The sequence below is a fragment of the Corynebacterium sp. HMSC070E08 genome, assembly GCF_001808895.1.
In the GTDB taxonomy this organism is placed as follows: domain Bacteria; phylum Actinomycetota; class Actinomycetes; order Mycobacteriales; family Mycobacteriaceae; genus Corynebacterium; species Corynebacterium hiratae.
The window spans coordinates 1-55,992 of the sequence record NZ_KV794733.1; the positions used below are offsets into that span (position 1 = coordinate 1).

At 62.4% G+C, this 55,992-nt stretch carries 53 protein-coding genes (1 of these 53 only partly in view); 29 read left to right on the top strand and 24 right to left on the bottom strand.

Features of this window, described 5'->3' with window-relative positions:
- Positions 1–83: 83 nt before the first annotated feature.
- Positions 84–959, bottom strand: coding sequence for an NAD-dependent epimerase/dehydratase family protein (locus tag HMPREF2526_RS02070; RefSeq protein WP_049155185.1), 876 nt, complete (start codon positions 957–959; stop codon positions 84–86).
- 104 nt (positions 960–1,063) lie between these two features.
- Between HMPREF2526_RS02070 and HMPREF2526_RS02075 the strand changes: the two genes are divergently transcribed.
- Complete coding sequence (locus HMPREF2526_RS02075) at positions 1,064–1,732, top strand: TetR/AcrR family transcriptional regulator (RefSeq protein WP_049155183.1); 669 nt, start codon at positions 1,064–1,066, stop codon at positions 1,730–1,732.
- Positions 1,733–1,773: 41 nt separating this feature from the next.
- Here HMPREF2526_RS02075 and HMPREF2526_RS02080 read toward each other — a convergent pair whose 3' ends face one another.
- Complete coding sequence (locus tag HMPREF2526_RS02080; RefSeq protein WP_187357582.1) at positions 1,774–2,532, bottom strand: 3'(2'),5'-bisphosphate nucleotidase CysQ; 759 nt, start codon at positions 2,530–2,532, stop codon at positions 1,774–1,776.
- A gap of 34 nt (positions 2,533–2,566) precedes the next feature.
- Between HMPREF2526_RS02080 and HMPREF2526_RS02085 the strand changes: the two genes are divergently transcribed.
- From HMPREF2526_RS02085 to HMPREF2526_RS02105, 5 genes are all read left to right on the top strand, one after another.
- Positions 2,567–7,510: an Lhr family ATP-dependent helicase gene (locus HMPREF2526_RS02085; RefSeq protein ID WP_070545547.1), complete on the top strand. Its 4,944-nt coding sequence runs from the start codon at positions 2,567–2,569 to the stop codon at positions 7,508–7,510.
- Positions 7,511–7,597: 87 nt separating this feature from the next.
- Positions 7,598–8,866 carry an alpha-hydroxy acid oxidase gene (locus HMPREF2526_RS02090; protein ID WP_070545548.1) on the top strand — a complete coding sequence of 423 codons (1,269 nt, stop codon included), beginning with the start codon at positions 7,598–7,600 and terminating at the stop codon, positions 8,864–8,866.
- Positions 8,867–8,893: 27 nt separating this feature from the next.
- The gene (locus HMPREF2526_RS02095) at positions 8,894–9,715 is read left to right on the top strand and encodes a DNA-formamidopyrimidine glycosylase family protein (RefSeq protein ID WP_070545550.1); all 822 of its coding nucleotides are present in this window, start codon (positions 8,894–8,896) and stop codon (positions 9,713–9,715) included.
- A gap of 10 nt (positions 9,716–9,725) precedes the next feature.
- Entirely contained in the window at positions 9,726–10,139 is a 414-nt protein-coding gene (locus tag HMPREF2526_RS02100; RefSeq protein WP_049155174.1) for a YccF domain-containing protein, read from the top strand.
- 52 nt (positions 10,140–10,191) lie between these two features.
- Positions 10,192–11,259 carry an HNH endonuclease signature motif containing protein gene (locus tag HMPREF2526_RS02105; protein WP_246819844.1) on the top strand — a complete coding sequence of 356 codons (1,068 nt, stop codon included), beginning with the start codon at positions 10,192–10,194 and terminating at the stop codon, positions 11,257–11,259.
- 159 nt (positions 11,260–11,418) lie between these two features.
- Here the strand turns inward: HMPREF2526_RS02105 and pgi are convergent, their stop codons facing one another.
- The 3 genes from pgi to HMPREF2526_RS02120 all read right to left on the bottom strand — a co-directional run bounded on the left by pgi (position 11,419) and on the right by HMPREF2526_RS02120 (position 14,487).
- Positions 11,419–13,053, bottom strand: a complete 1,635-nt coding sequence (gene pgi / locus HMPREF2526_RS02110; protein ID WP_070545555.1) for a glucose-6-phosphate isomerase — start codon at positions 13,051–13,053, stop codon at positions 11,419–11,421.
- Positions 13,054–13,154: 101 nt separating this feature from the next.
- Positions 13,155–14,057 carry a trypsin-like serine protease gene (locus tag HMPREF2526_RS02115; RefSeq protein ID WP_046646986.1) on the bottom strand — a complete coding sequence of 301 codons (903 nt, stop codon included), beginning with the start codon at positions 14,055–14,057 and terminating at the stop codon, positions 13,155–13,157.
- Positions 14,058–14,124: 67 nt separating this feature from the next.
- Positions 14,125–14,487: a chorismate mutase gene (locus tag HMPREF2526_RS02120; RefSeq protein ID WP_070510536.1), complete on the bottom strand. Its 363-nt coding sequence runs from the start codon at positions 14,485–14,487 to the stop codon at positions 14,125–14,127.
- Between the two features lie 112 nt (positions 14,488–14,599).
- Between HMPREF2526_RS02120 and pcrA the strand changes: the two genes are divergently transcribed.
- A complete protein-coding gene (gene pcrA / locus HMPREF2526_RS02125; RefSeq protein ID WP_070545556.1) occupies positions 14,600–17,107 on the top strand; it encodes a DNA helicase PcrA in 2,508 nt (835 codons plus the stop codon).
- A 4-nt stretch (positions 17,108–17,111) separates the two neighbouring features.
- On the opposite strand, the gene HMPREF2526_RS02130 is transcribed toward pcrA, so the two are convergent.
- From HMPREF2526_RS02130 to HMPREF2526_RS02150, 5 genes are all read right to left on the bottom strand, one after another.
- Positions 17,112–17,867 (bottom strand): M23 family metallopeptidase, encoded by a 756-nt coding sequence (locus HMPREF2526_RS02130; protein ID WP_046646982.1) that lies wholly within the window; start codon positions 17,865–17,867, stop codon positions 17,112–17,114.
- Positions 17,868–18,266: 399 nt separating this feature from the next.
- Positions 18,267–20,957: an FtsX-like permease family protein gene (locus HMPREF2526_RS02135; protein WP_070545558.1), complete on the bottom strand. Its 2,691-nt coding sequence runs from the start codon at positions 20,955–20,957 to the stop codon at positions 18,267–18,269.
- Position 20,958: 1 nt separating this feature from the next.
- Positions 20,959–21,675, bottom strand: a complete 717-nt coding sequence (locus HMPREF2526_RS02140; protein ID WP_049154178.1) for an ABC transporter ATP-binding protein — start codon at positions 21,673–21,675, stop codon at positions 20,959–20,961.
- On the bottom strand, positions 21,672–22,214 hold the full coding sequence (locus HMPREF2526_RS02145; RefSeq protein ID WP_070545562.1) for a PadR family transcriptional regulator: 543 nt from the start codon (positions 22,212–22,214) through the stop codon (positions 21,672–21,674). The genes HMPREF2526_RS02140 and HMPREF2526_RS02145 overlap by 4 nt, the downstream gene beginning before the upstream one ends.
- A 188-nt stretch (positions 22,215–22,402) precedes the next feature.
- Entirely contained in the window at positions 22,403–23,155 is a 753-nt protein-coding gene (locus tag HMPREF2526_RS02150) for a M23 family metallopeptidase (protein WP_046646979.1), read from the bottom strand.
- 368 nt (positions 23,156–23,523) lie between these two features.
- Between HMPREF2526_RS02150 and HMPREF2526_RS02155 the strand changes: the two genes are divergently transcribed.
- The 3 genes from HMPREF2526_RS02155 to purH are packed head-to-tail and all read left to right on the top strand — an operon-like array spanning position 23,524 to position 27,423.
- Positions 23,524–25,203: a cell division protein PerM gene (locus tag HMPREF2526_RS02155; RefSeq protein ID WP_246819845.1), complete on the top strand. Its 1,680-nt coding sequence runs from the start codon at positions 23,524–23,526 to the stop codon at positions 25,201–25,203.
- Positions 25,204–25,243: 40 nt separating this feature from the next.
- Positions 25,244–25,849, top strand: a complete 606-nt coding sequence (purN, locus tag HMPREF2526_RS02160) for a phosphoribosylglycinamide formyltransferase (protein WP_046646976.1) — start codon at positions 25,244–25,246, stop codon at positions 25,847–25,849.
- A 41-nt stretch (positions 25,850–25,890) separates the two neighbouring features.
- Positions 25,891–27,423 (top strand): bifunctional phosphoribosylaminoimidazolecarboxamide formyltransferase/IMP cyclohydrolase, encoded by a 1,533-nt coding sequence (gene purH, locus HMPREF2526_RS02165; RefSeq protein ID WP_049154184.1) that lies wholly within the window; start codon positions 25,891–25,893, stop codon positions 27,421–27,423.
- A gap of 222 nt (positions 27,424–27,645) precedes the next feature.
- Here the strand turns inward: purH and HMPREF2526_RS02170 are convergent, their stop codons facing one another.
- Entirely contained in the window at positions 27,646–28,464 is an 819-nt protein-coding gene (locus HMPREF2526_RS02170; RefSeq protein WP_049154185.1) for a flagellar basal body-associated FliL family protein, read from the bottom strand.
- Between the two features lie 226 nt (positions 28,465–28,690).
- On the opposite strand from HMPREF2526_RS02170, the gene HMPREF2526_RS02175 reads away from it, so the two are divergent.
- Positions 28,691–29,572: a hypothetical protein gene (locus HMPREF2526_RS02175; protein ID WP_070545565.1), complete on the top strand. Its 882-nt coding sequence runs from the start codon at positions 28,691–28,693 to the stop codon at positions 29,570–29,572.
- Positions 29,573–29,589: 17 nt separating this feature from the next.
- Positions 29,590–30,453: a hypothetical protein gene (locus tag HMPREF2526_RS02180; RefSeq protein WP_070545567.1), complete on the top strand. Its 864-nt coding sequence runs from the start codon at positions 29,590–29,592 to the stop codon at positions 30,451–30,453.
- Between the two features lie 6 nt (positions 30,454–30,459).
- Here HMPREF2526_RS02180 and HMPREF2526_RS02185 read toward each other — a convergent pair whose 3' ends face one another.
- Entirely contained in the window at positions 30,460–31,107 is a 648-nt protein-coding gene (locus HMPREF2526_RS02185) for a hypothetical protein (protein ID WP_049154189.1), read from the bottom strand.
- A 144-nt stretch (positions 31,108–31,251) separates the two neighbouring features.
- Here HMPREF2526_RS02185 and HMPREF2526_RS02190 point away from each other — a divergent pair, with 144 nt between their 5' ends.
- Together HMPREF2526_RS02190 and HMPREF2526_RS02195 are read left to right on the top strand one after the other, a co-directional pair.
- Positions 31,252–32,499: a serine/threonine protein kinase gene (locus HMPREF2526_RS02190; RefSeq protein ID WP_046646971.1), complete on the top strand. Its 1,248-nt coding sequence runs from the start codon at positions 31,252–31,254 to the stop codon at positions 32,497–32,499.
- A 137-nt stretch (positions 32,500–32,636) separates the two neighbouring features.
- Entirely contained in the window at positions 32,637–33,317 is a 681-nt protein-coding gene (locus HMPREF2526_RS02195) for a hypothetical protein (RefSeq protein WP_046646970.1), read from the top strand.
- Here HMPREF2526_RS02195 and HMPREF2526_RS02200 read toward each other — a convergent pair.
- The 6 genes from HMPREF2526_RS02200 to rpmB all read right to left on the bottom strand — a co-directional run bounded on the left by HMPREF2526_RS02200 (position 33,314) and on the right by rpmB (position 36,114).
- Complete coding sequence (locus HMPREF2526_RS02200) at positions 33,314–34,030, bottom strand: TetR/AcrR family transcriptional regulator (protein ID WP_070545568.1); 717 nt, start codon at positions 34,028–34,030, stop codon at positions 33,314–33,316. The genes HMPREF2526_RS02195 and HMPREF2526_RS02200 overlap by 4 nt on opposite strands.
- Positions 34,031–34,130: 100 nt before the next feature.
- Positions 34,131–34,913 carry a hypothetical protein gene (locus HMPREF2526_RS02205; RefSeq protein WP_070545569.1) on the bottom strand — a complete coding sequence of 261 codons (783 nt, stop codon included), beginning with the start codon at positions 34,911–34,913 and terminating at the stop codon, positions 34,131–34,133.
- Between the two features lie 218 nt (positions 34,914–35,131).
- The gene (rpsR, locus tag HMPREF2526_RS02210; RefSeq protein ID WP_010187626.1) at positions 35,132–35,386 is read right to left on the bottom strand and encodes a 30S ribosomal protein S18; all 255 of its coding nucleotides are present in this window, start codon (positions 35,384–35,386) and stop codon (positions 35,132–35,134) included.
- Between the two features lie 15 nt (positions 35,387–35,401).
- Complete coding sequence (gene rpsN, locus HMPREF2526_RS02215) at positions 35,402–35,707, bottom strand: 30S ribosomal protein S14 (RefSeq protein ID WP_010187625.1); 306 nt, start codon at positions 35,705–35,707, stop codon at positions 35,402–35,404.
- Positions 35,708–35,710: 3 nt separating this feature from the next.
- Positions 35,711–35,875, bottom strand: a complete 165-nt coding sequence (gene rpmG / locus HMPREF2526_RS02220; protein ID WP_010187624.1) for a 50S ribosomal protein L33 — start codon at positions 35,873–35,875, stop codon at positions 35,711–35,713.
- Between the two features lie 2 nt (positions 35,876–35,877).
- Entirely contained in the window at positions 35,878–36,114 is a 237-nt protein-coding gene (gene rpmB, locus HMPREF2526_RS02225) for a 50S ribosomal protein L28 (RefSeq protein WP_010187623.1), read from the bottom strand.
- A 500-nt stretch (positions 36,115–36,614) separates the two neighbouring features.
- Between rpmB and HMPREF2526_RS02230 the strand changes: the two genes are divergently transcribed.
- From HMPREF2526_RS02230 to HMPREF2526_RS02260, 7 genes are all read left to right on the top strand, one after another.
- The gene (locus HMPREF2526_RS02230; RefSeq protein WP_005530151.1) at positions 36,615–36,884 is read left to right on the top strand and encodes a type B 50S ribosomal protein L31; all 270 of its coding nucleotides are present in this window, start codon (positions 36,615–36,617) and stop codon (positions 36,882–36,884) included.
- 15 nt (positions 36,885–36,899) lie between these two features.
- On the top strand, positions 36,900–37,073 hold the full coding sequence (gene rpmF, locus HMPREF2526_RS02235; RefSeq protein WP_010187615.1) for a 50S ribosomal protein L32: 174 nt from the start codon (positions 36,900–36,902) through the stop codon (positions 37,071–37,073).
- A 266-nt stretch (positions 37,074–37,339) separates the two neighbouring features.
- Complete coding sequence (locus HMPREF2526_RS02240; RefSeq protein ID WP_049154197.1) at positions 37,340–38,038, top strand: response regulator transcription factor; 699 nt, start codon at positions 37,340–37,342, stop codon at positions 38,036–38,038.
- Complete coding sequence (locus HMPREF2526_RS02245; protein ID WP_070545572.1) at positions 38,035–39,645, top strand: HAMP domain-containing sensor histidine kinase; 1,611 nt, start codon at positions 38,035–38,037, stop codon at positions 39,643–39,645. Before HMPREF2526_RS02240 ends, HMPREF2526_RS02245 begins: the two co-directional genes overlap by 4 nt.
- A 111-nt stretch (positions 39,646–39,756) precedes the next feature.
- Complete coding sequence (locus tag HMPREF2526_RS02250; RefSeq protein ID WP_232745229.1) at positions 39,757–41,304, top strand: S1C family serine protease; 1,548 nt, start codon at positions 39,757–39,759, stop codon at positions 41,302–41,304.
- A gap of 110 nt (positions 41,305–41,414) precedes the next feature.
- A complete protein-coding gene (locus HMPREF2526_RS02255) occupies positions 41,415–42,008 on the top strand; it encodes a MogA/MoaB family molybdenum cofactor biosynthesis protein (RefSeq protein ID WP_046646961.1) in 594 nt (197 codons plus the stop codon).
- On the top strand, positions 42,008–42,274 hold the full coding sequence (locus tag HMPREF2526_RS02260) for a hypothetical protein (protein WP_046646960.1): 267 nt from the start codon (positions 42,008–42,010) through the stop codon (positions 42,272–42,274). The genes HMPREF2526_RS02255 and HMPREF2526_RS02260 overlap by 1 nt, the downstream gene beginning before the upstream one ends.
- Positions 42,275–42,365: 91 nt before the next feature.
- Here the strand turns inward: HMPREF2526_RS02260 and mscL are convergent, their stop codons facing one another.
- From mscL to HMPREF2526_RS02275, 3 genes are all read right to left on the bottom strand, one after another.
- A complete protein-coding gene (gene mscL, locus HMPREF2526_RS02265) occupies positions 42,366–42,794 on the bottom strand; it encodes a large conductance mechanosensitive channel protein MscL (protein ID WP_046646959.1) in 429 nt (142 codons plus the stop codon).
- A gap of 376 nt (positions 42,795–43,170) precedes the next feature.
- On the bottom strand, positions 43,171–43,815 hold the full coding sequence (locus tag HMPREF2526_RS02270; RefSeq protein WP_070510403.1) for an SAF domain-containing protein: 645 nt from the start codon (positions 43,813–43,815) through the stop codon (positions 43,171–43,173).
- A 68-nt stretch (positions 43,816–43,883) separates the two neighbouring features.
- Entirely contained in the window at positions 43,884–44,450 is a 567-nt protein-coding gene (locus HMPREF2526_RS02275; RefSeq protein ID WP_070545579.1) for a 5-formyltetrahydrofolate cyclo-ligase, read from the bottom strand.
- Positions 44,451–44,520: 70 nt separating this feature from the next.
- On the opposite strand from HMPREF2526_RS02275, the gene HMPREF2526_RS02280 reads away from it, so the two are divergent.
- The 4 genes from HMPREF2526_RS02280 to glpR all read left to right on the top strand — a co-directional run bounded on the left by HMPREF2526_RS02280 (position 44,521) and on the right by glpR (position 49,009).
- Positions 44,521–45,450, top strand: coding sequence for a UTP--glucose-1-phosphate uridylyltransferase (locus HMPREF2526_RS02280; RefSeq protein ID WP_046646956.1), 930 nt, complete (start codon positions 44,521–44,523; stop codon positions 45,448–45,450).
- Positions 45,451–45,538: 88 nt separating this feature from the next.
- Positions 45,539–46,831 carry a molybdotransferase-like divisome protein Glp gene (glp, locus tag HMPREF2526_RS02285; RefSeq protein ID WP_070510397.1) on the top strand — a complete coding sequence of 431 codons (1,293 nt, stop codon included), beginning with the start codon at positions 45,539–45,541 and terminating at the stop codon, positions 46,829–46,831.
- 17 nt (positions 46,832–46,848) lie between these two features.
- Complete coding sequence (locus tag HMPREF2526_RS02290) at positions 46,849–47,565, top strand: GNAT family N-acetyltransferase (protein ID WP_083295504.1); 717 nt, start codon at positions 46,849–46,851, stop codon at positions 47,563–47,565.
- Positions 47,566–47,758: 193 nt separating this feature from the next.
- Entirely contained in the window at positions 47,759–49,009 is a 1,251-nt protein-coding gene (gene glpR / locus HMPREF2526_RS02295) for a divisome protein SepX/GlpR (RefSeq protein WP_070545582.1), read from the top strand.
- A 12-nt stretch (positions 49,010–49,021) separates the two neighbouring features.
- Here the strand turns inward: glpR and HMPREF2526_RS02300 are convergent, their stop codons facing one another.
- Positions 49,022–49,639 (bottom strand): DNA-3-methyladenine glycosylase I, encoded by a 618-nt coding sequence (locus tag HMPREF2526_RS02300; RefSeq protein WP_046646954.1) that lies wholly within the window; start codon positions 49,637–49,639, stop codon positions 49,022–49,024.
- Between the two features lie 44 nt (positions 49,640–49,683).
- Positions 49,684–50,262, bottom strand: a complete 579-nt coding sequence (locus HMPREF2526_RS02305) for a methylated-DNA--[protein]-cysteine S-methyltransferase (RefSeq protein ID WP_246819846.1) — start codon at positions 50,260–50,262, stop codon at positions 49,684–49,686.
- 19 nt (positions 50,263–50,281) lie between these two features.
- On the opposite strand from HMPREF2526_RS02305, the gene HMPREF2526_RS02310 reads away from it, so the two are divergent.
- Both HMPREF2526_RS02310 and HMPREF2526_RS02315 read left to right on the top strand, forming a co-directional pair.
- Entirely contained in the window at positions 50,282–50,695 is a 414-nt protein-coding gene (locus tag HMPREF2526_RS02310) for a DoxX family protein (protein ID WP_046646952.1), read from the top strand.
- A complete protein-coding gene (locus HMPREF2526_RS02315) occupies positions 50,682–51,371 on the top strand; it encodes a zf-HC2 domain-containing protein (protein WP_070545588.1) in 690 nt (229 codons plus the stop codon). The genes HMPREF2526_RS02310 and HMPREF2526_RS02315 overlap by 14 nt, the downstream gene beginning before the upstream one ends.
- A gap of 93 nt (positions 51,372–51,464) precedes the next feature.
- Here HMPREF2526_RS02315 and HMPREF2526_RS02320 read toward each other — a convergent pair whose 3' ends face one another.
- On the bottom strand, positions 51,465–53,009 hold the full coding sequence (locus tag HMPREF2526_RS02320) for a dolichyl-phosphate-mannose--protein mannosyltransferase (RefSeq protein ID WP_168163146.1): 1,545 nt from the start codon (positions 53,007–53,009) through the stop codon (positions 51,465–51,467).
- A gap of 106 nt (positions 53,010–53,115) precedes the next feature.
- Between HMPREF2526_RS02320 and rsmI the strand changes: the two genes are divergently transcribed.
- Together rsmI and HMPREF2526_RS02330 are read left to right on the top strand one after the other, a co-directional pair.
- Positions 53,116–53,964: a 16S rRNA (cytidine(1402)-2'-O)-methyltransferase gene (gene rsmI / locus HMPREF2526_RS02325; protein WP_046646950.1), complete on the top strand. Its 849-nt coding sequence runs from the start codon at positions 53,116–53,118 to the stop codon at positions 53,962–53,964.
- Between the two features lie 305 nt (positions 53,965–54,269).
- Positions 54,270–55,992, top strand: the 5' portion of a protein-coding gene (locus HMPREF2526_RS02330) for a BCCT family transporter (RefSeq protein ID WP_070545591.1). The gene runs 119 nt beyond the window's last position; 1,723 of the gene's 1,842 nt are visible here — the first part of the coding sequence; it begins with the start codon at positions 54,270–54,272; its stop codon lies beyond the right edge, outside the window.

Sequence of the window (55,992 nt, forward strand, 5' to 3'; positions counted from 1 at the left end):
CCACTACGTGTCCACGATTTGCGGGCAACCTCACGTTGGAGAAATCTTAGGTAGAGCGGTAGGGGTACTGGTGATGAGATTTGTTATTTCGACAGCTGGGCTTGATAAATAACCTCTAGAGCCTCGTCGGTTGGGGTCGCCTGCCATGAGGACGTGGCGCCGGTAAGAATTGAGGGACGGTCCCACAGGTATCTCATTTCTTTCAGTCCTCGGAGGCCCGTGCTGGCAACGCCAGCTACTTTCAGCATCCATGGGTGAATAGTGATGGGGGAGTGTTGGCATCCGGCACGTCGAGCAAACTCAGCTTGAGTCAGAGCGGGAGCGCAAGGTGTGGAAATTATTGGGGGTGTCGAATCATCTAAAAGTGCGTCTGCCAACGCTCGTGCAAAGTCTGGAAGATACGTGACCGAGTGTTTAGCGTGTGCGTTAAAAAGAGCAAGGGGACGCTTCTTCCCAATGATGAGCTGATGGTAGACGCATCCGGGGCCGGCATCTGGTCCGTACAGATCGGCCGCGATTACCGAGGTAGTGCGCGAGGGGGAGGCTAAGCGGTTCTCGATTAGGGTCGCTCGAACACCGGGTTTTCCATTGCGAGATCGGGTGAGGGGAGTATCAGGCGAAATCACCTCGTAAGTCTGGTCGAACCCATACATCGATTCGGGGAAGACGACGGGGATGCCTAGTTGGGTGGCTACCTTCAGCACGGTTTCTTCAGCTGGAATGAGTAGGTCGCGCCACTTTTGTGCGTCATATGGGGCGTGGATGCAGTGGGCAATGCCGTCGATCTGGTCTGGGTAGGCGTCACTGTATGTTGCGTCGCCCTTCTTGAAATCAACGTTTTCACTGGTGGCGAATTGGGGCTGTCGCCGCGTCATGATTGTGCATGTGTGCCCTCTTTTTGCGAGTTCACGTGATAGTGCACGGCCAACGGGGCCCGCGCCGGTGATGAGAAAGTGCATTGAGTGTCCTCCACTCTTATTAGTGACTGGTGCTCTCTAAGGCTATAGGTGCACTCGGCTACCGTCAAGAGCAGTGCTCTCTTTTGTGTTGATATAGTTTTCATATGTCGATGACACCAAGAGCGCGTGCTCGCGAAGAGACGATGTCGCGCATTGTTGAGCTCGGACGAAAGCAGCTTGATGCAGGTGGCCCAGAAGCCTTGAATCTGCGTGCAATTGCTCGTGATTTGGGGATAGTTTCTTCGGGTATCTACCGCTATGTGCCCGACAGGGCCCACCTATTAACGATGCTGATTATCGATGCGTTTGAAGCGCTCGATGGCGCCGTTGCCCAAGGAGTGGGTGCGGCCACTGGGACGCGAGCTAAATTCGTGAGCCTTGTGGCCGCTATGAGGATGTGGGCTTTGAAATTTCCTCAAAGGTGGGCGCTTATTTACGGCACGCCCATCATTGGATACGAAGCGCCCGCCTCAGAAACAACGGGTGCGGGTACAAAAGTTAGTCGGCGACTAGCCGTTTTGTTAACTGAGACCTCGGTTAAAGAGTTAGAACCGCGTTCCTCTCAGCTCTCGCAAGACCTTGCGGCGGCATCTGATGAGCTTGATGTGGAACTTCCCGCTGACGTCATGGAAAAGGCGCTTGAGGCGTGGATACAGATAATTGGCGTGATTAATGCCGAGGTTTTCGGTTACCTCGGCAAAGACACACTAAATGACTACCACGAGTTTCATGCTCGAATGGTTGCTCGTCTTGCAGACGAGTTGGGACTTTGACTTAGCGGCGCTGCGTAGGAGGGGAACCCCACACAAGAAACCTAGTACCCGCCGTTGGCCTCCGCGTAGGCGGCGGCGTGCTCCAGAATCTCGTCTGCTAGCTCGGGGCGGCAGATTAAAAGATCCGGAATGAAGGTGTCCTCATTGTTGAACTTGATGGGGGAGCCGTCCAGGCGCGAGCAGTGCAGGCCCGCGGCCAAGGCCACGCCCACCGGGGCGGCCTGGTCCCACTCGTACTGACCGCCGGCGTGGATATAACCGTCATAGTCACCCAACAGCACGTGGATGGCCTTCGCGCCTGCGGAGCCCGCGCCGACCGTCTCAAAGCCCATCTTCTCCGCGACGTAATCCGCCACCTTCGGCGGGCGGTTGCGGGAAACCACGAATTTCTTGGACAGCGGGCCGGTCACCGCGCGCACTTCGGAAGACTTAAAGGTCACGCCCATGTCTGGCATGCCGACTGCCGCGTGGGTAGGGGTGCCGTTTTCGACCAGCGCGATGTGAACGGCCCAGTCCTGGCGGCCGGTGGCGAACTCCTTGGTGCCGTCGAGCGGGTCAATGATCCAGACGCGTTCCTTCTTCAAGCGGCTCAAGTCATCGGCAGCCTCTTCCGACAGGACGCCATCCTGCGGGCGGTGCTGCTCAAGGACGCGGGCGATCCATTCCTGAGCGGCTTCATCGCCGGCATCACCCAGCGCCAAGCCGCGCAGCAGGCCACCGTTGCGCACGCCTTTGAGGATCTCGCCACAGCCATCGGCGAGGGAGTTGGTTAGACGGGAATCAGAAATCTCAACGGTCATAGTGACCAGATTAGCGCGCGCGATACAGTAGGGCATGTCCAAAAACGTTCTGGCGAAGTTCCGCCCGCAGGTTGCTGGCTGGTTCGCCGACGTATTTGCTGCCCCCACCCCGGTCCAAGAGCAGGCGTGGGAGGCGATTTCCGGCGGCGCGAACGCACTGGTTGTAGCACCAACCGGTTCCGGTAAGACGCTCGCGGCATTTTTGTGGGCGCTGAATTCTTTGGTGGAGCGCGAAGGCCAGACCGCCCTGCCGCTGAGTACTGAGCCCTCCCGCGAGGGAGCTCATGATGGCGTGAGAGTGCTGTATATCTCACCACTAAAGGCCTTGGGCGTGGATGTGGAGAATAATCTGCGCGCCCCGCTCAACGGCATCGCCCGCACCTCTGAGCGCCTAGGCCTCGACGTGCCGGATATCACTGTGGGAGTCCGCTCCGGCGATACCCCGCAAGCCGAGCGTGCCCGCCAAGTGCGCAAGCCCCCGGACATCCTCATCACCACGCCGGAATCGGCATACCTCATGCTTACCTCCAAAGCGGCGGGGATTCTGAAGACCGTGGATACTGTCATCATCGATGAGATCCACGCCCTGGCCGGCACCAAGCGCGGAGTGCACCTGGCCCTGACTTTGGAACGCCTCGCGCTCATCGCCGGGGAGTTTCAGCGCATTGGGCTCTCCGCCACGGTGCGCCCGCTGAGTGCTGTCGCCAACTTCTTGGGCGGCGACCGTCCCGTCGACATCATCGCACCGCCCGCCAAGAAGCGCTGGCAGCTCGACGTCCACGTGCCGGTCGAGGACATGTCGGACCTGCCCACCCCGGAGCAAGGCTCGCCCATCGGGGAGGCGACTGTCGACGACCCCCTTGGCATCACCCAAGGCCCCCAAGACGCGTTGCGCGTAAACGCGCAACGCAAGGAAGAGGGCGGGGTAGGAGACTCCGCCCTGCCCACGGCGAAGTCCATCTGGCCCTTCATCGAGGAAGAGCTCTACGCCGAGGTCATGGAGCAGCGCTCCACTCTCGTCTTCGTCAACTCACGCCGCACCGCCGAGCGGCTCACCAGCCGGCTTAACGAGCTCTATGCCCAGGAGCACGATCCGGAGTCCTTGAGCCCAGCGACCCGGCGCGACCCGGCCCAGCTGATGAAGCAGGTCGACGTCGCCGGGAAGGCTCCTGCGGTTATTGCCCGCGCGCACCACGGTTCGGTGTCCAAGGATGAGCGCGCGTTGACGGAAACCATGCTCAAAGAAGGCACGCTCAAAGCCGTGGTGGCTACGAGCTCGCTGGAACTGGGCATCGACATGGGCGCGGTGGAGCTAGTGGTGCAGGTGGAATCCCCACCATCGGTGGCCTCCGGCCTGCAGCGCGTGGGCCGCGCCGGGCACTCCGTCGGCGCGGTCTCCCACGGTTCCTTCTATCCCAAGCACCGCGCGGACCTCGTGCAATCAGCACTCACCGTAGCCCGCATGGAGGAGGGCCTCATTGAGGAGATGCACTCCCCGCGCAACCCGTTGGATGTCTTGGCACAGCAGACGGTGGCGGCGGTGGTGGCGTCGGCAAGCGCGGGCACGAGCGAGGGACTCGAGGCCGACAGTTGGTACGACACCGTGCGCCGCGCCTGGCCCTATAAGGACCTAGCACGCGAGGTCTTCGACTCCGTTCTGGACTTGGTCAGTGGTGTGTACCCGTCGACGGATTTTGCGGAGCTCAAACCCCGGGTGGTCTATGACCGCGTGACGGGCGTGCTCACCCCGCGCCCCGGCGCGCAACGCGTGGCGGTGACCAACGGCGGCACCATCCCGGACCGCGGCATGTTCGGCGTCTTCCTGGTGGGTACTGGTGAGGCTGGTTCCGCGCCGCGCCGCGTGGGTGAGCTCGATGAGGAAATGGTCTATGAAACCCGGGTGGGGGATATCTTCACCCTCGGTGCGACGAGCTGGCGTGTGGAGGAGATCACGCGCGACCAGGTGTTGGTGACACCCGCGCCGGGGCACACCGGGCGTTTGCCTTTCTGGAACGGTGACCAAGCTGGGCGTCCCTATGAGCTGGGCAAGGCGTTGGGTGCATTCCGGCGTGAGGCGCTCGCGGATCCGTCGGTGGTGCGCGGTGCGGATGAGAATGCGCGGCGCAATATCGCCGCCTACCTGCGGGAGCAGAACGAGGCCACCGGGATCATCCCGGATGAAAAGACGCTGCTGCTGGAGCGCTTCACGGACGAGCTGGGGGATTGGCGCGTGCTGTTGCACACCCCGTTTGGCCGGCCGGTGAATGCGGCGTGGGCGCTGGCGGTGGGGCAGCGCGTGGCGGAGCGCACCGGGATGGATGCCCAGGCCGTGGCGGGCGATGACGGCATCGTGCTGCGCCTGCCGCAGGGGGAGGCGGATCCGGATGCGGCGCTCTTTCTTTTCGACGCCGATGAGATCGCGGACATCGTCACCGAGCAGGTAGGCAACTCCGCGCTTTTTGCCTCCCGGTTTAGGGAGTGCGCGGCGCGAGCGCTGCTTCTGCCGCGGCGTAACCCCGGCAAGCGCGCGCCGTTGTGGCAGCAGCGCCAGCGCGCGGAGCAGCTTCTCGACGTCGCCCGCAGTTACCCCTCTTTCCCCATCATCCTGGAGACCGTGCGCGAGTGCGTGCAGGATGTCTACGACCTGCCGGCGTTGACGGAGGTCATGCGGGAGCTGGCGCACCGCCGCGTGCGCATCGCGGAGGTCACCACGGAGCAGCCTTCGCCGTTCGCATCTTCGCTGCTGTTCAACTACACCGGCGCATTCATATACGAGGGGGACTCGCCCCTGGCGGAAAAGCGCGCGGCGGCCCTGGCGCTGGACCCGGCGCTGTTGGCGAAGCTTTTGGGCACGGTGGAGTTGCGCGAGCTTCTCGACGGCTCCATCATCGCCGAGGTCCATGCCCAGCTACAGCGCACCACCCTGGAACGCCAGGCGCGCACCACCGAGGAGGTCGCGGACCTCCTGCGCGTGCTGGGCCCCATCCCGGTCGAGGAGTTTGGTGCGCACGCCACGGTGCCTCTGCGCGCACTCGATGCGCTGGGCGCGCGCATCATGCGGGTGCGCATCAACGGCCGCGAGCACGTGGCCCAAGCACTCGATGCGCCGCTGCTTCGCGACGGCCTCGGCATCCCCGTCCCACCCGGCATCCCCGCCCAGCAGGCCACGATTACCGACGCCGTGGACCAGCTGGTCAGCCGCTGGGCGCGCACGCGCGGTCCGTTTGTGGCGCGCGATGTGCAGGAAGCCTTTGGCCTGTCAGCCGCAGTGGCACATTCCACGCTGAACGGTCTGGATTCCATCTTGGCGGGGCACTACCGGCAGGGCGTGGAGGAACAGGAGTACTGCGCGGCAGAAGTGCTCAAGGTCATCCGCTCGCGCTCGCTGGCGGCTGCCCGGGCGGCCACGCAGCCGGTTTCGCCCGCAGCTTTCGGGCGTTTCCTGCCGGACTGGCAGCAGGTGGCGGCGGTGGGCCGGCGCCCGGTGCTGCGTGGGGTGGACGGCGTCTTCGCCGTCATCGAGCAGCTGGCCGGCGTGCGCCTGCCGGCCTCCGCCTGGGAGAGCCTCATCTTGCCTGCGCGTGTAGGGGATTATTCGCCGACGATGCTCGATGAGCTCACCGCCAGTGGCGAGGTCCTCATCGTGGGCGCGGGCAAGGCTGGCTCCAACGACCCGTGGATCATGCTGTTGCCGGCGGATTATGCCGCGCAGCTCGCCCCGCAGGTCTCTGCGGAAGAGGCGGGCGTGTCCATGCTGCAGACCCAGCTGCTGGAGGCTTTGCAAGGTGGCGGTAGCTACCTCATCTCCGATATTCAACCGCAGCTCAGCGGCACACCCGAGGAGGTCCGGGAGGCGCTCTGGGGCTTGGTGGAAGCAGGTCTGGTCAGCCCCGATTCCTTCGCTCCTATCCGGGCCCACCTGGCAGCAGGTGGGCGTGCCGGGCGTACGGCGCATCGCGCGCGGCGTCGGCCAACGCGCTCGCGCCTGCGCATGGGGCGCACGTCCTTTGCGCAAGCACACAATGCTTCCGGTACACCGACCGCACCGGACGTGGTGGGACGCTGGTCGCTCTCCGTTCCAGCTGCTACGGACGCAACCTCGCGTTCCATCGCGCACGGCGAGGCCTGGCTGGACCGCTACGGCGTGCTTACCCGCGGGTCTGTGGTGGCCGAGGATGTCCTCGGCGGCTTCGCCTTGGCCTACAAGGTGCTCTCCGGCTTCGAGGAATCCGGCAAGGCGATGCGCGGCTACGTCATTGAGGGCTTGGGCGCGGCGCAGTTCTCCACGCCTGCGGTCATCGATCGCCTGCGCGGGGTGGATGATTCCCCCGATGTTACGGGCTGGCCCTCCGGAACCCGCGAGCCGCAGGCCTATGTCCTGGCCGCGACCGACCCTGCCAACCCCTATGGTGCGGCGCTGCCCTGGCCCACTACCGATGCCGGCGAATCCGCGGCCCGCCCCACCCGCGCCGCGGGTGCCTTGGTGGTGCTCATGGATGGACTGCCGGTGGCTCACCTGACCCGGGGCGGAAAGACGTTGACCACGTTCTTCAACGCTTTGCCCGAGGGAATCGAGCGCACCGAGGTACTAGCCGCAGTGCTTGCAGGCCTCAACGAGCTGGTGGCCGCCGGGCGCTTGAACAAGCTGGTCATTGAGAAAGCGAACGGGCGGCCCATCTTCGAGTCGAAGCTGGGCGGTGAGCTGCGCGCACTGGGCGCGGCACTGACCCCGAAGGGCGTGCGGATTACTGGCTCTGCCCACACCGCCTCTTCCGGCCGTGCAGGACAGCACGGCAAATCTGGAGAAGCCACGCGCTCCGCTGAACCTTACCGTCCCGCACGTCGCGGTGGGCGCCGCGCCGTCGAGGCGATGGAGGAGCTGTCCTTCGATGATCCGGAGGATTCCACTGAGTCTGGTGGCCCATCGACTGCACCGGGAAGCCCAGGCGGTTTTCGCCCGCGTCGGCGACGCCGCTGAATGATATTCACCTTCATTTAGCCCACGGGCTTTTCATGGGTCTAACCTCAAAAGCTGATAGCCCAATAGAAAAGGAGTCTTGTTTCCATGCGGCTAAAGCGCCAACTGCCCAACGTGTCCGAGCTCAAGAACCTCATGCGGTTCGAAGCACCCAACCTCGACCGCCGGACAGCACGCCTGGCAGAGGCCGCTGATGTGTGGGATCTGCGCAAGATTGCCAAGCGCCGCACACCCAAGGCTGCCTTCGACTACGTCGACGGTGCCGCCCGCGATGAGGTCAGCTACCGCGAATCCCGCGATTTCTTCCGCGACGTTCGCCTCATGCCCAACGTGCTCAATGGCGCGCACGACATCTCCTTGAGCACCGAGATCGCCGGAGAGCCCGCGGCCCTGCCTTTCGGCATCGCGCCGACCGGCTTTACCCGCTTCATGCATGCCGAAGGCGAGGACGCTGGTTCCCAAGCCGCCCGCGACGCAGGCATCCCGTTCACGCTCTCCACGATGGGCACGCGCTCGGTGGAGGAGGTCGCGGCGTCGCAAGGCAATAGCGGCCGCCGCTGGTTCCAGCTTTACCTGTGGAAGGATCACTCCGCCTGCCAGGAACTCATCGAACGCGCTGCCGCCAACGGCTATGAAACCCTCGTGGTCACCGTGGATACGCCCGTGGCGGGCCAGCGTCTGCGCGATACCCGTAACGGCATGCGCATCCCGCCGCGCCTGACCGCCGGCACCGTCTTCGACGCCGCGTGGCGCCCCGAGTGGTGGTTCAACTTCCTCACCACGGACCCGGTCACCTTTGCCTCCCTGACCTCGACCACCGGCACACTAGGCGAGCTGGTCAACACCATGTTTGACCCAGGCCTCAACTTCGAGGACCTAGCGTGGATTCGCAAGCAGTGGACGGGCAAGCTCTTCGTCAAGGGAATCGTCAACCCCGAGGACGCCCGCAAGGTCATCGACCTTGGCGCCGACGGCATCGTGGTCTCCTCCCACGGCGGGCGCCAGCTCGACCGCGTGGTCAACACCCTCCAAGCCCTTGAGGCCGTGCGCGCGGAGGTAGGCCCGGACGTGGAGATCATCTACGACTCCGGCATTATGTCCGGCGTCGACATCGCCATTGCGCTGTCTCTGGGTGCGGATTTCGTCCTCATCGGCCGCGCCTACCTCTACGGGCTGATGGCCGGCGGCAAGGAAGGCGTCGACCGCGTCATTGAGCTGCTCGCGGAGGAGTTCAAGAACACCCTCCAGCTGCTCGGCGTGAAGAAGATCGAAGACCTTTCCCGCCAGCACGTGGTTACCCCGTGGGAACCGGGCGCGTTGGCATTCGGTGCGGGAAAGGATGCGCCGGTAGAGTAGGCACCCGTTTGGTGAGGAGGTTCTGCTGTGCCCGAGGGTGATTCCGTACTGCAGCTGTCGAATCGGCTGCAGTTCATGGAAGGCCGGCGCGTAACCTCCTCCTCCCTGCGCGTGCCGCGCTATGCCACCGTGCGTTTCGACGGGCTGGTGTGCGAGGAGGTCTGGCCCTATGGCAAGCACTTCTTCATGGACTTCGGGGGTGAGCTCATCCTTCATACCCACCTCAAGATGGAAGGCACGTGGGCCATCCACTACGCCGGGGACCGCTGGCGCAAGCCCGGCCACAGCGCCCGCGTGGTGCTACAGATGGAAAACACCCCGCGTGATATTGAGCTGGTGGGGCACTGGCTAGGGCTGGTCGAGGTCTTTCCATCCCGCGAGTTTGAGCAGCGCATGGCGCACCTAGGCCCCGACATCCTCGCGCCAGAATGGGCGGAAGGCGGCTTTGAGGAGGCTGTGCACCGCATTGAGTCGCGCCCCGAGCGCAGCATCGGCGCGGCCCTCCTGGACCAGCGCAACGTGGCAGGCTTGGGCAACGAATACCGCGCCGAGGTCTGCTTCCTGGCCGGCGTTCATCCAGCAACACCTGTAGCGCTTGTCGACGTCCCCCAGATCCTCACCATCTCCCGTCGCCTCATCTGGGCCAACCGAGACTCGCCGGTACGTGTGACCACCGGCGTGAAAAGGGCAGGGGAGACCACCTATGTCTTCGGACGCAACCGTCAGCGCTGCCGGCGCTGCGGCACGCTCATTGAGAAATCCACGCTGGGTGGTGTGGACGCCGGCGGCGATGAAGGAGAGTTGGAGCGCGTCATCTGGTGGTGCCCGCACTGCCAGCCGCGTCGCTAGGCTGGGATGCATGAAGATCATTTTGAACATCATCTGGTTGGCAACTGGTGGCCTTGTCCTCGCACTGGGCTACTTCCTCCTCGGCATCCTGGCCTGCATCCCCGTCGTGACGATTCCTGCCGGTGTGGCCTCGATGCGTATGGCGAATTTCGCGCTGTGGCCCTTTGGGCGCTCCGTCATTCAACCGGTCAAAGGTACCGGTGGCATGTCTCGGTTCTCTAACGTTGTCTGGTTCCTTGTCGCTGGCCTGTGGCTGGCCATCGGCCACGTCACCACTGCAGCGGCGCAGGCAGTGACCATCGTGGGCATCCCGGTGGCTCTGGCCAACCTGAAGATGATCCCGGTGACGTGCTTCCCGTTCGGCCGCAAGATCGTGGACTCTGACCACATCCCCTTTGGCTGGGAGTCGATGATCAAGCTCTAAAATCTCTGTCTCCGGTTGCGGGGTTGCCTAGGGTGTTTTAGTGTTCTGGGTCATGGGGGATTTAGAGACCTATTTCTCCTACCGCAACTCGGGGATTTCTTTGGTGGAGCAGGCGGTAGGAGGGGAGAAACGCTTACGCGCACTCGGCGCTTCACCTGCCGATGCCGCCGAATTGGCTGGCTTGAACCACATCTACTTCGGCGCTACCAAGTTCACGGGAAAGCAACGCACTGCCCGCAGCCGAGCCGCCGAACAACGCCATGATCTGGCCACGCTGAGCCTCATTGAGTCCTATACGAAGAAGCTGAAGAACCAGCTGCATGCTTGGAACCTACGGGTCAAGCTCGCCGGCACACCAGCACCGAACATCCCAGCCGTGGCGGCCAAGCGCTTAAAAGAGCTCAAGCCCAAACGCGTGCCCACACCTGGTGTGCGCATGACCTATCGCGCTGATGGTCCGCACTCGCTGACCATTACCGATGACCCCATGACCGTGACCGAGATGCGCGGCGTGCTGGAATCCATCAACCAGAACAACCTGCTGGAAGCAGCCAACCACGTCTTCTTCAACAAATCCCATGGCGGAACCAAACCAGCCGTGCTCACCAGCGTCGTTGTCACCTTGGACAAGCTCGACAAGATTGTGAGCGGCGACGGCGATGACATCGTCCTTGAGCTGACCAATGGCGGCCGCATGACCGGCACGGAATTTCTGAACTATAAGTTTGCCGAGATCGGCTACGTAACCCTCATCCACCCCGCGATCGGGCCGGTGTGGCTGCACCGGATGAAGCGTTTAGCCGGGTTTGAGCAGCGCATCATGGCCAGTGCTGAACATCCCACCTGTGCCAGGAAGGGCTGTAACAAGCCCGCTGATTATGCCCAGGTGCATCACCTCGTGCCGTGGAAGGCAGGAGGGGCTACCAACCCGCCGAATCTGACCATGTTGTGCGCCTATCACAACGGCATTAATGACGATGACCCGGAGAAACCAACAGGTGCTGGCTACGTGTTTAGGATTCGCGGCGATGTGGACTACATCCCGCCCTGGGGAGAACCGATAACCGCCCAGGCTGCGTATCAAGCCGCGCAACGCGGACTTGGACCGCCCGGCGGGTAAATCGCCACGCGGGCGAGCCCACGGGGGCCGCCCGATAGGTAAATCCTCACGTGGGCGCCCACAGGGCCTCCGCGGCGTTGGCGATCCCGCACGTCGATTGCGCGTCAAAAACGGGTGAACCCCCGACCGTTCGGCCGGGGGGACGTCGCCAAGCAGTGCTTAGCGGTGCTTGCGGTACCAACCGATCAGAGCATCGGTGGAACCATCGCCGGATGCGGCCTCCTCCTTGCCGGAGACTGCCGGTGCCAGGTCATTGGCCTGCTGCTTGCCCAGCTCCACGCCCCACTGGTCGAAGGAGTTGATGTCCCAAATGATGCCCTGGGTGAACACGATGTGCTCGTAGAGCGCGATCAGCGCGCCGAGGGCCTGCGGGGTGAGTTCCTCCGCCAGGATTGTGGTGGATGGGCGGTTGCCCGGCATCACCTTGTGCGGGACCACGGCCGGGTCCACGCCCTCAGCGGCAATCTCTTCTGCCGTCTTACCAAAGGCCAAGACCTTGGTCTGTGCGAAGAAGTTGCCCATGAGCAGGTCATGCATCGAACCGGTGCCGTCCGCGGTGGGGAAGTCTTCCTTCGGACGGGCAAAGCCGATGAAGTCCGCCGGGATGAGCTTGGTGCCCTGGTGCATGAGCTGGAAGAAGGCATGCTGGCCGTTGGTGCCCGGCTCGCCCCAGTAAATCTCACCGGTCCCGGCGCTCACGGCGGTGCCGTCGCGGCGCACGGACTTGCCGTTGGACTCCATGGTCAGCTGCTGCAGGTAGGCCGGGAAGCGTCCGAGGTCCTCGGAGTAGGGCAGCACCGCATGGGTCTGCGCGCCGAAGAAGTTGGAGTACCAGACGCCGAGCAGACCCATCAGCGCCGGAACGTTTTGCTCCAGGGGCGCGGTGCGGAAGTGCTCATCCATGGCGTGGAAGCCCTCGAGGAAGCGCATGAAGTCCAGCGGGCCGATGGTGCACATCAGCGACAGGCCAATGGCGGAGTCGACGGAGTAGCGGCCACCCACCCAGTTCCAGAAGCCAAACATGTTCTGGGTGTCGATGCCGAACTCCGCGACCTTCTCCGCGTTGGTGGACACCGCAACGAAGTGCTTGGCGACGGCCGACTCGTCACCATCAAACTGCTCAATCAGCCAGCGGCGTGCGGCGTGAGCGTTGGCCAGGGTTTCCTGGGTGGTGAAGGTCTTGGAGGCCACGATGAAGAGGGTGGAGCCGGCGTCGAGGCCGTCGAGAGTCGCGGCGAGATCCGCCGGGTCGACGTTGGAGACGAACTCCGCGCTAATGCCCGCCACTTCGTAGGAGCGCAGGGCCTTCGCGGCCATGGCCGGGCCCAAGTCGGAGCCGCCGATGCCGATGTTGACCACCTTTTTGATGGTGTGTCCGGTGTGGCCAAGCCACTTGCCGGAGCGCAGCGCAGTGGCGAAGTCGCGCATGCGGCCCAGCACCTCGTGGACGTCGGCAGCGACGTCCTGGCCGTCGACGCTCAAGTCCTTCTCCACGGGCAGGCGCAGCGCGGTGTGCAACACGGCGCGATCCTCGGTGTTGTTGAGGTGCTCGCCGGCGAACATTGCGTCGCGGCGCCCCTCGACGTCGGCAGCCCGGGCGAGGTCCACCAGTGCGGTGACTACTTCCTCATCGATGAGGTTCTTCGACAGATCCACGTGCAGGCCCGCGGCGTCGAAAGAATAGTCTGCGGCGCGGGAAGCGGAGTTAGCAAAAAGCTCACGCAGGTTGAGGTCCTTCTTGCTTTCAAAAAGCGAGGTGAGCGCGGCCCACTGCGGCTGAGCGGTGATGTCCATTGCAAAAGCCTTTCTGGCAGGTAGCAGACATGAAACTTACTGTGTCCACCGTAGTCCAGAAATCCCTTCGCTGCCGAGGCAGAAGACCGTACTGCGTTGAGCTAGGAGTAGAGCTTCAGGTTGAATTGCTCCATCGTGTTTCCGATCTCCATGGCACCAGTTTCGGGGCCGGTGTAATCATCGTAGTTGCCAAAGGACAAGACACCTACCGCGTACAGTTTGCCGTCGATGGAAGCGTAGACAGGACCGCCGCTATCTCCGGGTACGCTCTCGCTGCCAAAGGTGAAGAGTCCTTGGTTTTCGAAGCGGTCAATGAAATCGTCGCAGGCAGCGCCTCCCGCGGAACCGGCAAAACACATCGTGGGCTTCTTGTGCGTGACATCCTCGAGGCTCATCCAACCGGCCAAAGGCGCATTGAAGGCCGGTGCGGTAGATACTTCGGCGGCTGGGTTGGACACTTCGATCAGTGCAATGTCGGCCGAGTTGATGCTATCGGTGTTGGTGTTGCGGGCCTTCTTTACCATCTGGCCTATCTCTACCGTACTGCCGGATTGATCCTCATAATAGAAGGTGTCGCCCGTGTCCCCGCAGTGCCCGGCGGTGAGGATAAAGAGGCGCTGCCCATCGCCAGCGAAATGACCGGTGGAGCACCGGCCACCGTTTGTGCCGTTGTAGATGGGCGCACCCGGCGTCAACACCCCCAGGCTCATGAAGTAATCGGCAGCTTCAGGAGCTATCAGGTTACGTCGGGGCTCCGGTCGCTCCGCTTGAGGGATTTCGGTGGTGTTATCCCAGAGCGCATCGCCGTCGAGGGGCTCCTCGAAGCCTTGCGTTGTTCCGGATGCTGCGGAACCCTGCCTGCGGTCGGAGTCGCTGACGGCGGGAAGATCGAGCGTCGTGGTGGAAATGGTGGTCTCAGCGGAAGAAGAGGTGCTGCAGGCGGATAACACGGACGCAGCGGTGGCCGCGGCGAGAATCGCAGCCAGGCGAGAGGAAAAGCGCATGGCGCGAGCCTAACCCACCGTATGTTTAAGGGCGCGAGTGCTGGGGACTGGTCCGTGCGGCGTTTGATCAGCCGAGCTTGCCGCGCCCTAAGCGCAGGAGGGCGGAGGCGATGGCGGGGCCTTCCTCCCCGAGCTCGTCGCGGAACTCATTGAGGATCGCGATTTCGCGGGTATGCACCAAACGGGTGCCGCCTGAGCTCATTCGCGTCTTACCAATGGTGCGCGAAATGTCGGTGCGGCGCTTGATAGCGTCGAGAATAACGCGGTCGAGGCGGTTGATCTCTTCGCGGTAGCGCTGAATCTCGGCATCACTCAGCGGGTCATCGGTGCCCGACGGCATGCGAATGTCGAGCCCATTGTCCACGACGTTGGGGTCTTGGTGCTCAGGGCTCAAGCCAGAGTCTGCGTTGCCAGGATGTGAAGAGCTCATGACATCAGATTGTGCCACCATGCCGGGAGAAAAGGGGAATTACCAGCTTTCACGCCGACCAGAAGTGCGGTGAGGGGCAATGTCCGGTGGTGCTAGTAGGTTGGAGAGCATTATGAATAACAAATCTCCTTTCGTCCCCCGTTCGTCTTCCGATTCTTCCGCCGGCGGCCTGTTTCCTGCGCCCGAGAGCAACGTCGACGCCCCTTCCGGTCAGGGCTCTGATCCGTTGCTCGAGGGCTTAAATCCGCAGCAGGAAGAGGCCGTGACGCATTCGGGCTCGCCGCTGCTTATTGTGGCCGGCGCGGGCTCGGGCAAGACTGCCGTGTTGACCCGCCGCATTGCGTACCTCATGCGGGAGCGCGGGGTGGCACCTTGGCAGATCCTCGCCATTACCTTTACCAACAAGGCAGCCGCGGAGATGAAGGAGCGCGTCGGCCAGCTTGTCGGCCCCGTAGCGGAGCGGATGTGGGTGTCCACTTTTCACTCCATTTGTGTTCGCATCTTGCGCAATAACGCCCAGCTGGTGCCTGGCTTGAACACGAATTTCACCATTTATGACGGCGATGATGCCCGCCGGCTGCTCACCATGATTGCGAAGGACATGCAGCTGGATCTGAAGAAGTATTCGGCGCGTGTTCTGGCTAATCAGATTTCCAACCGCAAGAACGAGCTCATCTCCCCGGAGCAGGCGCGCGCGGAGGCAGAGAGGACGAAGAATCCTTTCGAGCTCACCGTGGCGAGCGTGTACGAGGAATATCAGCGCCGCCTGCGCGCGGCGAACGCGGTGGACTTCGATGACCTCATCGGGGAAGTAGTGCGCATCTTTAATCAGCACCCGCAGGTGGTGGAGTTTTATCGTCGCCGCTTTAAGCACGTGCTTATCGACGAATACCAGGACACCAACCACGCGCAGTATGCATTGGTCTCGGCTTTGGTGGGCAGGGGCGAGCTGTCGCCGGATGCTCCGGAACTATGCGTGGTGGGTGATTCGGATCAGTCGATTTATGCCTTCCGCGGAGCCACCATCAGGAATATCCAGGAGTTCGAGCGGGACTACCCGCAGGCGCACACAATTTTGCTGGAGCAAAACTACCGGTCGACGCAGACAATTCTGAACGCGGCGAACGCGGTCATCGCGAAGAATGAGGGCCGCCGCGAGAAGAACCTGTGGACCGCCCACGGCCAGGGCGAACAGATCGTCGGCTACGTGGCGGATAATGAGCACGATGAGGCACGGTATATCGCCTCGGAAATTGATTCCTTGGCGGATAAAGGCACGGCTTATTCGGATATTGCGGTGATGTACCGCACCAACAATGCCTCGCGCGCGTTGGAGGATATTTTCGTGCGCTCGGGCATCCCGTACAAGGTGGTCGGTGGCACGCGCTTCTATGAGCGCCGCGAGATCCGGGACATGGTGGCCTACCTGCGCATCATGGATAATCCGGATGACACGGTGAGCTTGCGCCGCATTATCAACGTGCCTAAGCGCGCTATTGGTGATAAAGCGCAGGCGCAGATCGCCCTGCATGCGGAGAACCTTGGCGTGAGCTTTGGTGCTGCTCTCCGTGATGCGGCGGAGGGCAAGGTAGCCGGACTCGGCACGCGGGCAGTGAATGCCGTAACCAAATTCAACGAGATGATGGAAGGCGTACGAGCGCAGATTCCGGGCATGGTCAATGAGGTGACGGGCCAGCCGGATTTGGGGGAGTTGCTCAACGCGCTTCTTGACGCCACCGGCTACCGCGCGGAGCTCGAGAACTCCAACGATCCGCAGGATGGTGCGCGCCTGGATAACCTCAACGAGTTGGTCTCGGTGGCCCGCGAGTTCAGCTCTGAGGCGGCCAATGAGATGGCATTCATGGGTGCGGATGCAGAAGAAGCACCCGAGCTAGCAGAAGGTGAAGCCGCGCCGGGCTCGCTTCAGGCGTTCCTTGAGAAGGTCTCGCTCGTGGCGGATGCGGACCAGATTCCGGACCACGAATCCGGAGTGGTCACGCTGATGACGCTGCACACTGCGAAGGGCCTTGAATTCCCCGTCGTCTTCCTCACCGGCTGGGAGGACGGACAGTTCCCGCACATGCGCTCCCTGGGTGACCCGAAGGAGCTGAGCGAAGAACGCCGCCTTGCCTACGTGGGTATCACGCGTGCTAGGGAACAGCTCTACCTCACGCGCGCGATTCTTCGTTCGTCCTGGGGCAACCCGGTGACGAACCCGGCCAGTCGCTTCCTCGCCGAAGTCCCAGAGGACCTCATCGACTGGCGCCGTGAAGAACCAGACAGCTCGCTGTCTGGCGCGTGGGGCGGAGATGATTCCTACCAATACGGGCGAACCTTTGGCTCGGATAGCGGGTTCTTCCGTGGAGGCGGCTATGGCTCGCGGAGCGCTGCGTCTTCCCCTTCGCAGCGCTCGCGCAAGCCGGCCTCGGCAACGTCGATGCCGAAGAATAACCATCTCAATTTAGTTGTGGGGGACCGCGTCAACCACGCGAAATACGGGCTGGGCACGGTCATCGAGGCCTCCGGGACCGGCGCGCGGGCGACGGTCACCGTGGACTTCGGTTCAGCGGGCAAGGTTCGCCTCATGCTCATCGGCGGAGTGCCGATGGAAAAGCTCTGATGCTTTAGATGAGGATGCCGCGCTCGCTGAACCAGTCCACCGGATCGACGGCCGCGCCGCCGCCCGGGTGAACCTCGAAGTGCAGGTGCGGGCCGGTGGAGTGGCCCTCGTTGCCGATGACGGAGATTTGGTCGCCGGCCTCGACGCGGTCGCCGACGTCGACCAGCAGTTGGTCGCTGGGCATGTGGCCGTAGACGGTGATGGTGCCATCGTCGTGCTGGATGCGGATCCAGTTGCCAAAGCCCTGGGCAGCGCCGGAGGAAATGACCTCGCCGTCCATGACAGCGTAGATGGGGGTGCCAATGGGGTTTGCCACATCGATGCCGTTGTGGAAGGAACCCCACCGCGGGCCGAAGCCAGAGGTGAAAGTTCCGGAGGTCGGAAAGACCACGGTGTTACCGTCCGCGTCCTGGCCGCGAGTAGGGGTGAGGCCGGAGTGATCGCCCTGCGGGGCGAAGGCCTCGGCGAGACCAGGAATGCTGGAGGGATCGAGGACGATCTCGAAGCCGTCCTGCGTGGTGTTGACCTCTGGGACGGATGCCCCGTTGAGGGCACCGGCTGTCGAAATGAGCAGCCCCGAGACGGCTTTGAAGAGGTCGGCCTTGGATTCTTCCTTGACTTCGACGTCGGCAGCGGACGGGTCCTTGGAGGACCCGTCGGAGACGTCCACGCTTGCTGCCGGTTCGGCGGCGAACGCTGGGGTCGTCACGGTGGCGGTGCTAACCGCCACGGCGGCGAGTGCGCTGAGCGTGCGCTTCATAACTTCACGTCCTTAAGTCCTGCTGTGGCCCGCTGGGTGTGCGGCGGAAGCCTGTGAGCAATAGGGGAGCGGCCGTATCAGCCGCAGTGCGCCTTGCAGCCCGCGACACGCCGGTGCGGTTGCAACCGAGTGCTGAGGCTGTGTGGCAACGAGATACAAACTATCCCGCGGGACCGCCCTGCGCAACGCTTAAAAATGCAGGTAAATCCAGGAATTGTTCGAAAAACTATCGAACAGCCCAGCGTGTTGCGCATGTGAAAGAAGTGAAAATTGTTACAGGGGTAAAGTAGAGGTTTAAAGAATGGGGGTGAGATTTGGGGGGTAAAAAGTGCAGCGCTCCCGGCCAATCTTTCAGCCGAGAGCGCTGGGGTTGTGGGCGCTGCTACTTGGTCAGCGCTTTTAAGTTAGGGAACGTGATTCGCTGCGATCCCGCGCGGTGAGTGGGGCCGTCTTGTCGCTGCGGTTGATCGCAGCCGCGAGGGCGGCAGCCAACAGCGGCACGACGAGCACAGCGAGGAATTGCCACCAATCCGGGGTGAAGTAGTCCTGCGGGCGCAAGCCATGGAGCGGCGTCGAGAAAACGTATCCTGAGCTATCGGCAAAGAAGTACGTGCCGAGATGCCCGGCAACCACACCAAAGAGCATGCTTACGGTAGACAGCATCCACGTCTGCCATGCTGCCACCTTGGACATCAGCGAGGGGTGGGCGCCGATGGATTGCAGCACGGTGCTTTCCTGGCGCATGCTGCTCGCTGCGTTGGCAATGATGAGCGCGAGCACGATAAGGCAGACGAACCCCATTCCGAGGCCCAGGTAGTAGCGGAAGCTCTCGGGAGTAGAGACGGCGAAGCTTAGCGAGTATTGCGATTGCGAGGCGCTCGCTGTCAGGTCTTGTAGCTCCTCACGCTCTGACTCGCTCGGTGGCTCGTCGAACGCGAGGGCTTGGCCCACGTAGAAGGGCTCCATGTTCAGCTTTTCTGCTGCCTGCTGGCTAATCAAGACCACGTCGCGGGCCGCGGTGGGTAGTGCCTCCACAACCGGCAGATCCGCGTCCTGTGCCCCGCTCGGTTCTTGGCTGTCAATGCGGTTATAGGATTTTACGGTCACCGTGCCATGAGTCTTATCGCCGACGTGGCTGCTGTGGGGAAGCACGATGCCGCCAGCATCCAGCGTTTGTGCCGCTGCGCGTCGATCTTCTTCTGAGTCGAACTGCCACAGATTGAGCTGGGAAGAATCCGTTTGAACCATCCTGCTTTGATAGATCAGCGGGTTATAGGGGAACGATGTCATCAACTCGTGGGCGCACTCCTGGCGAGCCTCTTCGGACTCATCGGTGCGCCGCCCCTGATTATCCACGAACACTGCCCTCTCAACCGGCTTGCTGAGATCGACCTGCTCGCACTGGTAATCAAACTCGGTGGTGAGCTCGTAAAAAGTGCCATCCTCTGGAAGGCTGTAGGACGTCGTCCACGAGGGGAAAGTGTAGAAGGGGTAGGTACGGGCAGTGGTGGTCTCCAGGATGGCCTCTACCGCTGCGCGTTCTTCCGGCGTGGACACCTGCGTTGGTTGCTCAAACGTCGCCTCCTCAATCAGCGCAGAAGTAGGCGGCATGACGAGCTTTTCTTCGGCGGTGGTCTTTGCGCTATCCGTCATGATGCCCACACCAAACAGGGAGGCTACGAAGGCAACTGAAACGAGAGCGATGGACGTCGGCAAGGCATGCATGCTGCGCCGGGTCAGGCCGCGTCCAGCCAGACGCAACGCGAGGGGGCCGCGGCGCGACAGCAGGGAGCACAAGAAGACCAAGGCCGGGGCAGACGCGGCAACCGCGATGACTCCGAAGAGAGCCAGCACCGTGGGGATGTACTGTCCCCAGGGGGTGAAGCTGAATAACACGAGCAGAAGCAGGAATGCAGGGCCGATGGCCATCCACCGCCGGAAGCGCAAGAGGCGGTCGGGAGCAGCTCCCTGGATTGCAGTGGAGAGGGCACCACGTTGCGCCAACCACGCGGGAACGATGGAGACAATGACACAGCCTGCCACCGCCACGAGCCATGCGAGGCCAATAGCTAGGAAGGGCGGGCGTGCGGCAAAGTCCGGGTAGCGGGCTGCCCACCACGCCCACGAAGCTGCCAGGCCAACAACCACGCCGATGGTGGCGCCGATAAGCCCCATCAGTAGGCCATAAGCCATCACCGCGAACATGATGTGGCGCGGTAGTGCGCCCTGGCTCGACATCAGCGCGTACAGGCGTGTATTGCGTCCGGTAGCCAGTGTGAAGACGGGCGTGAGAAGGAAAAGGATGAGCAATCCGGCGATGGCGTAGAGGCCAAAGAAGAAGAGCACGAAAAGAATACTGCTCAGGATTCCGCCAAAGGAATCCGGCTCAGAATCGGGGCGGTCCGTATCTCGCAGCTCCGCTGCCCAGATTTCCAGCCCAGCTTCACGGGCGCGGTCGGCATCCTCCTCGGTCAGCGGTGTATCACCCACGATGGCCCAGGTGGTGCGTGTTGTAAAAGAAGGGTCGCTGAGGGCCTCATTGAGGGTGGGGGAGGTGACAAAATCATAGTTTTCGGGAGCAATGGCCGCAACTGTGGCTTGGTGGTCACCGCTGAGGGCGTTGGTGCGCACGGTGATAACGTCCCCCACGGAGGCGTCGATCTTGCGCGCGGTCGAACGCGATAGAACTGCCTGGTTGGGGCCAAGATTGAACTTGTCGACGGCCTCCTGTGCTGGCTCCGGCGGATTCTCTGCGTCGAACTGATCTACCCAGGAGTTGGTTGACTTCCCATTATGGATTAGTGACGTGCTAGAAAAAGTGGCGACCGGGCTGACACTGAGGCCCTCAGGAAGCACCTCGGCAGCCAAGCGTGGTACGTCTTCGTTGCTAATGTCCGAGCGCTCGGCGCTGATCTGCCGCTCGGGTGAGCTCAAGGCCGCGGAGAGCCGACCGGAGGAATTATCAAAGAGCGCCATTCCAATCACGAGTGCCACTGGCAGCGCGATGAGCAAAACGGCGGCTAGCGTGCGCCACGGGTGGCGCCACAGGTCGCGCCTCGTCGGGCGGGTGGCGGCATTAATGCCGGACATACTAACGCACCTCCTCGCCGGTCAAACGCCCGTCGCGAACCATGACGACACGGTCGGCCCAGCCCGCGAAACGCGGCTCGTGGGTAACCAAAATGCCGGAGGCGCCGGCGTCGATACGCGCGCGCAGGACCTTCATGATCTCTTCGCCCGTCGAGGTGTCGAGGGCGCCGGTGGGCTCATCCGCAAGCAGCACCTTGCGTGGCCCAATGAGCGCTCGGGCAATGGCCACGCGCTGGGCTTGGCCGCCGGAGATTTCCTCCGGGAAGCGGTCGATGGTGCCGTCGAGACCGACCTCACTGAGAGCTTCCTCTGCGGCCTCGCGGCACTGCGCAGGCGAAAGTCCGTCCAGTTCGAGGGGCAGGGACACGTTCTCGCCCACGGTGAGGGAGGAGACCAAGTTGAAGTGCTGAAACACCAGTCCCAAGTGGCGGCGGCGGGCGATGGCCGCTTTAGCTTTGGAGAGCTGGGAGGCGTCGGCGCCGTCGAGAAGCACGCGCCCTGATGTTGGCGGCTGCAGCAAGCCCGCGACGTTGAGCAAGGTGGACTTGCCGGAACCAGAAGGGCCCATGACGGCTACCAGTTCGCCCGGCTGCAGCTGCAAGTTCACGGAATCCAAGGCAGTTACCTGGCGGGCACCGCTGCCGAAGACGCAGGTAATGTTTTCGAGCTCGAGAGGAAACGGCATGTGCTGGGTCGTGGGCGCGGAGTTGGGGGTCATCGCGGGTCCTCCTCGGTGGTGGTTGGGTTGGTTAGGGATTCCACGCGGTCGAGCCAGCGTGAGAGAGATTCCAGGTCGAAGATTTGGCGCTCGACGGCCAAACGCTGGGCGCTGCGTTCCGCAGGCAACTCAGAGGCCTGACGGTTGAGCTCGCGCAGTTGGCGGACGGTGGCGAAGCGTTGGGCGTCGAGGACGGCAATGACGTCGACGTCGGAGCGTCGTGCAGCAAGCGATACTTTGAGCACGAGCTCATCGCGCTCGATGGCGTCGTTGTGCAAGGTGGACATCCACCACTGTGAGAGTTCCTCGCGGCCAGCGGGGGTGATGGCGTAGCTAGTGGAGCGCCGCCCGGTCGGGCCGGTGAGCTCACCGTCGGTGGCGATGAGACCATCGCACTCCAAGCGGCTCAAAGTTTGGGCGACTTGGCCCATGTTGAGCGGCCAGAGGTTGTCGAAGGTCTCGGCAAAGCGGTTTTTGATGTGGCTGGCAGTAGCGGGCTCTTCACTCAGCAGCGCAAGCACGGAATGTTTGACGGACATGGTCACCTCCTTGGCGGAGGGCAAGGGAGGAAATCTTTCGGTACATACCCAGTAAGTTACTGGGTAACTTTCTGTCCGGTCAACGGTTGGGGCAGGCGGGGGTGGAAGGTGGGGGAATGCACAAGGCGGTATAGGGCAACAGTGCCCTATACCGCCTTAGCGCTGGAGGAAGGCTTTAAAAGCGTGGCTTAGCTGATGTTGATGCCGCGCTCTGCGAGCCACGGAATCGGGTCCACGGCGCCCTCGCCGGTGGGGTGAATTTCGAAGTGCAGGTGAGAACCGGTGGAAAAGCCCAGGGAGCCCATGCCGGCGATCTTCTGGCCAGCGTGGACGCGCTCGCCCACGGCGACGTCGAGAGTCTGCATGTGGCCGTAGACGCTCATGGAGCCGTCATCGTGCTTGATGCGGATCCACTGGCCATAGCCGGATGCCGGGCCGGAGTCGATGACGGTGCCGCCCATAACGGCGAGGATGGGGGTGCCCACGGCATTTGCGATGTCAATGCCGGAGTGGAAGGAGCCCCAGCGGGGGCCGAAGCCGGAGGTGAAAGTGCCCTCTGCGGGGCGGGCGATGGTCGGCGCGCGGTTAGCTTCATCAGCGGCGGCGCGGGCATCGGCGGCCTGGATGGCCTTGTCGAGCTGCGTAGCCAAGTCGGCGACCGGCTTGGACTCGGCGATGGCGAGGATCTGCGGGGCTGCGTCTTCGACGGCAGCCTGCGCGTTCTTCAGCGGATCGGTATCTGCCTGCAGGGTGTAGTCGACGGACTGTGCCTTGGTTTCCCCGGCGCCAGCGGATTGGATAGTACCTGCTGCTGCGCCGCCAACGCCTGCGGTGGATACAGCGCCTGCCGCAACAGTCATCACTGCCAGACGTCCCTTCGCGGTCTGTGCGGTGGTGATTTTGCGGTGGCGTCCTACGCTTCGCTGAGTCTTGCTTCGCATGAACTCTTCTTCCGTCCTCAATTCACTATCGCCCGCCCAGAGCAAACGTTACGTTTCAATCTGGGTGGTTATCCGATTGTGACCTTCCTGTTACCAACGAGATGTAACAGTAGCGTCTCGGCGAATGCAGAGCAAGCCAGATTGCGGTTTTTCTTCTGGATATCTGGGAAGAGCCGCACATAATGAAACGACAGCTGATTCCTGTGAATGAAGTGAATCAATCTCCGTGGAGTCGCCGGGGCTTTCCGTGGTCGGCATGAGTAGTGCGCACTCGTGAAGTTTTCCTTCGGGGGTGTCCCGCACCATTTAGCGCTTACCTCGCCGCGCCACCCCCGGTGGGGGAGGGGGCCGTGGCAAAGTGGACGCCGATGAATAAGAACACGAGTCCCCAGTCCAGGTCGTCAGCTCGTCCACGCGCGCACGTGCGTGGGCGCGGTGATAGTGCTGAGCACTCTGAGCGCGGGCACCGCAGAGATCGTCGAGATCCAGCGCAGCGCATCAAAGGGGTCGAGTCCGACAAGGCTCGCGCCCGCCGCGCGCAGGCCCCGACCACGCTCCGCGGGCGTATCCGCCGCATGCTCATCGTCGTTGGCGTTCCGAACCTCGTCGTCGTGCTGGGCATTCTCGTGGTCGCTATCGCGGCACTGCTTCTGACAAGTTCCCCGTCGGCATGGCTGCCCACCATCGTCGGGGAAGCATGGATGGTCTTTAACCTTGCGCCTATTCGCGCGGGCGGTATTGACGTGGGCTTTATCCCGGTTCTGCCTGCGCTGCTCCTAGCCTGGCTGGTGGGGCGGCGCGTGCGGGCGGCGGTTAAGGATAAGGCGAGCATTAACGACCTCATCGTTTTGAGCGTGTGCGTGTTGCTGGTTCCCTTAGCCCTTACTGTCATCGCATGGCTGATGCTGTGGGACGCTGGCAAGGTCTACGATGTTTCCCCTCCGGAGCTGTACCGTGTGCTTCCCCGTATGTTGTTATTGCATGCGGTCGCCCTCATTGGTGGAATGGGCCCACGCCTGTGGAAGGCCCTGGCCAAGCGCAGCGGGGTCCCCCGCGTGTTCGTCGATGCCGCCCAGATAGGCTTGAGCTACCTCGGATACCTTTTTGCTGCTGGTTTCATTCTCGCGGTGGTCTTGTGGGGAGTCGGTTGGACGCGTCAATCAGAGATGCTCGCCGAGTATCCAGTCCTTAATGCATTGGGAACCGCCGGTCTTTTCCTGCTGAGCGTTCTCTACCTCCCGAACGCTGCCGTTGCTGCGGGAGCGGTGCTGAGCGGTTCGGAGCTACACATCGGTGAAGGCACCAGCGTGAGCCTCTTTAGCGGCCACGTGGTTCCGCTTCCACCGCTGCCGTTGGCTGCCGCCGTTCCGCCGTCGATTAGTTCCTGGGCTGCGGTCTTGCTGATTGTTCCCGCCGTTGCGGCGGTGGTGGCGTTTTACCGTCGCCGCGCCCTGGTCTCCTTCCAGGTTGCGCTCGTGGCCACCGTCACCGCCGCGGTAGCCGCACTCGTGGCTGTGTACGGCGTGTCCGGCGCGCTGGGCGTATACGGCTACACCGGTCCCGAGGTATGGACCGCAGTGGGTCTGAGCTGTCTGTGGTGCCTAGTCGTGGGATGTGCATTCGCAACGGCACAGGCAGTGACGTCGTGGCGTGCGCGCCGCGCGGCTGCCCCGGAGGCTGCTCCTGAAGCGCCCACAGAGACTGAGGAGGCCGTGCACACACCCGTCAACGCGGCGAACGCTGTGCCGGTTTCTGCCTTGCTTGACGACGCCCCCGACGCAGCCGTTGCCGCAGAGCCCACGACCGAGGCCGAGACTGAAGCCGAGGATGACGTGGACGAGGACAGCGAGTTGGAGGCCGAGGCCGAGCCTGAAGCCGAGCCTGAGGTCGGCAGCGATGCGGATGCTGAGGTGATTGACGCAGAAGTCGTCGAATCGGACGAGACCGAGGGGGACGACGAGCAGCCAGTCGAGGAGGCAATCGAGGAGACAGAACCAGAGGAAGAAGACGTGTCTGAGGAAGAGGACGAGGCCCCCTCTAAGGAGTAAAATTCCCCGGTTCAGGGCGGCAGCGGCTAGGCTGTAGCGCGTGACTACACCGCACCAGCCCGCTGCTTCTGCCCGCCTTAACGTCGTGGTTCTTGTTTCTGGAACCGGCTCCTTGCTCCAAGCCATCCTCGATGGCCAGGATGAGCGCTATGGCGTCGTGAAGGTCGTCGCGGACGTGCCCTGCCAAGGCATCGAGCGCGCGCAGGCGGCGGGAATCGCCACCGAGGTCGTAGAGATGGGTGCTGACCGCACCGAATGGAATAAGCGTCTGGTTGCCGCAGTGGATTCTGCGCAACCAGACGTTGTTGTTTCTGCAGGTTTTATGAAGATCCTGGGGAAGGATTTTCTGGATCGCTTCGAAGGTCGCACCATCAATACCCACCCCGCGCTCTTGCCCGCCTTCAAAGGCGCGCACGGCGTGCGCGATGCGCTGGCCTACGGCGCCAAGGTCACAGGCTCGACCGTCCACTTCGTAGATGCCGGCGTCGATACCGGCGCCATCATTGCCCAAGAGCCCGTGCGGGTCTTGCCGGGGGATGATGAGGCCAGCTTGCACGAGCGCATCAAAGTGGTCGAAAGAGAACTCATCGTTGCCGTCCTTCGCGCCACGCGCGTGAAGGGCGAGGAACTCAGTATTCAGCTCTAACTACCTCTCATTACCGCAAGGAAGGCTTAAGTCCCCGTACCATGAGCGAAGATCGTAAGAACATCAAGCGCGCACTCATCAGCGTGTACGACAAGACCGGTTTGGAGGACCTTGCCCGGTCCCTGGATAAGGCCGGCGTGGAGATCGTTTCCACCGGTTCCACCGCGAAGAAGATCGCGGACTTGGGCATTGAGGTCACGCCCGTCGAGAAGCTCACCGGCTTCCCGGAGTGCCTCGAGGGTCGAGTCAAGACCTTGCACCCGCGCGTGCATGCGGGGATCCTGGCGGATACCCGCAAGGAGGACCACCTGAAGCAGCTGGAGGAGCTGGAGGTGGATCCGTTCCAGCTCGTCGTGGTGAACCTGTACCCCTTCCGTGAGACGGTGGCTTCCGGCGCGGACTTTGATGGCTGCGTGGAGCAGATCGATATCGGTGGCCCGTCCATGGTGCGCGCGGCTGCCAAGAACCACCCGTCTGTTGCTGTGGTCGTGGATCCGGCTCGCTACGGCGAGGTGGCTGACGCTGTGGCCAATGGCGGCTTTACCTTGGAGCAGCGCCGCGGTCTGGCCCGCGATGCCTTCCTGCACACCGCTGATTATGACGCCGCGGTGTCCGCATGGTTCGTCGATCAGCTCAGCGAGGGCGAGGAGACCACCCCGCTGCGCTACGGCGAGAACTCTCACCAGTCCGCGACCGTGACCCGCATCGGTACCACTGGTTTGGCCAACGCGAAGCAGTTCAACGGCAAGGAGATGAGCTACAACAACTACCAGGATGCGGACGCCGCCTGGCGCGCCGCCTGGGATCACGAGCGCCCGTGCGTGGCCATCATCAAGCACGCCAACCCGTGCGGCATCGCGGTGTCTGAGGAGTCCATCGCGGCTGCTCACCGCGCGGCTCACGCCTGCGACCCGATGTCCGCTTTCGGCGGCGTTATTGCTGTGAACCGTGAGGTCACCGTGGAGATGGCCGAGCAGGTCAAGGAGATTTTCACCGAGGTTATTGTGGCTCCGTCCTACGAGGAAGGCGCCATCGAGGTCCTCAAGGCCAAGAAGAACCTGCGCGTGCTGCAGGCAGAGCATGAAGCGCCCAAGGAGGAAGTTAAGTTCATCTCCGGCGGCATGCTCACCCAGGAGCCGGATACCTACCAGGCAGAGGGCGATAACCCGGCCAACTGGACCCTGGCTGCTGGTGAGGCTCTGAATGAGTCCGACCTGGCGCAGCTGGAGTTCGCTTGGCGCGCCGTTCGTGCGGTGAAGTCCAACGCCATCTTGCTGGCCAAGGACAACGCCACCGTGGGCGTGGGCATGGGCCAGGTCAACCGCGTCGATTCCGCCAAGCTCGCGGTGGAGCGTGCTAACACGCTGGCCGACGGTGCCAACCGCACCGAGGGCTCCTTCGCTGCTTCCGATGCTTTCTTCCCGTTTGCCGATGGCCTGGAGGTTCTCCTCGACGCCGGCGTCAAGGCCGTGGTTCAGCCGGGCGGCTCCATCCGCGATGAAGAGGTCATCGAGGCCGCCAAGAAGGCTGGCGTGACCATGTACTTCACCGGCACTCGCCACTTCTTCCACTAAGCCTGGCAAAGGCGCTGCCATGGGCAGCACACAGCCGCTTCCTTCATTCCTGCGCACCACTGCGCGGGAAGGGGAGGCGGCTTTCGCATGCACGGAAGCTTTTCCCTCGAGGACAACAACTGCCCTAAACGACGAAGTTATGCGCCGCCACGCGGTCAGAGGCAATAACTTTGGCAACAAGGGCAGCTTCGGCGCCACGGCGTGATGACCCGGCGGTGCGCGCTACTGCGCGTGGAGCGAAGCCACCGCGAAGCCAGTGTTGTCCGCGGGATTGCCGCTGGCGTCCTTATACGTAAAAGTAAAGCGCAGATCCTGGTGATCTGCGATGTTGATGGGCATTTCGAGAGCTTCCTCTGCTGGAACCTCGAAGGAGGCCAGCTCAGCACCGTCAGCGCCGTTGACGGTAACGGTGGCACTGGCAACGTTCGTATTTGCGCGGTCATCGCTAAATCCAAAGACAGCGATAAGTTGGCTGTGTCCTTCGCTCAGCTGCACGTCAGCGATGTTGGTGCTACCGGACTGCGAGACATAGGAATCCGGGAAGAACGTGCGGGCAATGACTACGCCGCCTGCTTCCAAGTCGGTATCGATACGCCCGGCCGTGGTGATTGGAGCTCCCGCGAGCGAGGCGGTCGTCGTCGGCTCAGGGGAGCCACCGGCCTGCGAAGCGTCGGTGGACTCGCGGCCCCAGATAAACCACGCGCCCACCCCGAGGACCACGGCCAGCACGATGAATAGGGAGATCAGCGCCGCAATAGCGCCGCTGAATCGTCCCTTGCCCTTCTGAGGAGCAGGCGCGGAGTACTGGGGCGGCTGGGGTTGGGGCGGTGGCGTGGGCGCGCCACCACCGAAGGAAGGCTGCGCCGGGGTGCCAGTGGGCTGCCCACCAAACGGCGGTGTGTTGCCAAAGCCACCCGGGCGAGCCTGTGGCTGGCCGGGTGGAACGGGAGAACCGCCGGGGCGGCCAAACCCGGGGGAACCGAAGCCGGAAGGGCCGGAGTTATGCGGCGGCGTGCCCGAAGGGCCGGTAGGAAAAGTCATGGCGGGAGAATAACAGCCTTTCCGTGCGCAGGAAGGTGGAGTATAAGAGGTACCTCTAACAATCTAAACTCTGTGACACCGTCTGTGTGGTGTGAGGGACACTCCCGTGGGAGTACTCCCCGCCACGTTCGAACGCCACCGTCACCAGTGCGGCTGTGTAAAGATAGTAAAGATAGAAACGTGCCCACAGGGCGCACTTGACATGTCTAGATCTACGGAGGCCCCGGTGACTGATTCAGATCGCAACCACGGATTCGGCTCCCAGCACCCGCAAGGAAATGGTGGCCAGCCACAGCCTTCCCGCAAGGAAACTCACCCGGACACTGTGGATTTTGAGGCCCCGCCCACCCAGGAACGCCCCGTGCACCCTCGGGCCTTCCCGCAGGAAGGTGAGCGCAACTACTCCAACCCCTTCGCCCAATCCGGAGCGCAAGGCAACTACGCCCAGCAGCAGTTTCCCACCCAGCAATTCCCGCCCCAGTCAGCAGCGCAGGGCGGCGGCCAGTACGAACAACAGCCGTTTGCTTATTCCACTGCTTATTCGGAGAGCGCGCCGGCACACCGTGGTTCCGGCAACGGCGGAAAGTATGTGCTCATCGCCGTGCTGATCCTGGCGGTGCTGCTCGTCATCGCCGCGCTGGCCTACCTTATCTTTTTCAAAAATAGCGGCACGGGAACTCAGGCTGATGCGCCCCTGACCACCGCGGCGCAGCTCACCGAGGACAACGACGACACCCAAGAGACGGTTTCTGCGGCGGATGAGGCGGAAAAGACCACGGAGGAAACTACGACGAGCTCCGCCTCGCAGAAACGCCCGGAGCACCCCGACTTGCCTGCGGGGGCGATTCCGGCGAACGACGCCGCGCGGAATAATGAGCCCGGCGGCAATTTCAACAGCGTCTACCGCGGCACTGAGGTGACGTCGGAGCCATTCGCCAACGCTGTGCGGGACGAGTACGTCAAGCACTGGGTGGATACCCATGAGTATGACGCCACGATTGAGGCCTACAGCCCAACCACCAAGCAGAACTACACAATGGATTGCTCCGATAACGGTGAATTTGTCACCTGCAAAGGTGGCAACAATGCGGTTGTGTACATCCTCTAATACGCAGGCGGTCAACGATGAAACAAGCAGCAGCACGAGTGGTGATCGCGGGGATTGCGGTGGCGTCGCTAAGCGCCTGCACCATCGGCGATGTCTCCGCGCCGGAGCAACCCACGGCAGCGAGCAGCCCCCAGCCCACCCTGCCTGAGTCCACCCCCGAAAAGGAGCCACCCGTGATTGAGGCCTCCGACATCCACGAAGCCCTCGAAGCCATCGCGGCCGACAACCCGGGGACCGGAATCGCGGTGGCCGGCGCAGATACCGTCGCCGCAGCAGGCATCACAGACCCGCAGTCCGCATGGTCCACGGCGAAGGTGCCGCTGGCCATTGCCGCCGAGCGCGCCGGCGTGGCCGATCCGGAGACCGTGTCGCGGGCGATTACCTTTTCCGATAATGCCGCGGCCGATTCCCTCTGGGAAGCACTGGGTGGGGGAGAGCACGCCGCGCAGGCAACCCAGGAGATCATTGGCACGGCTACTGTCCTCGCCACGCCGCCGCGCCCCGGCTTTAGTGCATTTGGCCAAACGCAGTGGCCGGTAGCCGAGCAAGCAGAGTTTGTCGCCGACCTGGGATGCCAGCAGGGCACTGACCCCGTTCTGGCAGCCATGGGACAGCCCGATCCCGCACAGCAGTATGGGCTGGGCACCCTCGAAGGATCAGTCATGAAGGGCGGCTGGGGCCCAGCCGAGGACGGGGCCTATGAAGCCCGCCAGATGGGGCTTGTCTCACTGGGCGGGCACACGGTGGCGGTGGCCATCTATGCCAAGGCCGAATCCGGGGACTACGGAGAAGCCCAGCAGATGCTCACGCGCCTAGTCAAGCAGCTCGCCGCCGCCGAGGTGGAATGGCCCGATGCAGGCTGTCAGCAAGGCGCGGTCTAAGGACCCCTAGCGCGGCCAGTAATCCTCGAAGGTCCCGGCCTCGCCATCGATGTCATAGTCCGTGCCGCGGATGGTGAGTACGGAACCGGTGTCCTCGCCGCTGGTGGGGTCGAGGATGGAGGCGGTATAGGAGCTGCCCTCACCCCGGGCCGGTCCGAAAGCGGCACCGTTAGACCACACGCCGCGGTAGAAGAGCGAGTCCTGCTTTTCGCAGATAACGATGTGCGAAACCGGATCGGAACCTGCGGCGGCGAAGACCATGTCCTCGCCCTGCTGGCAACGCGCCTCCGGGTAGTCGGACCAGCCGGCCGCGGTTAGGCCCTCTGGGACGTCAGCAGCTCCAGGGCTGGCTGAGGTCTCTGGTGCTTCCTCGCTCGGCGCGCCTTCCGTGTCCTCTTCTTCGTCGTCTTCTGGTGCGGTTTCTTCCGCGGAGGATTGCGCTTGCTCCGAGGATTCGGCGGTACTGGGGGTTTCCTGGCCGGTGGAGCGGACGTGATTCCAGATCACGGCACCGGAAATCAGGAGTGCGATAAGGATGGCGATCGCGCAGATGATCGGAACGAGGTTGCGCTGGTCGGGCTGGGTCTGCTGAGGCCCGCCGTGCACAGGGCTCGTGTGCTCGTAGGGGTTAGTGCCAAATCCTGGGGTGGTCATAGGGTCCTTGGAAAACTATAGAGAACAACAGGTAGCATAACTGGCTCCCGCATGCCTGACTGAACCACGGTGAAGTCCCCTCCATTTGGGGGCGATGGGACATGGCACCCTCATGCTTGGTTGTGCATATGGTGCAATGGGGCGGTGACTAATTCCTACTTCGTGCAATGGCTGACCCAGCAGAAGCGGTACACCAACGTGTACCTGCTGGGTGAAGGCGGCATGGGGCAGGTCTTCCATGCCACCGATCCGGATCTTTCTCGTGAGCTTGCCGTCAAGGTGCTGCTGGATGATGTCCGCGATGAAGCCTCCCGCGCCCGCTTCAACAACGAAATGAAGGCGCTGACCAAGATTGGCAGTCACCCGGGAGTGGTCCAGTTCTATTCCAAGGAGTCCACGCCGCGCGGTGACGACGTCATGATGATGGCGTTCATCGACGGCGGAACCCTGGCGCACGCCATCCGGGAACGCGCGCAGGAAGGCCGGGGGTTTAGCGTGGCTGAGGTGGTCTACTACCTCACGCCGATTGCTTCGGCGCTGGACTACATGCACCACGAGCTACATCCCGGGTGGGTACACCGCGATATCAAGCCCGCAAATATCCTGTTGCGCAAGACCCCGGGCAGCCTGCCGCCTGCCGTGCTCAGCGATTTCGGGATCAGCATCGAAGAGGGGCAATCCCGTCTGACGAAGGTTGGCCACATCGTGGGCACTGAAAAGTACCTGGCCCCGGAAAATAATGGTCATGCCTATGGCGATGACGATATGTCGGCGCGCGCGGATGACTACTCGCTAGCGCTTATTGCATTCGAGATGCTCACGCTGCATCACCTTAAGGACACGATGCCGCGCAGTGAGTGGGAAGGGCAGCGGCGCATCCCGGACTTGTCTAGTGATGCTTTCACGACGTTCCTGGCGAAGGACACCGCACGGGTGGTGACTCAGGTGCAGACTGTCCTGAACAAGGCGCTGGATAGCGTGCCCATGCAACGCTATGCGCGCGCCCGGGATTTCATTGCCGCGCTTGACGACGTCTCCCGTTCCCAGCCCACCACCAACCAGGCGACGGAACCCGCGCAGCCACGGCAGGCAAAAACCCCTGGGCAGCCGACGCAATACTGGCCGCGACCTGCCGGTTCCTTTGGGTCTGTCGAGCAGGCTATGCCGACCGGTTTTGTAGCTCCCGCTAACCCTGTCGCCTCACCCGGGACGGTATCTCCCTCCACGCCGGTGACTCCTGCGGTACCGGGGGCTACCGTTCACAAGCGTGCCGCGGCAGAGCCTAGAGCTGCCAAACCAGCCACAAAGGATAATCAGAACGCTCTGATCATCACAGTCACCGTTGTTGTCATCATCCTCATTTTCGTGGTGACATGGGCCATCGTGTCCTAGTCCCCAACAAGCTGGGGCAAGCGGCTTGTCCCCGCAGTACTGTGGTGAGAGTCGCTACACTGTAGGGCATTGTTGAGGCATATCGCCGAGCCGAACGGCGATGTGCGCGAATTGTCCAGCCGCCTACGGAGGTGTCCATGAGCCAGCAACAGCCACTCCCATCGCACGACGCGCCCCGGGGGCCCAGGCTGCGCATCGATGACCTGATCGGCGGCGTACTGGTCATGGCACCAGGCGAGGAAGTAGTCGTCGGCCGCGCTGGTGACTTCCGGATCGGCGAGGGGGATCTCACCCTGCACCGTCAGCTTTTCCAACTGTGGTACGGCGGTCAAGGCTGGATGATCTGCAACGTAGGCAGCCACATTCCGCTGCGCATCGAGCTGCGCGGGGTTAAGGGTTTCTCCCGCATCGATCTCGGCCCGCGCTCGGTGGCGGCCGTGCCGCCGGGCCCGTCACGAATTACGTTTGAAACCCCGGAATGCCCTTATGAGCTTTACATCGATGTCGAAAACAGCAACTACTCGCGTCGGACTAAGCGCGAGCAGGACCTCGATGAGGAGCGCACCCGCACCCGCCATGTGCCCAACGATGAGCAGGAGGAGCTGCTTTGCCAGCTAGCCAGCTACCTCAAGAAGCCGGGCTCAACTGATGCCGATATTCCCTCGGTGCGCGAGATTGCTGAGGCTCTGGACTGGACCGAAAAGAAAACCAACCACAAGATGGATCGCCTCGTGGACAGTCTTCGGGCGGACGGCGAAAAGGCCTATAAACCGTATAAGACCTTCTTGGCGCATTACGCCATCCGGCACGGTCGTTAGCGCGTCGTCTTCTTACGGTCGGCCGCGGCAGCGGCGGCTGCCGAGATGGAGTCGTTGCGGTTCTTCAGCAGCTCCAAGGTAGTGGCTTCGGCGTTGTCGGGAGGGGTGGTGCCGAGGACTGCTAGGGCGGCGTCGGCAAGCATGGCGGATTGCTCCGGCACGCGCTGCGAGGCGTCGAAAGGCGCGGTGCCATCGTTGGGGCGCATCTCAATGACGGAAAGCGCGATGTGGAAAGGCAGCTCCACGCGCGGGTCATCATCACCAACAATGCCAGCGGCGGCAGTGCGGAAGTGATCCTTGAGGCGATCACGCTGCTCGTGGTACTCGCCGAACTCCGGGGAGTTAGCCACCGGAAGCTGGTACAGGCGGCCCACGTTCCACGCCGACGTCAAGAGCAGGCGGGACTCCGCGGCCACCAGGGACCACAGGCGCTGCGCCGGCGCTGCATCCGAGGCCGCGAGCTCCTCCGCCAGCTCGAGTGAGGGCTCGATGGTGGAATTCAGCAGCGTGAGGAAGATATCCGTCTTGGAAGGGAAGTGATAGTACAGCGATGCCTGCCGGATGCCGACGGCATCGGCGATCTGGTGCGTCGAGGTTGTCGCAAAGCCCTGGGTAGTGAAGAGCTCGGATGAGGCATCCAGGATTTCCTCGCGCGCGGTGTTTCCCCGGCGGCGTGGGCTATTCTTCCTTGGCCTGCCAACGCTACCTGCCATGAGGCGGACTCCCTTCGATAAAATTCACGTAATAACTGACGGCAAGTCAGTAATCGTACACCCCGCCGCGAACGGCGTTCGTCAAAGCGTAGCTTTGACTTCAGCTAACCACATTACCGTGCCGGATCATGATGGATTCGACGGCAGCGGAGACTGTGCGGCACGCCGAGCCGTAGGCGGTGCGGTCCAATGGCGGAAGGTCTTCGAGAATAATGCTGTGCTTATCGACGCCCTCGTACCACCGCCCCAATTCCAGCGCGATGCCCGTGCCCCACGCCAGGCTCAGGCCTTCTGCCTCGGCCGCGGTGAGCAATTCGCGTTCCACGCCAATGGCAAGGCGGTCAGGGGTGGGTCGAGGAGCCGGCGCTGCCCAGCGGGCTATGGCCGAAACGGGGGCGAGTAGGGAACGGCGAATGGACACCTCGGCGGAGCGGTCCGGCAGCCCGTCCACGAGCTTGAGGGGCGCTGGCCGCTGCGATACAGCCTCGGCATAGAGTTCCTCCTCGCCGCCGGTGCCCAGCGGCAGGCCGGCATCAGCGCGGGTTGAGGCGCATTCCTCCACCGCGCCGCAGGGCAATCCGGCCTCGATGATGACTTGCTCCAGCTGCTCGTCGGCGCCCAGCCAGGTGATGGGAAGTGAGGGGAGAAGATCCCCGCGGGCGGCAGCGCCTGTCAGCCGCACAGGGCTAGCCAGACCCGGGGAGCGAACAATATCGGTGACCACGCGGGAAAACCACGCCGCAAGCTCGACCCCGTCGGTCCGGTGGGCGGTGGCATTGCGCAGAAGGTCCTGGGCTTCTTCCAGTAGTCCACGCGCGTGGGCGGGGGAGTGGCAGTGGGCGGCCAGTTCGCTGAGATCGGTGAGGGATTCGTGCAGCGGCATCAGGTGTTAGTTGCCTTTCCGTCAGGGGCTTTCTAGCTCTTCAATGTAGCACTGGGAATTTGCGGGGCGGCAGAGCAACTGCCCTAACCGCGAAAACGACGACCGCCGCCTACCTGCCCCGAGGTGGGGAAGGAGGCGGCGGCCTGAAAGCTCTTTTGTCCTGTCCTAGTGAGTCACGAGTACAGCGGCAAAAGTGCGCTGTTGAAACCAGCTAGTGTTTAGCGGGACGTGAACGGCAGGAGAGCCATTTCGCGTGCGTTCTTGACGGCAGTAGCAACCTGACGCTGCTGCTGCGGGGTCAGACCGGTGACGCGACGGGAGCGGATCTTGCCGCGGTCGGAGATGAACAGACGCAGGGTCTTGATCTCCTTGTAGTCAACCTTCTCAATGCCCTCGGCCTTGAGCGGGTTCTTCTTCGGGCGGCGGGTCTGCTCCATACGGAACTTCTTGTGGTTATTACGCTTGACAGCCATTGTATGGGTACCCCTTTACCAGCTGGACTTGCGAACGCCCGGCAGCTCACCACGGTGAGCCATGCCGCGCATACGGACACGGGACAGACCGAACTTGCGGAGGTAACCGCGCGGACGTCCATCAGCGGAGTCGCGGTTACGGACGCGGACGCGGGCGGCGTCGCGCGGCTGACGGTTCAGCTCGAACTGCGCCTCGAGGCGCTCTTCGTCCGGGGTGTTCGGGTTCTTGATGATTGCCTTGAGCTCAGCGCGACGCTCCGCGTAGCGGGCGACGATTTCCTTGCGCTGCTCGTTCTTGGCGATCTTTGACTTCTTAGCCATAAATTATCGCTCCTCGCGGAATTCGACGTGCTTGCGGACGATCGGATCGAACTTCTTCAAGGTGATGCGATCCGGGTTGTTGCGCTTGTTCTTACGGGTCACGTAGGTGTAACCGGTGCCCGCAGTGGACTTCAGTTTGATGATTGGACGGATGTCATTACGTGCCATCTTTAGATCTTCTCCCCACGTGCGCGAATCTTAGCCACGACGGACTCGATGCCATCGCGGTCGATGATCTTCATGCCCTTGGTGGAAACGGTCAGGGTGATGGTACGGCCCTCAGAGGGCAGGTAGTACCGACGACGCTGCACGTTGGGGTTCCAACGGCGCGAGGTGCGGCGGTGCGAGTGCGAGACCTGCTTGCCGAATTCCGGCTTGCGGCCCGTTACCTGGCAAATAGCCGACATGGGTCTTCTTTCTCCTAGCCGCCCACATCGAAAGCGACTAACGGAGTGCCTATTTCCGCGGTGAGGCGCGGCGCTCGAAAAAGTGAGGTTGAGCAGGAGGCTTAATCCGTTGAACACCAGTTGATGAGGGCGTAAAACGATTACTTTGACAACAGCAAGGGGAAATCTTACATGCCACAGCCTGCAGAACCTAATCACCGCCGGCATGCGGGCCGGCGTGGATACCTCTGATCTATACCTGATCTATGGCGCGTTCCTGCCGAAGGGGCAGGTGAGGGGCGTGGTTGTGGATTTTGTCCGTCGGAGCGCGGCGGTGGCGGCCGGAGCGATTTCGGTTTTAATGCTGGTGGCCTGTAGGATATGTCAAGTTGTCGGCACGAGCCGCACAGTTTGTAAGTATAGAGACCCAACTCGGGCACGATCCTTTCACACTTCCTTCCACGCCGGAGATGTGTTGCGGAAGGAACCGACCCGTAGTTCAACCCTGAGGGAATCGACATATGAAGAAAGATATCCACCCGGATTACCACCCGGTGGTCTTCAAGGATGCCGGTACCGGCCACTCCTTCCTGACCAAGTCCACCGCTACCTCCGATCGCACCGTTGAGTGGGAAGACGGCAACGAGTACCCGCTCATCGTCGTTGACGTCACCGCTGAGTCCCACCCGTTCTGGACCGGTGCCCAGCGCGTTATGGATACCGCTGGCCGCGTTGAGAAGTTCAACCAGCGCTTCGGTGCAATGGCTCGCCGCAAGAAGAAGAACGCGTAAGGAGGATAGGAAAAGATGGCAACTCCTAAGTTTAAGAAGTCCCGCGCGAACACCCACTCTCGCCGTTCCCAGTGGAAGGCTGACAACGTCGCCCTCCAGGAAGTCACCATCGACGGCCAGACCGTGCGCATCCCGCGCCGTCTGGTGAAGGCCGCCAAGCTCGGCCTGGTCGACGTGGAGCAGTTCTAAGGCTTTCTAAGCCTCAAGGCTGCGAATTCTGCCCCGAGGGATTCACCCTTTCTGAGTGAATCCCTCGGGGCATTTGTGTTGGCCTAGTTGCCCGCTGCAGTGACTCATTCTCGAGGCTGCAGTGCTCGGCTGCGGTGCCTTTCTTGTCTGGGCGTTCGCTGATGCCACGGGTAGTGGGGTGAATAAAATCTTAAGGGGTGATTTAAGGGGGCGAAAGAACTAGGCCCACTTCGTGAATGCGCCTTAGATAGGACATAATTGGAAACATGAAGATTCTTGTCGTGGATGACGAGCAGGCCGTACGCGAATCGCTTCGCCGCTCCTTGAAGTTTAATGGCTACGACGTAATGTTGGCCGCCGATGGCGTAGAGGCTGTCGAGATGGTCCACAGGGAGAACCCAGGACTGCTCATCCTCGATGTGATGATGCCGAACATGGACGGCTTGGAAGTCTGCCGAACCTTGCGCAGTGAGGGTTGGGACCGTCCAATCCTCGTGCTCACGGCTCGTGATGGCGTGTCTGACCGCGTTGCAGGGCTCGATGCGGGTGCCGACGATTACCTGCCCAAGCCTTTCGCTCTTGAAGAGCTTTTGGCTCGTGTTCGTTCCCTGGTCCGTCGTGCTGCTGCGGAGTCGATCAGCAAGCAGCAGCCCGTTGAAACCCAGCTGAGTTTTGAGGACCTCAAGCTCGATGCCGATACGCGTGAAGTCACTCGTGGCGACCGTCAGATTTCCCTGACGCGCACCGAATTCGCCTTGTTGCGCTTGCTCATGGAGAACCCGCGCAAGGTGCTCTCCCGCAACACCATCCTGGAAGAAGTATGGGGCTATGATTTCCCTACCTCAGGCAACGCTCTCGAGGTGTACATCGGCTACCTGCGTAAGAAGACCGAAGAAGATGGCGAGCCGCGACTTATCCACACCGTGCGTGGCGTCGGCTATGTCATGAGGGAGGCTATCGCGTGATTTTGCGGAGGCCCGCGCCCGACGCGGTGCCTTCTGAAGACCTAGATTCCACGGCGTGGTTGGGCCTGTCAGGTCGTCGCGGCTGGGCTTCGCGGGCGCCGCTTCGGTGGCGCCTTTCTTTGGTTACTGGTGTCGTTGTCGCTGTCTCGGTGGCAGTGATGACGTTGGTGACCTACTGGTTGGTTGCGGCGTCGATGACGGCGAGCGTCGACAAGCAAATCATGCAGCAAGCGGACGTGCTGATGGAGCAGGCACAGGATCCGCGCTTCGTGGAGAATATCGATCAGGAGATCGCTTCTTTTAAGCTCTACAATCCTTCGACTCGGGTCTCTATCTCTCCGCCAGCAGCTACCTTTTCCTATGGTGACGCCTTGCCGGTGGGTGGGGACTTTAAACCGGACGGGGACACCATGGAAAGCTCCATCCGTACCCTGGGTGGTGAGCGCGTGCTGGCCAAGTCCCAGGAAGGTGGCGCCACGGTAGTCCTGGCCAAGGACCTTGGTCCCACGGAGGAGATTGTGTCCGCGGTGGGCTCCGCGCTGCTGATTATCGTGGCCTTTGGCGTGCTGCTTTCCGTCTTCGCGGGAATGGTGGTGTCCAAGACCGGCATGGAGCCGATCGCTCGCCTCAAGCGGGCTGCTGATTACGTGACGCAGACCAATGACCTGCGGCCGATTGCCGTGGAGAGCAACGATGAAATGACACAACTTACTGTGTCCTTTAACCGAATGCTTTCCGCCCTGCAGCACGCGCGCGTGCAGCAATCACAGTTTGTGGCTGATGCCGGCCACGAGCTTAAGACCCCGCTGACGTCCATGCGGACGAACATTGAGCTTCTCATGATGCTCAATAAGTCCGGTGGCGGGTTTGGCATCAGTGAGGAAGACCGGCGCGACCTCGAAGATGACGTAATGGCGCAGATGTCGGAATTGGCCACCCTGATCGGTGACTTGGTTGCCCTAGCGCGCGAGGACGCCACTGAGAAGGAGCCGGAGCCCGTTGAGCTGCACGAAGTGTTGGAGAATTCGCTCAACCGCGCCAAGCGCCGCCGTCCTGACGTGGACTTCCGCGTGCGGTTTATCCCGTGGATGATCGACGGCGATCCTTTTGCGCTGGGCCGTGCCACCCTCAACCTTATGGACAATGCTGCGAAGTGGTCCCCGCCGACGGGGACCGTGCGCGTGTCCATGCGGCAAATCGCCCCTGACAAGGTGCGCCTGCGCGTTGACGATTCTGGCCCCGGCATCGCTCCGGAGGAACGGGACAAGGTATTTGAGCGCTTCTACCGTTCTGCTGAAGCCCGTGCCATGCCGGGATCCGGATTGGGCCTAGCAATCGTGAAATCCGTGGTGGAGAGGCACAACGGAGAGATCACCATCAAGGATTCCGCGGACGGCGGAACGCGCATGGAGGTTATCCTGCCAGGGCACCCCACCGAAGGCGATGCTTTGGTGGACGGGCTGGAAGACGTGCCCTACGATTACCATTCCGAGCTCTCCACTGAGCAGCAGTCAGCGGGGCAGCTACACGACCCCGCGGCGGACCAACCGAAGGAGCGCAACGACCGCGGCCATATCTTTGCGGAGCGGTGGTTCAATCAGGGCTAGTGTGTCAGGGATCACCCCAGCTCAAGGCGCACAGGAAACGTCCAGCTTCTCGTAGCACACTGGCAGATTAGTATCAGATATGCGCCAGCGCGATGGTGCACACTACCTGACATGAATATGAGGAAGTCGAACATGGATAACCCCATGGATAGCCCGCAGAACTCTGACGGACGGGGACAGTCACAGCAGCGAGGCGAGGTACCTTCTGCGGGAAGTGAATCGAATGGCTGGAATCAGCCGCGGTCGGATACATCGAGGCAAGGCGGACAGTCGCCCTACGGAAGCCAGGCGGGGCAGGGAGCCCGGCCTACTTCTTTTGGTAACCAGCCTTCCCAGGCACCTTACGGGGCGCAGGCGCCGTATGGCGGTTCGAATTATGGATTCGGTCAACAAGGCCAGCAGCGTTCGGCAGCACAGCAGCCTTCGACAGGGCAGCACTCGCAGGAGGGAACACAGCCTTATGCCGGTCAGCGCTACACTGCGGCGCATGCTGGTAATCAGAACCAGTTCTTCGGGGGCCAAGAGGGGGCAGGCGTACGGGTCGTGGAACCGAGCGATGAGCCTAAGGCCAAGCGCAAGGTCGGCCTGGGCACTGCGCTGTCCATGATGCTCGTAGCCTTCATCGCTGCCGGCGGTGTTACCGGCGCGGTGGTCGGAACGGTGGGCAAAGACAAATCCTCCACCTCGACGGTCAATGAGGTCTTGGAGCGCCAGCCCGTGGCCAACAGCACCGGTAAAGAGCCTGCCGACGGCTCCGTCGAGGACGTGGCATCGAAGGTACTTCCAGCAGTGGTATCCATTTACTCCATTACTCGCTCCGGCGGTGCCGAAGGCTCGGGCTCGATTATTTCCCCGGACGGCTACGTGCTGACCAATCACCACGTCGTCGCCGGCGCGGATCAAGGTGGGCGCTTGGAAGTGACCATGAATGATGGTTCGCGCCACAGCGCCACGTTTGTGGCCTCGGATGCGACCACGGACGTTGCTGTCATCAAGATCGATGACGTTAACGATCTTCCCTTCCTACAGTTCGGTGATTCGGACGCAGCCGCGGTGGGGCAAGAGGTCGTTGCCGTAGGTTCCCCGTTGGGACTCAACGCTACGGTGACTTCCGGAATTGTCTCGGCGAAGAACCGTCCCGTCCGTGCTTCGCAGGAGGGCGGGGAGTCCTCGCTGATCGACGCCATCCAGACCGACGCCGCCGTCAACCCAGGCAACTCCGGTGGCCCCTTGGTGGACATGGAAGGCAACATCATTGGAATGAACTCGATGATTGCCTCGCTATCGGGTGGCTCGAATTCCGAGGGCGGTTCCATCGGCCTGGGATTCGCTATTCCCTCCAACTTTGCCAAGCGGATGGCCGATGAGCTCATCAACAATGGCAAGGTCAAGCACCCAACCTTGGGCGTTAAGGTCCGCGCGCAAAGCGACACCCTTGGTGCGGAGATCGTCGATGTAGAACGCGATAGCCCAGCCGATAAGGCAGGGCTCAAGTCTGGTGACGTGGTCACCCGCGTCAACGATCGGCTTATTGAAAGCTCTGATGCCCTCATCGCGGCAACCCGTTCCCAGGAGTTCGGCGCGACCGTGACCCTGGAGGTACGGAGCCGAGACAGCGAAGATGTGAGAAAGGTAGAGGTAACTCTGGCGAGCGAGTAAGTTAACAAATACTTGGGCGGTGCGTGAGCGCCGCACGAACACCGCACCCTGAGACCTTGTGAAGAAACCACTACCGGAAGATTCCGCCCCTACCTTTAAGGAGAACCTCCGTGGCAGAAAACACCGACGCAACTGAGTTGCTGGGGCGCGATGCCTCACGCGAACTCGATGATGTCACCGAACCAGATGACGCCTTCCTCATCGCGAGCGAACAAGAACAAAGTGTGCAAGCACCGCGCCGCGCGCTCGTCGTGATCGTCACCGACCACCCAGATGATGCAGCGCAGGACACGTCGCGCTTGGCGGGCGAACTGTTGGCTGAAGCTGATTTCACCGTCGACGGCGCAGTAATCGTTCGTTCCAAGAAGTCCAAGATCCGGCAGGCGATTGAAACCGGCGTGGTCGGGGGCGTTGACTTGGTCCTCACGATTGGCGGCACGGGCGTTGGCCCGCGCGATAAGACCCCAGAGGCGACTCGCGCGGTGCTGGACCAAATGGTCCCTGGCGTGGCCCAGGCCCTGCGCTCCTCCGGCCAAGCATGCGGTGCGGTGGATGCGTGCACATCCCGCGGCATTTCGGGAGTGTCTGGTTCAACGGTGATCGTCAACGTCGCATCTTCCCGCGCGGCGGTACGTGATGGAATGGCTACGCTGACCCCCTTGGTACACCACCTCGTCGATCAGCTGCAGAAGTCCAGCGTCTAATGGCTGATTCCACACCGCGTACCCCGCGGGCGCGCCGTCGCGTGAAGCGTCCGTCGACGGCCGAGAATTACGATCGCAGCTTCGATGTTCCTCACGGGCCAATGTCAGGGTCCGCTGGCTCTTCTTCCGCCGCAGGGGCCGATGAGCTGCGCACCGTGAGCTTAGATGCGGACGCAGGCGGCCCCGGTGGTGACAGCGAGGACGAGGCCACGGGAGAGGCCTTCTACCGCGAGAACATGCCGCCGCATTTTGGCACCACGCAGTAGTGCGTGAGCAGCGGGCGGAGGCATAAGAGAATCCCGCAGAACTTCGGCGAAATGCCGGTTCTGCGGGATTTTTAGGCGTGGGGCTGTTGGCTTAGATGCTGGAGCCAGGCTTGTTGGTGGTGGTGCCACCGTTTTCAGCAGCGAGCAGGTCGCGGATCTCGCCGAGCAGCTGCTCGGTGGTCGGAGCCGGCTCCTCCGGGTCAACGCCCTGGCGGCGCTTAGTGCGCTCGGTGACGGCGTTGATCGGAGCAACGATGACGAAGTAGATGACAGCGGCAACGATGAGGAAGTTGATAAGGGCGGTGATGACTGCACCGAAGTCCAGGAAGGTCTCCGGGTTATCGGTAATTGCGAAGCCCAGGCCACCAAAGTCTGGGGAGCCGAGGGAGTTAATCAGCGGCTGGATGATGTGATCGGTGATGGAGGTGACGATCGCGGTGAAGGCGGCACCGATGATGACCGCTACGGCCAACTCGATGACGTTGCCGCGCAGGATGAAATCTTTAAAGCCCTTGAGCATGGTGGTGGTTGTCCTATCTACGGGGGTAGGTGCTTCCTGTGTCTTAAGCGTCTGCTTTGCGTAGTCCGCACTCTGCGCAGGCGCGCTGTTCAGAAAAGTCGGAGAAAAGCAGGCATAGAGCCATAATGCTCTCTAAGAGAGGCCCTAGATGCGCAGGGACGCCAACGTAAGACGAAGCATGTGGAAATACTGGAATAGCGAAAGCCACTTCTGTACGCCATCCTGCAGGTGGTGCCGCGGGGTCGCGCGGCAGTCGCGAGACTGCAAGAGCAAAAAGCGCCTGAGTGGATGTGCCTATAGTAGGCAGAGTTTGCGTGTCGTGGCAACATCTTATGGAGGCCTACCAGTGCAAACGCGATGATCTTCACAACATAGCTTAACTGTGGGCGCGGTCGCCCACAATGACAACCGTGAGCGGTTGTGCCAGTGACGCGGCTGCCACAGCTTCGGCTGCTTCGGCTGGTAGCGCAACGAGGAGTGTGTGCGTGCGGGCATCCTCTCCGCCGGCACCCACCGACACGACGCGTGCGCCACGGGCAATCGTTGAGCCGCGGGCGGGGAGGGAAGCGTCGTCACCACCGTCGAGGGCACCGACAATATTGACCGTATCGCCGTGATGGAGGTTGCGGGCAACGTCTGGCTCGGCGAGCGTGAGCGGGATAAGGTGGCCGTCTTCCATCCCGAAGTCCGCGATGAGATCCGAACTGAGCAGCCGGGTGGTAGTGAGTATTTCGCCGGCGCTGGCCGCCGCCACTAGAACCCGCCCCACCGCATCTTCCGGGTTGCTCCCCAACGCCGTGGCGGGGAGAGCGGAGGAGGGGACGCGGGCCACGGAGACATCGCCAAGCGCCAGCGTCTCCCCGGCGGCGACGTCCCGGGCCATGACCACCACGCGCGGCTGCTCGCGGGTAGAAGCGAGCGCGCTTGCCGCCGCGGCCACGAGCAAGACTGCGGCCGTTACGCGGCGCAGGAGAACGCTGCGGCGATGCCCGGGGGTGCGCAGAACGTGAAGAAAGTCCATACCTTCTTAGACTGTGCTCCGACCCGCACGGTTCCCAGGCGGCGGCATGGAATCTGAGAAGGGGCCGATTAAAGCCAGCGCATCCCGCGCTCGGTGAGGATGCCATCGACGGGACGGTCGTGTCCCTCGAAGGGGACGTCCCGGACCTCGCTGGAGTGGACGAGAGCGACGACGGGCGGGTTCCCAGTGGGAAGCGGGGTGAGTGCGCGGTCGTAGTAGCCGGCGCCTTTCCCGAGGCGCATGCCTGACTCGCTCACCGCCATCGCGGGCGCCAAGATGAGGTCGAGGTGCGCCAGGATTTCGCTGCTATGGCGCTGCCCGTCGGGCTCTGCAATCCCTAATACCCCCGGGCGCATGGCCTCCGGCCCGCCATACAGCGTCCACAAGAGCTCACCGTTTTTGCCTGAAATGGGAAGGTAGACCTCCTTGCAGAGTGTGGACACGGTCTCCACGAAGTCGGGGCCACCCGGCTCTGTGCCCAGGGGATGGTAGGCGGCAACACGCATCGCAGGAGTGAGTAATTCACCCACACCGGCGCACCACGCGGCGTTGTCATCAGCGCGCTGCTCGGCGCTGCGCTCGTGCCGCGCGTTAAGGAGTGAGGATCTTAAGGCGTCCTTGGGGGAGGTCGTCATGGTTGTTAATCATAGCGGGACGGCGTAGCGCAGCACGGGAGCGCGAAGGGCGCATTGTAAAGTGGAACTTATGGCTATTGCACACGAGGATTCCCACACCGGGATCGCTACGGTCGTTGTCCCCGCTGCTGGCATGGGCACCCGCTTCTTGCCCGCCACCAAGACCGTACCGAAGGAGCTGCTCCCCGTCGTTGATACGCCGGGTATTGAACTCATTGCGGAAGAGGCCGCATCCGTGGGCGCCCAGCGCCTTGCGGTGATTACCGCGCCGAACAAGCAGGAAGTGATGCGGCACTTCGATGAGTTCCCCGATCTCGTCGAGACCCTCGACGCCCGCGGCAAAGACGAGCAAGTGGCCAAGGTCAAGCGTGCTGCTCAGTTGATCCACCCGATTTCCGTGGAGCAGGAAAAACCGCTGGGCCTGGGCCACGCGGTGGGCTTGGCGGAATCCGTGTTGGAGGATGACGAAGAATTCTTCGCCGTCATGCTGCCGGATGACATTGTCCTGCCGGCCACCGTCATGGGGGAGATGGCCCGGGTTCGTGCCGCCCTGGGCGGCAGCGTGTTGTGCGCCTTCGAGGTGTCACGCGAAGAGACCTATAACTACGGCGTCTTCGACGTCGAGGACACCAATGCACCGGGCGTGAAGAAGGTTGTGGGCATGGTGGAGAAGCCGGATCCGGACGATGCGCCTTCGAACCTCGTGGCCACTGGGCGCTACTTGCTCGACAGGAAGATTTTTGATGCCCTTCGCCGTATTAAGCCAGGAAAGGGCGGGGAGCTGCAGCTGACCGATGCCATTGAACTCCTCATTAAGGAAGGCCACCCCGTTCACGTCGTAGTTCACCAGGGCAAGCGCCACGACCTGGGCAACCCGGGTGGGTACATCCCGGCCAACGTTGACTTTGGTCTGCGTGATGAGAAGTACGGTCCTGCACTCTACAAGGCGATCAAGAAGATTGTGGAGGACTACGAAGAAGAAAAGGGGCTGAAGGGCTAAGCCTTCGCACGCCTAGCGCGCTAAGCTCTACTCCAGTAACTTCCATCCCTTTAGGCCCCACATACCCCAGAGTAAAGGCAGGCGGTACATGCGTTCGGTCGATGACCAGATGGCGTTCATTCTTGATGCAGCGATGACTCCCGAGCCGGTACGCATCGCCATCGCGAATGCCCTAGGTCTCAAGTGCGCGGAGGAGGTGCAGGCAAACCAGCCGCTCCCGGGGTTTCCGCAAGCAGCCATTGATGGCTATGCCGTGCGCGCCGTGGACGTCGGGGGAGAAAAAGCCCTCAAGGCACGCTCCCGCCACGACGTTGAGGATGCGGATGCACCCGCCACGGAGACGGAGATTGAGCGTTCCCTGCCTGTAGTGGGGGAGGTTCCTGCAGGGTCACGCCAGCCTTTGCGTTTGCAGCCCAAGCAAGCGGTGCGCGTGTACACGGGCGCGCCTCTGCCGACGCTTGCCGACGCCGTCCTTCCCCTCGAGTGGACCGACCGTGGCCGCAAGCGCGTGACCTCGCACCGCCCGGTGCGCTCAGGGGACTTCGTGCGCCGCGTGGGCGATGATATTCAGCCCGGGGATGTTGCCGTATCCTCCGGTACCATCTTGGGCCCAGCGCAGATTGGCCTGCTCGCGGCAGTGGGGCGTTCGAAGGTGCTGGCGTACCCCCGCCCGCGCGTGACCATCGTGTCCTTTGGCAAGGAGCTTGTCGACGTCGACCGCGAGCCCGGCCTGGGTCAAGTCTTCGACGTGAACTCTTATTCGCTTGCAGCGGCCGCGAAGGAGGCCGGCGCGGACGTGCACCGCGTCGGCATCGCCGCCGGCGAGCCGCGTCGCGTGCGCGAGGCTTTGGAAACCTACTTGGCGCGCAGCGAGGTGCTGGTGATCTCCGGTGCCGTGGGTGGCGCGGGTTCGGAAGAAATCCGCGAGGTCCTTGATGAGTTGGGAGATGTAGATACCTCACGCGTAGCCATGCACCCAGGATCGGTCCAGGGTTTCGGTCTGTTGGGGGAGGAGCGCATCCCGACCTTCCTGCTGCCCTCGAACCCGGTGTCCGCGCTGGTTATCTTTGAGGTCTTTGTGCGCCCGCTGATCCGTCTCTCCCTGGGCAAGCGCAGCGGCCAACGCCGCGTGGTGCGCGCACGCGTGCTCAACCACATGGAATCCCGCCCGGGACGCCGCGGCTACATCCGCGCCCGGCTCATGCGGGATGCCGAAACCTCCGACTATCTGGTGGAAGGACTGGGCGGTGCGGCGGGTGCGCCGGCGCACCTGCTCGCAGGGCTCTCGGAAGCGAACGCGATGATCCGCATTCCGGAGGAAGTGACAGAGATCCGTCCCGGGGACGTGGTGGACGTCCTGTTCCTGACCCAGCGCAGCTAGCCGCCGGCACACACGTCATGCTTGATCCTTTTGGTACCGCCGCGGGGCGCTTTTCTACTCCCGCCACCGGTGGGGTCAACCCCGATCATCCGGGCTGGCCAGAAGCTACACCCGCGGTACGGCTGCGGGAGTCTCGTGTCTTCCCGCGCGGGGCGACGCTACGTTTGCGCCCGCTGTTGCGGAGGGACGGTGCGGCGTGGCGACGGCAGCGCATCGAGGATAGGGATTTCCTCAAACCGGTGGAGCCGACGCTGCCGACGGAGTGGGATGCGGCGCACTCCCAGTCGGCTTGGTGGAATCACCTGATGTTTCTGCGTGACTCGGCCCGGGCCGGGACAGTGGTGCCGCTGGTCATTGAGGTTGATGGCCACTTCTGTGGGCAATTGACCTTAGGAAATATCCAGCATGGAGGGGTCAGCGAATGCTGGATTGGCTATTGGGTGCATTCCGCGGTGCACGGTGCGGGCGTGGCTACTGCTGCCTGTGCTCTTGGCGTGGACCATGCCTTTTATCGTGTGGGGCTGCATCGTGTGACGGCGACCTATCTGCCGGAGAACCCCGCTTCAGGCAAGGTGCTGCACAGCAACGGGTTCCGCGATGAAGGGTTCCTGCGCCGCAACCTGCATATCGACGGCGCGTGGCGGGACCATCACTTTTTGGCTCTTAATCGCGAGGATTTTGCCTCTGGGGCGGTGGAGCGCCTCCGTGCGGCGGGACGAATCGCGGGGGCGTAGCAGGTGGCTTAGCTGTTGCTAAGCCGGTGATGGGTTGGGAGATTGTTTAGGTCAACTACCTCTGCTTTCACTTGAGTAACAACCTTGTAATTTAGGGGTTCGTTGGTGCCCACGGGGCGGGGTTGGGCAGCTAGAGTAGGGGCCTAGTTATATTCCCTTTTTTCGTCGACCCCTGAAAGTGGGACTCAGCCACATGATGACTGCCGTGCCGATCATTCTCGTAATCGTGCTGTGGCTCTTCATCCTCGCTCCGTTGCTTTTGCGCTCGCAGCGTCCGATGAGCCACACAGGTGAGGCCTTTGAAGAGACCCGCGTGCTCTTCGAAGGAGATTCCGGCTCCGTGCCGGGCCGCCGTAAACCGCGCCTGGGCAAGGAGGACATCCGCCCGCACGCCCCGGCAGCAGCGGAGGCCAGCGATGAGGAAGCCGAGTATGAGCTGGTTGAGGCCGAGGGGGTTGCTGATACCGCGGAGTCGCTCCAGGGCGATGGCGAAGGAAAGAGCGCTGCCGAATCCGTAGTGGCGGACACGATTGATGGCGAAGTCGTAGAAGCTGAGGACGCCGAGACGGACTTCGAGCTCGAGGACGATTCCGACGACGCTGCCGAGGATGATCATGGGTCGGAGCAGGAGGCTGAGAACGTTGAGGCGGATGCCGCCGAGGTATTCACGGCTCCTGCTAACGCCGGCGTGGCCGAGGATGCCTATGACTTCGATGAGACCTATACCTCGCCGGTTGATCTGATGTATCCGGGTGCCATCGACGCGGTGGAGGAAGCACCGGCTGCGTCTGATGTGAGCAACTCCGATGAAGCAGAGGTTGAAGCGGAGAGCACTGATGCCGAAGGCGCAGAGGAAGGTTCGGCCGCCGTCCCGCAGGGCCTAGACCTTGTTGCTGCTGAGACTGAGGACGAGGAAATGAGCGGAAGCGATACCGAGCTGTCCGCCGAGGAACTGGCCTTCGCCCAGCGCCGCCTGGGCCGCGGTGGCTGGGATCCGGTGAAGGAAAAGGAAGCCTCCGCCACGCGTTATCAGCGCCGCCAGCGCACGCTCATCGGCTTGGCGGTAGCAGTGGTGGCCACGGTTTGCCTGGGTATTGTTGTGGGGAGCTGGACGTGGTGGTTGGCGGGTATTGCCGGCGTTATGACCATGGTCTACCTGGTGGCCCTGCGCGCCCAGGTGCGCCGCGAGCGGGAGCTGCTGCGCCGACGCGTCTACCACCTGCGCCGCGCTCGTTTGGGGGTGCGCAATGCGGAGAACCCCGCCGAGTCATTGCCGCCCAACCTGCGCCGTCCAGGCGCGCTCATCCTAGAAATCGATGATGAAAGCCCGGACTTTGACTACCTGCCCGTCTACTCGGAGGGCGATAGCGACGATGGCTTCGACGGTCCCCATCCCTCTTCGCGCCAGCGCCGCGATGACCTAGCAGCCCGCCGAGTCGGTTAATCCACCCGGCCCCTAGGCCGGCCAGATGCCGGATGTGCCGCGGCGATGGGAGCCTACTAGGTGGGCGTCAACCATCCCGATGGCCGTCATCAGGGAGAAACACGTCACCGGGCCGACGAACTTGAAGCCGGCCTTCTTCAAAGCCTTGGACATGTCCAAGGCTTCTTCTGTGTATTTTGGAATATCCTCTTCGCTTTCCGGCGCAATCGTGTCAGCGGGCAGGAAGCTCCAGATGAATTCATCGAGCCCGCCTGTCTCCCGCAAGGCCACCGTGGCCTTCGCGTTGTTAAGCACCGCGTTGATTTTCAGACGGTTGCGGATGATCCCCGCATTGTTCATGAGGCGCTCGACTTCTTCCTCCCCGAAGCTGGCCAGTAGGTCTGCATCAAAGCCCACAAAGGCAGCGCGGAAGGCTTCGCGCTTGCGCAGCACTAGTTCCCAGCTCAACCCGGCCTGGAAACCTTCCAGGCAGAGGCGTTCCAGCAGGGCGGATTCCTCATGGACGGGCATGCCCCATTCGGTGTCGTAATACTCTTGGAGAAGCGGGGAGGTCATTGCCCAGGCGGGGCGGCCAAGCCCCGCGGAGTCATAAACAAGTCTCATATCGTTTGCCATCTGTGTACTAGTCATGCCTTCTTAGACTGCAGAATCCGCTCATTGGTTCCCCACGGCTCTCACGGCCTCGTGCCGCAGAGCGTGGCCTCGTGCTCCAACAGCATCTGCTTCGCGGCTGTGCCCCCACGATAGGAACCGAGGCCGCCGCTTGCCGGAACGACGCGGTGGCACGGCACCACGATGGGAAGCGGGTTCGTAGCACAGGCGCTTCCAGCAGCGCGGGCGGCCTGCGCACTACCGGCGGCGCCAGCGAGGCGCGAATAAGTCCAGCGCTCGCCGAACGGGATAGCGCGCAGCGCACGTTGCGCGCGGTCGCGGAATGTGTGCGGGGATGCGGGGACGTCGAGAAGCAGCTCAAAGTCCCTGCGCGTGCCCGCAAAATATTCGGTGATCTGCTGGGCAGCGGCGACGAGAGCGTCGGCCCCCGCAACACCAGCATTCGCAGTACTGGGGTGTCGGGCGCTGGTAGGGCCATCGGGGAGGCGCTGCAGACCGCTGAGATCTGGGGATTCACCGGGGAAACACACCCGTGACAAACCCCGCTTAGAGGAGACAAGGAGAAGACGGCCGAGCGGAGTGTCCAGCGAGGTCCACATGTGCATGGTAGGAGGGGAGTCCTTTCGGAGGGAGGTGGTCATCCAGGGTAGTCTATGAACCATGAATAGACCCGCCGTACGCGATGCCGCGCTGCTCATCTTCCGCGCGGTGCTGGGAGTTATCTTCGTCGCGCACGGTGTGGACAAGATGTTCTTTAGCGGCATGGACGAGGTAACCGGTCAATTCTCCGCATGGGGAGTTCCGCAACCGCAGACCTCGGCGTACTTGGCTGCCTTCGCAGAAATGCTGGGCGGGGCGGCCCTCGTAGTCGGCCTGCTCACCACCTTTGTGGCAGGGGCATTGGCGCTGCTTATGGCCTGTGCGTTGTACTTCGTACATATGGGCAATGGCCTCTTCGCCGCCGATGGTGGCATCGAGTACCCGCTGGTGCTCATCGTGTCGCTGCTCATGATCGTTGTCTTCGGCTCCGGCCGGGCGAGTGTGGATGGGGTGTTGAGCCGTGCTGACGCATGAGCAGGTGCAAGCGGCGATCTCCGCGCAGCTCGATGGGGAAGCCCCGCAGCTGGCGCCCGATGTCATTGACGCGCATGTCTCCGGCTGCCCGGAGTGTGCCGCCTTCCGGGAGAAGGCGGCGGCCTTGTCTCGCTCACTGAGCCTCGTGGAACCTGAGGGCCTCCCGCCGCAGGACTTGTCGGAAGTCATCCTGGCTGGCGTGGAGCCGGAGTGGCAGCGGGCCTCCAGCGCGCGGCAGGCATCGCTCACGCTGGCTCGGGTAGCTCTCGGAGTGTTGGCCGTGGCGTTTCTGATTTGGGCGATCGTGGTCGTCGTCAGCGCTTCCGGCTTGACCACCCTGGGCAGTGAAGGAACCCTCGCCGAAGGGGCCGACCCGGAGCGCGCACACCTTGTGATGGAGGCTGCGGCGCTGCGCTTCGGCCTGGCGAGCGGTTTAGCCTTTGCCGCCTGGCGCCCAGCCTCAGCTCCTGGATTGCTGCCGGTGGTCTGCACTATATTCGCGTTCTTGTGCGGCTTTACCATGCGCGACTTTGCCTTGGGCAGCGTTGTCGCGGAGCAGGTTTATATCCTCATCGGCACCGGTCTCGCAACGGCCAGCCTGGGGTGGGCGTGGGCGGCCGACCGGGGCTTCTTGCTACGGGACGTGTATAGGACGTTGTCCGCTAACCCGCGCTAAGCCTTAAAGGCCACGTCTAAGAGGCCGAGCCTAAGGGCCCAAGCCTAAGGGCCCAAGCCTAAGCGGCTTGGGCCAGGGGGTAGGGCCAGGGGTTTAGGTCCAGGACGGTAGCCACATCATGGAGTGATACCAAGAATCCGGGATGAGGTAGCCGTAGAGAATCGGGGAGAAGTAGGCAAACATTGCCACGACGAGCGCGGCGTAGCACACGGTAAGGAAGGTGCCCAGCGGCATCGCGGCCCCAAAAAGCTCCGTGAGCCAGCGCCACCGTAGAACCCGTCCACGTCCAATCATTTGCCCCAAAGCCAGAGAGATCAGCACGATGACGAACGGAATGAACGCCGTGGCGTAGAAGAAGTACATCTGTCGGTCAAAGACCATGAGCCAGGGCAGGAAACCCGCCGCGGCACCCACAAGCGGGATGAGGAAGGCGCGGTTGCGTCGCACGAGCAAGGACCACAGTCCCCACAGCACCGCCGGGATGACCAGCCACCAAATGACCGGGGTACCAAAGAGGTACAGCATCCTGCGGCAGGATCCGCCGTCCCCGCAAGAGATGTCCGTGGAGGAGTAGTAGAGGATGGGGCGTGCGGCCACCAGCCAAGCCCATGGCTTGGAGTCCCAGGGGTGGCTGTGGCCACCTGAGGAGGTCAAGGAGGCGTGGAACTCCAGCACAGAGGAGTGGTAGTAGAACCAACCGGCAAGAGGCTCGGGGAGGTGGAGCAACCAAGAGCCATCCTCGATCGTGCCGTCAACCTTCGCGTGGCGGTAGACGGCGGTCTCATCGGCAAACCAAGCGCGCCAAGACCACGCATACAGGGCTACGGGGACCGCAACGAGTGAGGCCAGGGCTGCTGGGGTATCGCGTACCAGCGTGCCCACGATGTAGCGGCGTACGCCATACAAGCGGCGCAGAGCGAGATCCGAGAAAACGCTCATGAGACCGAAGAACATGATGTAGTACAGGCCTGACCACTTCACGGCCAGCGTTAGCCCCAGGAAAACGCCGGCAGTAAAACGCCACCACCGGAAACCAAATCTGGGGCCGAAGTCGGAGTCCCCCATCGTGCCTGACAGGAAGGCGGCGTGCAGGCGCTCGCGCATCTGCTGGTGATCCCGCGCCAAGGCCCAGGCAGCGGCGACGATGAAGAAGACCTGGAAGATGTCAAGCATTCCGAACTTGGAGGCCACGAGCAGCACGCCGTCGCACACGGCGAGCAGGCCGGCGAGGAAGCCCACCTGCCAGGAACCGGACAAGCGGCGTGCCAGCGCCATGGTGAGTAGCACGGTGCCCACGCCAAAGAGCGCGGCCATGGCCCGCCAGCCCAGTGGGGTGTAGCCGAAGATGGCCTCCGATATCGCGACAATCTGCTTGGCCAGCGGTGGGTGCACAACCAGGCCGTAGCCCGGGTTGGACTCGATGCCGCCGAGGAAGAGGTTGTGCCAGCTGGTGACCATGTCCCATGCCTGCGGCACGTAATGCTTCTCGTCGAAGACGGGAGTTCCCTCGGAGACCGGTGCGGCGAGACCTGCAAACCGCGTGATGAATGCCAGCACAGCGATGATGGCGGTGCTGATCGTGTCGGCCTTGGTCCAGGTGTAGTGCCGGGGAGCAGGGGGAGCTGGCCGGCTATGGATGCCGCGGGCGGCGGGGACGCGCGCGCGGCTGGTGCGGCCAGATCGATCAGTAAGGATTGCGATACTCACGCGGAAGAGTCTAGCGTGCGTGTGCCATGCTGGGGGTATGAGTCTTCAGCTTGAACCCCTGCCGCGTGGAGTCATCCTGGCCGCCACGCCGCTGGGAAATCCCGGTGATGCTTCTGCTCGATTGATGCAGGCGTTGGGCCACGCGGATGTGATCGCTGCGGAAGACACCCGCCGCGTTCGTAACCTGGCCCAGGCGCTGGGGGTAGAGATCCGCGGCAAGGTGGTTTCCAATTTCGACCACAACGAAGAGGAGCGCTCGCGCGCGCTCGTCAACGCTGCCCGGACGGGCACGGTTCTCGTGGTGTCGGATGCTGGCATGCCGCTGGTCTCCGATCCTGGGCACTCCATCGTCACCGCTGCGGTGGAAGCGGATGTGCCTGTGACCTGTTTTCCGGGGCCCTCGGCGGTGCCGACTGCGCTTGCACTTTCCGGACTGGGGGTGGGGCATTTCCTCTTCGATGCCTTCCCGCCGCGCAAACCCGGACCGCGTAAAGCCTGGCTGGAGTCCCTCGTGGGGGAGCGCCGTGCCATTGCTTTCTTTGAATCCCCGCACCGTCTAGCGCAGACGCTTGGCGACGCCTCAGCGATCCTCGGCGCGGAGCGCCGCGCTGCGGTCTGCCGTGAGCTGACGAAGACCTACGAGGAAATCAAGCGTGGCACCTTGGGCGAGCTTGCCGAGTGGGCGCAGGAGAATGCGCGGGGTGAAATCACCGTCGTCATCGAGGGCGGGGATGCCGCACCCGTGTCGTTGGAGGCCCTCGTGGAGCAGGTCCGTGCGGAGGTTGAGCGGGGCGTGCGGGCCAAGGATGCCTGCAAGCAAGCAGCAGCGGGAACCGAGTGGTCCAACCGTGAACTTTATGATGCATACCTCGCCGCGCGCGGCTGAGCTTTAACAATAAATTCTGGTGATGCCCGTCTCTTTTGGGCCAATCGTTATGGCATCGTTATGTCACCCGGCGTGGCCGCGGCATGCGCGGTAGGGATGCCATACCTCGGAAGTGCCTCCGAACAAGCTGGCAAGCTGCACAGTTGCGGTACAGATTCGGCAGCTGCGGTGGAATAGCGGTCGTGCAAAGAAGCTCGTGACAGACGCTTTAGGAACGCTATATGCCCGAAATGCATGTGGTGAATAGTCTTTTTGTTTCCGTTTTAGTTTGACTAGTTGATGAGACAGCACCAAGGTCGGGAGGTATGACAGACTCGACGAATGCAGACAATGTAAAGGACACGGGGGTGTCTTCGGCTGTGCCCCAAGGCGAGAGCTCGCCGGCCGCGGTAGAGGAATACCGCACCGTCGACGAGCGCCTCGAGGAGGCCTCGGCCACAAGCCAGCTCCAGGATATGCTCACCAACAAGGCGTTCAATCCTGAGGCGGCTCCCGCGCCGGTGGAGGAGGAAGAGGACGAGAAGTTTGGCCCAGGCGGCATTGATTCACCGATCGACTGGACCATTGTGGGAATCGCCGGCCTGCTCGTTGCCGCCTTTGTGGCATGGGGCTTGGCCGCTCCAGAGAGCTTTGCCTCCTTCTCCAGCAATGCTCTGAGCTTCGTGGTGAATAACTTTGGCTGGGCCTATGTGCTCTTCGGGACCATTTTTGTGGTTTTCGTTATCTGCGTTGCGGCCTCGAAGTTCGGCACCATTCGTTTGGGCAAGATTAACGAGGAACCGGAATTCTCCACGGCCTCTTGGATTGCGATGATGTTCGCTGCCGGCATGGGCATCGGCTTGATGTTCTATGGTGCTTCCGAGCCGCTCAACTACTTTAAGAACGGCGTTCCGGGCCATGGTGAGAATGAGGTAGGAACCTCAATGGCCACGGCCATGTTCCACTGGACCCTGCACCCATGGGCCGTGTACGCCATCGTGGGGCTTGCCATCGCTTATTCCACCTTCCGTATTGGCCGCAAGCAGTTGTTGAGCCAGGCCTTCGTGCCGCTCATTGGCCAGCGCGCCGCCGACGGATTCGCAGGCAAGATCATTGATATCTTGGCCATCTTCGCCACCGTCTTTGGCACCGCTTGTTCGCTGGGCCTCGGCGCGATGCAGATTCAGGCAGGCCTGCAGGCCTCCGGAATTATTGAGAACCCCACGCAGAACGTCGTCATCGGCATCGTTCTCGTGCTGACCTTGGCCTTTATTCTGTCGGCCATGTCGGGTGTAGGCAAAGGTATTCAGTACCTCTCTAACACCAATATGGTCTTGGCGGCTCTGCTGGCCATCTTCGTGTTCGTCTTCGGCCCAACCGTGTCGATTTTGAACCAGATCCCAGGCTCCATTGGTAACTACCTGGCGAACTTCACCGAGATGATCGCTCGTACCGCTGAGTCCGATAACGGAAACGCTGGCGAGTGGCTATCTACCTGGACCATTTTCTACTGGGCTTGGTGGGTTTCCTGGTCGCCGTTCGTGGGCATGTTCCTCGCCCGCATTTCGCGCGGCCGTTCCGTCCGCGAGTTCTGCGTTGGTGTGCTTCTCGTCCCGGCTGGTGTCTCCACGGTGTGGTTTGCCATCTTCGGCGGTACCGCCATCCACATGGAGCAGAACGGCAACTCCATCTCCGGTGAGTCTGCCGAGCAGGAGCTGTTCAACCTGCTGCAGAACCTCCCCGGTGGTTTCATCGCGGGCATCGTCGCCGCCCTGCTCCTTGCCACGTTCTTCATTACGTCGGCCGACTCGGCGTCGACAGTCATGGGCTCGATGTCCCAGTCTGGCGCTACCACCGCCAAGCCGTGGCTGTCCGCGGCATGGGGTGTGCTCACTGCGGCTGTCGGCCTGACCTTGCTGCTGTCGAGCGAGAATGCCCTGTCAAACCTGCAGAACGTCACCATCGTGGCGGCGCTGCCATTCCTCTTCATCCTCGTCGGCCTCATGTTCGCTATTTACAAGGACTTGAGCAACGACGTAATTTACCGCG

Bases quoted from the DNA above. Each gene is read 5' to 3' on its own strand.
- HMPREF2526_RS02305 (WP_246819846.1), bottom strand. From the start codon at position 50,262: ATGACCACCTCCCTCCGAAAGGACTCCCCTCCTACCATGCACATGTGG.
- HMPREF2526_RS02105 (WP_246819844.1), top strand. From the start codon at position 10,192: ATGGGGGATTTAGAGACCTATTTCTCCTACCGCAACTCGGGGATTTCT.
- glp (WP_070510397.1), top strand. From the start codon at position 45,539: ATGCGTTCGGTCGATGACCAGATGGCGTTCATTCTTGATGCAGCGATG.
- HMPREF2526_RS02075 (WP_049155183.1), top strand. From the start codon at position 1,064: ATGTCGATGACACCAAGAGCGCGTGCTCGCGAAGAGACGATGTCGCGC.
- HMPREF2526_RS02145 (WP_070545562.1), bottom strand. From the start codon at position 22,214: ATGTCCGTCAAACATTCCGTGCTTGCGCTGCTGAGTGAAGAGCCCGCT.
- HMPREF2526_RS02240 (WP_049154197.1), top strand. From the start codon at position 37,340: ATGAAGATTCTTGTCGTGGATGACGAGCAGGCCGTACGCGAATCGCTT.
- HMPREF2526_RS02130 (WP_046646982.1), bottom strand. From the start codon at position 17,867: ATGAAGCGCACGCTCAGCGCACTCGCCGCCGTGGCGGTTAGCACCGCC.
- HMPREF2526_RS02135 (WP_070545558.1), bottom strand. From the start codon at position 20,957: ATGTCCGGCATTAATGCCGCCACCCGCCCGACGAGGCGCGACCTGTGG.
- pgi (WP_070545555.1), bottom strand. From the start codon at position 13,053: ATGGACATCACCGCTCAGCCGCAGTGGGCCGCGCTCACCTCGCTTTTT.
- HMPREF2526_RS02310 (WP_046646952.1), top strand. From the start codon at position 50,282: ATGAATAGACCCGCCGTACGCGATGCCGCGCTGCTCATCTTCCGCGCG.
- HMPREF2526_RS02170 (WP_049154185.1), bottom strand. From the start codon at position 28,464: ATGACTTTTCCTACCGGCCCTTCGGGCACGCCGCCGCATAACTCCGGC.
- rsmI (WP_046646950.1), top strand. From the start codon at position 53,116: ATGAGTCTTCAGCTTGAACCCCTGCCGCGTGGAGTCATCCTGGCCGCC.
- HMPREF2526_RS02195 (WP_046646970.1), top strand. From the start codon at position 32,637: ATGAGCCAGCAACAGCCACTCCCATCGCACGACGCGCCCCGGGGGCCC.
- HMPREF2526_RS02155 (WP_246819845.1), top strand. From the start codon at position 23,524: ATGAATAAGAACACGAGTCCCCAGTCCAGGTCGTCAGCTCGTCCACGC.
- HMPREF2526_RS02230 (WP_005530151.1), top strand. From the start codon at position 36,615: ATGAAGAAAGATATCCACCCGGATTACCACCCGGTGGTCTTCAAGGAT.
- HMPREF2526_RS02250 (WP_232745229.1), top strand. From the start codon at position 39,757: ATGAATATGAGGAAGTCGAACATGGATAACCCCATGGATAGCCCGCAG.
- HMPREF2526_RS02115 (WP_046646986.1), bottom strand. From the start codon at position 14,057: ATGCGCTTTTCCTCTCGCCTGGCTGCGATTCTCGCCGCGGCCACCGCT.
- rpmF (WP_010187615.1), top strand. From the start codon at position 36,900: ATGGCAACTCCTAAGTTTAAGAAGTCCCGCGCGAACACCCACTCTCGC.
- HMPREF2526_RS02185 (WP_049154189.1), bottom strand. From the start codon at position 31,107: ATGACCACCCCAGGATTTGGCACTAACCCCTACGAGCACACGAGCCCT.
- HMPREF2526_RS02070 (WP_049155185.1), bottom strand. From the start codon at position 959: ATGCACTTTCTCATCACCGGCGCGGGCCCCGTTGGCCGTGCACTATCA.
- HMPREF2526_RS02280 (WP_046646956.1), top strand. From the start codon at position 44,521: ATGGCTATTGCACACGAGGATTCCCACACCGGGATCGCTACGGTCGTT.
- rpmG (WP_010187624.1), bottom strand. From the start codon at position 35,875: ATGGCACGTAATGACATCCGTCCAATCATCAAACTGAAGTCCACTGCG.
- HMPREF2526_RS02080 (WP_187357582.1), bottom strand. From the start codon at position 2,532: ATGACCGTTGAGATTTCTGATTCCCGTCTAACCAACTCCCTCGCCGAT.
- HMPREF2526_RS02260 (WP_046646960.1), top strand. From the start codon at position 42,008: ATGGCTGATTCCACACCGCGTACCCCGCGGGCGCGCCGTCGCGTGAAG.
- HMPREF2526_RS02090 (WP_070545548.1), top strand. From the start codon at position 7,598: ATGCGGCTAAAGCGCCAACTGCCCAACGTGTCCGAGCTCAAGAACCTC.
- HMPREF2526_RS02205 (WP_070545569.1), bottom strand. From the start codon at position 34,913: ATGCCGCTGCACGAATCCCTCACCGATCTCAGCGAACTGGCCGCCCAC.
- pcrA (WP_070545556.1), top strand. From the start codon at position 14,600: ATGAATAACAAATCTCCTTTCGTCCCCCGTTCGTCTTCCGATTCTTCC.
- rpsR (WP_010187626.1), bottom strand. From the start codon at position 35,386: ATGGCTGTCAAGCGTAATAACCACAAGAAGTTCCGTATGGAGCAGACC.
- HMPREF2526_RS02100 (WP_049155174.1), top strand. From the start codon at position 9,726: ATGAAGATCATTTTGAACATCATCTGGTTGGCAACTGGTGGCCTTGTC.
- HMPREF2526_RS02275 (WP_070545579.1), bottom strand. From the start codon at position 44,450: ATGACGACCTCCCCCAAGGACGCCTTAAGATCCTCACTCCTTAACGCG.
- mscL (WP_046646959.1), bottom strand. From the start codon at position 42,794: ATGCTCAAGGGCTTTAAAGATTTCATCCTGCGCGGCAACGTCATCGAG.
- HMPREF2526_RS02120 (WP_070510536.1), bottom strand. From the start codon at position 14,487: ATGAGCTCTTCACATCCTGGCAACGCAGACTCTGGCTTGAGCCCTGAG.
- rpsN (WP_010187625.1), bottom strand. From the start codon at position 35,707: ATGGCTAAGAAGTCAAAGATCGCCAAGAACGAGCAGCGCAAGGAAATC.
- HMPREF2526_RS02140 (WP_049154178.1), bottom strand. From the start codon at position 21,675: ATGACCCCCAACTCCGCGCCCACGACCCAGCACATGCCGTTTCCTCTC.
- HMPREF2526_RS02085 (WP_070545547.1), top strand. From the start codon at position 2,567: ATGTCCAAAAACGTTCTGGCGAAGTTCCGCCCGCAGGTTGCTGGCTGG.
- rpmB (WP_010187623.1), bottom strand. From the start codon at position 36,114: ATGTCGGCTATTTGCCAGGTAACGGGCCGCAAGCCGGAATTCGGCAAG.
- purH (WP_049154184.1), top strand. From the start codon at position 25,891: ATGAGCGAAGATCGTAAGAACATCAAGCGCGCACTCATCAGCGTGTAC.
- HMPREF2526_RS02300 (WP_046646954.1), bottom strand. From the start codon at position 49,639: ATGACTAGTACACAGATGGCAAACGATATGAGACTTGTTTATGACTCC.
- HMPREF2526_RS02180 (WP_070545567.1), top strand. From the start codon at position 29,590: ATGAAACAAGCAGCAGCACGAGTGGTGATCGCGGGGATTGCGGTGGCG.
- HMPREF2526_RS02200 (WP_070545568.1), bottom strand. From the start codon at position 34,030: ATGGCAGGTAGCGTTGGCAGGCCAAGGAAGAATAGCCCACGCCGCCGG.
- HMPREF2526_RS02270 (WP_070510403.1), bottom strand. From the start codon at position 43,815: ATGGACTTTCTTCACGTTCTGCGCACCCCCGGGCATCGCCGCAGCGTT.
- HMPREF2526_RS02290 (WP_083295504.1), top strand. From the start codon at position 46,849: ATGCTTGATCCTTTTGGTACCGCCGCGGGGCGCTTTTCTACTCCCGCC.
- glpR (WP_070545582.1), top strand. From the start codon at position 47,759: ATGATGACTGCCGTGCCGATCATTCTCGTAATCGTGCTGTGGCTCTTC.
- HMPREF2526_RS02150 (WP_046646979.1), bottom strand. From the start codon at position 23,155: ATGCGAAGCAAGACTCAGCGAAGCGTAGGACGCCACCGCAAAATCACC.